Here is a 54,528-nt window from a genome sequence, read left to right as displayed (position 1 = left end):
CGTCGAGAAGGTGCCGCGCGTCGGGGTACGGCTGGCGCGTCGAGAACTCCACCCCCGGCAGCAGGGTCGCGACGGTGTCGGATGCGGCGAGCGCGGTCACGTCCGCATCCGAGACGAAGGTGCAGTGATCGACGGAGGCGGCGTCCAGGGACACGGCGAGTGCCACCCCGTCCCCGGCGCCGAGCTGGTTTCCGTGCACCCGGATGCCGAGCCCCTTCGCCCGGCCCGCCTCGAGCACGCGCCGGCTCTGGGCGGCCGTGAACGCGCCGGTCTCGCAGAAGACGTCGACCCAGCGGACGAGCGGCGACACGGCGTCGAGCATCTCGCCCACCACGAGGTCGATGTACTCGTCCGCGCGCCCGGCGAACTCGGGCGCGACGACGTGGGCGCCGAGGAACGTGACCTCGTCGGTGACCTCCGCGGCGAGTCGCGCGAGCCGCAGCTCGGTCGCGACGTCGAGGCCGTAGCCCGTCTTGATCTCGAGCGTCGTCGTTCCCTGCGCGCGACACTCGGCGACGAGGGAGCGCACGCGCTGGCGGAGTTCGTCGTCGGAGGCGGACCGTGTCTCGGCGACGGTGGTGCGGATCCCTCCCGCCGCGTACCGCTTCCCCTCCATGCGCGCTGCGAACTCCTCGGCCCGATCGCCGCCGAAGACGAGGTGCGTGTGGCTGTCGACGAACCCGGGGATCACGGCGCGACCGCCGGCATCGATCACCTCGATCCTCGCGTCGGCGGTGAGGCCCGCGGCATCCGAAGCTTCGGTCGTCAGCCCCGTCCACTCCACGCGCCCCGCGCGCACGAGGACCGCCGCGTCGCGCAGCGTTCCGCAGGGGTCGCCCGCGACGGGGACGTTGGTGGTGAGCTCGCCGACGTTCGTCAGCAGGAACGCGCGTTCGGCTCCGTCGGCCCCCGCCTCGCCACTGGGCAGCGCGGGAGCGCTCACCACATCGGCACCGGTCAGCGCGGGAGCGCTCACCACATCGGCACCGTCAGGCCGCGCTCGGCCGCGACTTCGCGAGCGCGGTCGTAGCCGGCGTCGACGTGGCGCATGACTCCGGTGCCCGGGTCATTGACGAGCACGCGGGCGAGCTTCTCGGCGGCGAGCTCGGTGCCGTCGGCGACGCACACCTGTCCCGCGTGGATGCTGCGGCCGATCCCCACCCCACCGCCGTGGTGGATCGACACCCACGACGCTCCGCTCGCGGTGTTCAGCAGGGCATTGAGCAGGGGCCAGTCGGCGATGGCGTCCGAGCCGTCGGCCATGGCCTCGGTCTCGCGGTAGGGCGAGGCGACAGACCCCGCGTCGAGGTGGTCGCGGCCGATCACGATGGGTCCCGACAGCTCGCCCGCGGCCACCATCTCGTTGAACTTGAGGCCCGCCAGGTGGCGTTCCTGGTAGCCGAGCCAGCAGATGCGCGCGGGCAGGCCCTCGACCTGCACCTGCTTTCCCGCCTTGTCGAGCCAGCGGTGCAGCGCTGCGTCCTCGGGGAAGAGCTCGGCCACGGCGCGGTCGGTTTTGGCGATGTCTTCGGGGTCACCCGAGAGCGCGACCCAGCGGAACGGCCCCTTGCCCTCGGCGAACAGCGGACGGATGTACGCGGGCACGAAACCGGGGAACGCGAACGCGCGGTCGTAGCCGCCGAGCTCCGCCTCGCGGCGGATCGAGTTGCCGTAGTCGAACACCGCCGCCCCGGCATCCTGGAACCCCACCATCGCCTTCACGTGGGCCGCCATGCTCTCGCGCGCGCGGCGGGTGAAGTCTTCGGGGTCACGGGCGGCTTCGGCCTGCCACTGGTCGACCGAGACGCCGACCGGCAGGTACGACAGCGGGTCGTGCGCGCTGGTCTGGTCGGTGACGATATCGATCCGGATGCCGCGCGCCAGAAGCTCCGGGAACACCTCGGCCGCGTTGCCCTCGACGCCGACCGACAGCGCCTCACCCGCCTCGCGTGCCGCGGTCACCCGTTCGATGGCCGCGTCGAGATCGGAAGCGACCTCGTCGAGGTAGCCGTGGGCGACGCGGCGGTCGAGACGCGTGCGGTCGACGTCGACGATGAGCACCGCTCCCCCGTTCATCGTCACGGCGAGCGGCTGCGCCCCGCCCATGCCGCCGCACCCGGCGGTGAGGGTGAGGGTGCCGGCGAGCGACTCGCGGCCGAGCGAGGTGGCGACGGCCGCGAACGTCTCGTACGTACCCTGCAGAATGCCCTGCGTGCCGATGTAGATCCAGGACCCGGCCGTCATCTGCCCGTACATCGTGAGCCCCAGCTCTTCGAGTCTGCGAAACTCGGGCCACGTCGCCCAGTCGCCCACGAGGTTCGAGTTCGCGATGAGCACGCGCGGCGCCCACTCGTGCGTGCGGAATACGCCCACCGGCTTGCCCGACTGCACGAGCAATGTCTCGTCGGGCTCGAGCTCGTCGAGCGTGCGCACGATCGCGTCGTACGCCTCCCACGATCGCGCGGCCCGGCCCGTGCCGCCGTAGACGACCAGGTCGTCGGGACGCTCGGCGACCTCGGGGTCGAGGTTGTTCATGAGCATGCGCTTGGCGGCCTCGGCGCCCCAGCTCTTCGCGGTGCGCTCGGAGCCGCGCGCCGCGCGGATCGGAGAGCGGGGAGCGGATGCCGGGACCCCGGCGATCGCTGCGGTCGCGGTGTCCGTTCCCGGCTCCACCGCCGATCCGGCGCTCGGTTCTGAGGTGCCGACTTTGGGCGAGATGTCAACCGGCGTCGCGCCGGTCGTTGTCGTGTCGGTCATGGCGGATCTCCTTCGATCGGGCGGATGGTCGGGGCGGACGCGGCCTACGCGGTGACGGCCCCGCCGGGGATGCGAGCGAGCGCGGCGCGGGCCACCGCGCCCGAGGCGACGAGGTCGGTGACCGCCTCGATCTCGGGCGAGACGAAGCGGTCGGGGCCGGGGCCCTCGACCCGCATACGGACGAGGTCGCGGACGGCGCCGGTGGCCGCCGCGGGCTGGAGAGGCGCGCGCAGGTCGAGGGCACGGCATCCGGTCAGCACTTCGATCGCCAACACGCGGGCGAGCCCGTCGATCGCGCGACGGAGCTTGCGGGCACCCGCCCACCCCATCGAGACGTGGTCCTCCTGCATGGCGCTCGAGGGGATCGAGTCGACCGAGGCGGGGGCAGCGAGTCGCTTGAGCTCCGACACGATTCCCGCGGCGGCGTACTGCGCGATCATCAGGCCCGAGTCGACCCCCACCTCGTCGGCGAGGAAAGGCGGCAGCCCGTTGCTCCGCGCGACGTCGAGCGCGCGGTCGGTGCGGCGCTCCGACATCGACGCCACGTCGGCAACCGCGATCGCGAGGAAGTCCAGCACGTACGCGACGGGAGCGCCGTGGAAATTGCCGTTCGACTCGACGCGCCCGTCGACGGTGACGACAGGGTTGTCGACGGCGGAGGCCAGCTCGCGCTCGGCGACCTGCGCCGCGTGGGTCATCGTGTCGCGCGCGGCGCCGTGCACCTGGGGCGCGCAGCGCAGCGAGTAGGCATCCTGCACGCGCGTGCACTCGGGCCCGCGGTGGCTCGCGACGATGGGCGAGCCGGCGAGGAACGCGCGGAGGTTCGCCGCGGATGCCGCCTGGCCGAGCTGCGGGCGGAGCGCCATCAGGTCGGCCGCGAACACGGCATCCGTCCCCAACTGCGACTCGATCGAGATCGCCGCCGAGACGTCGGCTGTGGTGAGCAGCATCTCGAGGTCGTGCAGGGCCAGCAGCAGCATGCCGAGCATGCCGTCGGTGCCGTTGATGAGGGCGAGGCCCTCCTTCTCGCGCAGGGCGACCGGGGCGATCCCCGCGGCGGCGAGCGCGTCGGCGGCGGATCGCAGGTCACCTGTGGCATCGCGCACCTCCCCCTCGCCCATCACCGCGAGGGCCACGTGCGACAGCGGAGCGAGGTCACCCGAGCAGCCGAGCGAGCCGTACTCGCGCACGACGGGGGTGATCCCGGCGTTGAGCACGGCGGCGTAGGTCTCGACGACAATCGGTCGCACGCCGGTTCGGCCGGTCGCGAGGGTCTGCAGGCGCAGCAGCATGAGGGCGCGCGCGACCTCGCGCTCCACCTCGGAGCCGGTGCCAGCGGCGTGCGAGCGGATGAGGCTCGCCTGCAGCTGGGCGCGCCGGTCCTCGGCGATGAAGGTCGTCGCCAGCGCACCGAAGCCGGTCGAGATCCCGTAATGCGGCTGCGGGTCGTCGGCGAGCCCCTCGATGAGGGCGCGGGTGTCGGCCACCCGCTGCAGAGCGTCGTCGTTCACCGTCACCCGCGCGTCGTGGCGCGCGACGGCGACGACGTCCTGGGGGGTGAGGGGCTGGGATCCGACGGTGACGCTCGTGTTCATACGCCGATTCCACCGCGCCGAGCGCCCCGGAACGACGGGGTTCTGGCATCCTGTGTCTGCCATGTCAGACATTCCCCGTCCGCAGGTCCCCGCCGCCGACCAGACGTTGCGGATCCTCTCGCTGCTCGCGCGCCAGCCCGGCCCGATGGCCGCACAGTCGATCTCCACGACCCTCGGCATCCCCCGCTCGAGCGTCTATCACCTGCTCGCGACCCTCGAACAGCACGGCTACGTCGTGCACCTGCCCGGCGATCGACGGTGGGGTCTCGGCACCGCGGCGTTCGAGCTCGGCGGCGGCTACGCCCGGCAGCAACCCCTCGCCCGCCTCGGCCGGCCGCTGCTGGCAGGGCTCTCCGACCGGGTCGGCGAGTCCGCGCACCTCGCCGTGCTGGCCGGCCGCGACGTGCTGTACATCGTCGAAGAGCGCGCCCCGCGTCGCCCCGCGCTCGTGACCGACGTGGGCGTGCGCCTGCCCGCGCACCTCACCGCGACGGGTCGGGCGATGCTCGCGGCGCTTCCTCGCGAGCAGGTGCGGGCGTTGTTCCCGGATGCCACGGCCCTCACCCAACGCCACGGCGCCGGCCCCGCGACCCCGCGCGAACTGCGCGAGGTGCTTCGGCTGGTGCGGGCAGACGGCCACGCGAGCGAGAACGGCGAGGTGACGCCCGGATTCCGCTCCGTCGCCGCCGCGGTGCTGGATCACGCCGGGTGGCCCGCCGCGGCCGTCGCGATCACGTGGCCGGCCGACGGCCCGCCGCGCGAGGCCGCGGCACTGGCGTCAGCGGCATCCGGAACCGCCGCCGAGCTCGCCCGTCGCATCGGCCGGCACGCCTGAGGCGGGTGCCGCCCCGGCGCACCACCGCAGCGCGTCAGCGCACCACCAGCCGCGGCTCCACCAGCACGTGCGCAGCTCCCGCCGTCGGGGCGCGGGGGGCGACGACCGTGCCGTTCTCGCCCATGAGCAGGTCGAGCGCTCCGGATGCCACCTTCTCGGGCAACTGCTCGACGCTCGACAGGCCGAGCGCCTCCACCGCGGGGGTGTTGTCGAAGCCGATGACCGTGATGTCGGGGCGGCCGGCGAGGGTGACGGCGAGGTGTGCGCCGATCGCGAGCGAATCGCTCGCGCACACGATGCCCGTCACTCCCGGGTCCGCGGCGAGCCCTGCGGCGACGACGTCGCGTGCGGCCGAGACGTTCTCTTCGACGACCCACCGCGGTCCCGAAGCCGCGCTCTCGCGCCATCCGCGTTCGCGTTCGTCGCCGGTGCCGGATCCGCCCGGCCAGCCGAGGAAGGCGATCTGCGAAGAACCCTGACCGAGCAGGTGCGCGGTCGCGGCGCCCGTGCCGGCCGCTCCGTCCACATCGACCCAGAGGTGCGCGGGAGCTTCGACGTCATCCTCGCCCCACGGCCGTCCGAACGACACGAACGGCAGGGCGCGCTCGAGCAGCCACCCCGTGCGCGGGTCGCCGTGGAAGGTGCCGGTGATGACGACGGCATCCACCTCTCCCCCCTCCAGCAGGTCGCCGAGGCGCGCGATCTCCTCTTCGGGGGTGCGCGCGGCGTACAGCAGCACGCGCATGTCGCGCTCGCCCGCGCGTTCGGTGAGGGCGTGCACGAAGCGGTCGAGCACGACGCCCGAGATCCCCCCGGCGTACGGATCGAGATGGATGCCGATGGTGGAACTCCGACGCGTGCGCAGGCGACGGGCGGCGGCGTGAGGGCGGTATCCCAGCTCGGCGATCGCGGCTTCGACGCGCAGGCGGGTGGCCTCGCGCACGATGTCGGGGGTGTTCACGACGTTCGACACGGTCTGCCGCGAGACGCCGGCGACGCGTGCGACGTCGTCGACGGTGGGCGCCTTCGCCATGCCTCGTCTCCCCCGTGCCGTGGCCGGTGCCCCGCGGCATCCGGTTCTTCAGATCCTCCGACGCCGGCGCGCTCCGCGCCGACGCGCGTGCAGGCCTGACGGTCAGACCGACAGCCTAAGGGGGCGAGCAACCGCTTGACAGGAAACACCGCCGTTCTTTACCGTAGTCGAACCGTCATTTGAACGATCAAAAGGGACGGCCCTCCGAGCACCCGGAGGGGTCGCATGCCTCATCGAAGGAGAGAGACACATGACACGGCACACCGCCCGGAACTGGCTCGCCGCCGGCGCACTACTCGCCACCGGAGCGCTCACGCTCACCGCGTGCGGCTCGGGCTTCAACGACACCCCCGGCGAGTCCCAGGCCTCGGGCTCGGGCAAGCTGAGCATCCTCATCGGCTCCTCGGGCGACGCCGAGACCAAGGCCGTCACCGACGCCGTCGCCGCCTGGAGCCAGCAGTCGGGCGTGCAGGCCGAGGTCCAGACCGCCAACGACCTCCCCCAGCAGCTCTCGCAGGGCTTCGCCGCAGGATCCCCGCCGGACCTCTTCTACCTCGCCCCCGAGGCCCTCGCCGGCTACGCCGCGAACGGCTCGATCGCCGCCTACGGCGACGACCTGGCGAACAAGGACGACTTCTATCCCTCGCTCGTCGACAATTTCACCGTCGACGGGAAGTTCTTCTGCGCACCCAAGGACTTCTCGACCCTGGCCCTCATCATCAACACCGACCTCTGGTCGGCGGCAGGGCTCACGGATGCCGATGTGCCCACGACCTGGGACCAGTTGGCATCCGTCGCCCAAAAACTCACCACCGACGGCCGCGTCGGTCTCGCGTTCGGTGCCGAGTACCAGCGCGTGGGCGCGTTCATGGCCGAGGCCGGCGGCGGGCTCGTCACCGACGGCAAGGCCACCGCCGACAGCTCCGCCAACGTCGAGGCGCTGAACTACGTCAAGACGCACCTGAACGACGGCACGTTCGCCTTCGCGTCCGATGTGGGGGCGGGCTGGGGCGGCGAGGCGTTCGGCACCCAGAAGGCCGCGATGGTCATCGAGGGCAACTGGATCACCGGCGCGATGTCGGCCGACTACCCCGGCGTGAAGTACAAGGTCGCCGAGCTGCCCGCCGGTCCCGGCGGCAAGGGCACGCTGCAGTTCACCAACTGCTGGGGCATGGCCGCCGACAGCGGCAACCAGGAGCAGGCCCGCTCGCTCGTCGAGTTCCTGACCTCGACCGACCAGCAGCTGGCGTTCTCGAAGGCCTTCGGCCCGATGCCCTCGATCCAGTCGGCCGCCGACGCGTGGAGCACCGCGAACCCCGACCTCACGGCGTTCCTCTCCGGTGCCGAGTACGCGCAGTTCCCGCCGAACATGGCCGGCGCCGCCGACGTCATCACCGACTTCAACGCTCAGCTGGAGTCACTGAAGACCGGTGACCCGCAGGCGCTGCTGAAGACGGCGCAATCCAACCTCGAGGCCATCACCACGCAGCCATGAGTGCTCTCACCTCAGCGCCGCGTCGCGCCGGATCCTCCTCCCCGGGGATCCGGCGCGGCGAGGCCGCCGCCGGCTGGCTGTTCACCGCCCCCGTGCTGATCATCCTGGGCGTGTTCCTGCTCGTCCCCGTGCTCATGGCACTGTGGGTGAGCTTCTCCGACTGGACCGGGCGCGGCAGCCCCTTCTCGTCCAACGTCGGCTTCGTCGGCCTCGACAACTACGCCGCGGTCACCACCGGCGGCGGGCTCGCCGAGCGCGACTTCGGCACGGCGCTGCGCAACAACGCCTGGTACGTGCTGCTGGTCGTGCCGCTGCAGACCGCGCTGTCGCTCTTCCTCGCTGTGCTCGTCAACCGCGCGGTCCTGCGCGGACGGGGCCTCTTCCGCACCGCCTTCTACTTCCCTTCGGTCACGAGCTCGGTGGCCATCACCGTGCTGTGGCTCTTCCTCTTCTCGGCATCCGGTGCCGTCAACGAGGTGCTGTCGTGGCTCGGCATCAACGGACCGAACTGGTTCAGCGATCCTTCGGGCGTCGTCCACAACCTCCTCGGAGCCGTGGGCATCACCAGCGGTCCGGCCTTTCTCACCGGCAACACGATGCTCGGCGTCTCGTGGTGGGACTGGCTCGCCGGACCCTCGGTCGCGATGTCGGCCTTCATCCTCATGGCCGTGTTCACCACCTCAGGAACCTTCATGCTGCTGTTCATCGCGGGCCTGCAGAACATCGGCGCCGACGTGCAGGAGGCCGCGATGATGGACGGCGCGAACGGGTGGCAGCGCTTCTGGCGCGTGACCCTGCCGCAACTCAAGCCCGTGCTGTTCACGGTGCTGACGCTGGGCCTCATCGGCACGTGGCAGGTGTTCGACCAGATCTACACCGGCACCCAGGGCGGCCCCGGAAAGACCACACTGACGCCCGCCTACCTCAGCTACTCCTCGGCCTTCCTGTCGCAGCAGTGGGGGCAGGGCGCGGCGATCGCGTTCGTGCTCTTCGTCATCATCGTCGCCCTCACGATCCTGCAGCGCTTCGTGCTGCGCGACCGCCCGGTCTCGCGCCGACGCCTGCGCCAGTACGAGATGCCCGCGCAGAAGGGGGTGCAGCGATGACCGCCACGGCCTCTCCCCAGACCACCGTCCTCGCCGAGCAGCGCATCGGCGGACCCGTCAAGCCCGCGAAGCACCGCATGTCGGCCACGGCCCTGCGCTGGCAGATCGGTCTCTACGTCCTGCTGATCGTGCTCGCGGTCATCTACATCTATCCGTTCCTCGTGCAGGTGGCGACGTCGTTCAAGACGGATGCCGCGGCGGCGGCCGACCCGATCTCGCTCGCGCCGCAGCCCTTCACGTGGGCGGCCTACGAGCGACTGTTCTTGAACTCCGACTTCCCCGTGTGGTTCGGCAACTCGGTCGTGGTGACCGTGTTCGTCACCGCGGGGCGGGTGTTCTTCAACTCCCTCGCCGGGTACGCGCTCGCCCGCCTGCAGTTCCGCGGGCGCGGGATCGTGTTCGCCGCCCTCATCGCGGTGATGGCGGTGCCGACCGTGGTGCTGCTGATCCCCAAGTTCCTCGTCATCAACCAGCTCGGCATCTACGACTCCTACGCGGGCATGATCCTGCCGCTGCTGGTGGATGCCGCGGGCGTGTTCATCATGAAGAACTTCTTCGAGTCGATCCCGCCCTCGGTCGAGGAGCAGGCGCGCATCGACGGAGCGGGCACGTTCCGCATCTTCTGGTCGGTCGTGCTGCCGATGGCTCGGCCCGCGCTCATCACGATCGTGATCCTGTCGTTCCAGGGATCGTGGAACGAGCTGAGCCACTTCGTCATCTCCACCCAGTCCCCCGAGCTCACCACCCTGACCAAGGGCGTGGCGTCGCTGGCCAGCGGTCAGCTCAGCCAGGGCAGTCAGTTCCCCCTCAAACTCGCGGCCGCGGCCATCATGACGATCCCGGTCGCCGTGGTGTTCTTCATCTTCCAGCGCCGCATCATGAACGCCAGCGAAGGAGCCGTCAAAGAATGACCACCGCCCCCACCACCTCGCCTGCCGGGACGACGGTCGACTCCCCTCCCCTGCAACCGCTGCTCAGCGATGCGCTCATCGTGCTGCGGGCCCCCACCCAGGTGTGGTCCGACGGCACGGGAGACATGGGCGCGGGTGCGGTGCACGGCGTCTACCACGGTGACGTGCGACACGTGCGCGCGCTCACCTCCCGCTGCGACGGCTCGCCGATCGAGTGGATCTCGACCGCCCCCGATGGCGCCTCGCGCGTGGTCTTCGGCGGGCTGCTCCGCGGCCTCGACGACACCACGCCCGACCCGAAGGTGCGCCTGCTGCGCGACCGCCGCGTCGACGACGGCGTGGTGAGCGAGTCCTGGACCCTGCACTCGCGCGTCGACCAGCCGATCCGCACCACGCTGCGCCTGGTGCTCACTCCCGAGTTCGCGCAGCTGCACGAGGTGAAGTCGGGTCACGCCTCCGCTCGCAACGCCGAGACCGTGGTCGAGGGAGAGAAGATCCGGGTGGATGCCGGCGCCCAGGGCCTCGAACTCGTCGCTCCGGGCGCCCGAGTGGCGTCGGCCGATCATGGCCTCGAGGCCGAGTGGGACGTCGAGATCGCGCCCTTCGGCGCCGCCGAGATCGGCTGGACGCTGACGCTCCGCGACGACACGCTCGTCGTGGGCTCGGCGACCGCTCCCGTGCGGTGGCATGCCGCGGCCGTCTCCGCCAGCGCCCCCGACCCGCGCTTGTCGCGATGGCTGCGCACCGCTCTCGACGACCTCGACGCCCTGCGGCTCGTGCTCCCCGATCATCCCGACGACGAGTTCTTCGCCGCGGGAGCGCCGTGGTTCTTCACGCTCTTCGGCCGCGACTCGATCTGGGCCGCGCGGCTCGCGCTCCCGCTCGACCGCGAGATCGCGGCATCCACCCTGCGTGTCCTCGCCCGCCTCCAGGGCGCCGACGACGACGCGCAGACCGCGCAGGAACCGGGCAAGATCCTCCACGAGCTGCGGGCCTCGGCGCTCGAGATCCCCGGCGAGGGCATCGTGCTGCCCCCGAAGTACTACGGCAGCGTCGACTCGACTCCGCTGTGGATCTGCCTGCTCGCCGACGCCTGGCGCGCCGGCATGCCCGAGGCCGAGGTGCGCGAGCTGCTCCCGACGCTCCGCGGCGCCCTCGGCTGGATCCGCGACAGCGGCGACAGCGACGGCGACGGCTTCCTCGACTACATCGACCGCATGGGCACGGGCCTGTCGAACCAGGGGTGGAAGGACTCGGGCGACTCCATCCAGTGGCGCGACGGCAGTCTCGCCGAGGGGCCGATCGCCCTGTGCGAGGTGCAGGCGTACGCGTACGAGGCCGCCCTGGCCGGAGCCGACCTCCTCGAGGAGTTCGGCGAGGGGGCGGATGCCGATGACGCCGCGTTCTGGCGCTCCTGGGCCGCCGACCTCAAGAAGCGCTTCGCCGCCACGTACTGGGTCGAGACGCCCGAGGGCCGCTACCCCGCCGTCGCGCTCGACCGCGACAAGCGTCCGGTCGACACGCTGACGAGCAACATCGGACACCTGCTCGGCACCGGCATCCTGTCGGCCGAAGAAGAGGCGCACGTCGCCCAGCTGTTGCTCGGCGAGAGCATGTCGAGTGGATACGGCATCCGAACCATGTCGACCGGCGCCGCCGGGTACTGGCCGCTGTCGTACCACGGGGGCAGCGTCTGGGTGCACGACACCGCCATCGCCGCGCACGGCATGCTGCGCGCGGGCCTGCACGACGAGGCACGCGCTGTCGTCGACGGACTGCTCGATGCCGCCTCGGGCTTCGCGTACCGCGTGCCCGAGCTGCACGCGGGCGACCCGCGTACCCACTCGTCGGTGCCGACGCCTTACCCCGCCGCCTGCCGTCCGCAGGCGTGGTCAGCCGCCGCCGCGGTGGTCTGCCTCACAGCCCTCACACCCGCCCCCGGGGTGTGAGCCCGCCGGGCGGCGCCGCCCCGAACCGCCGCCGCCCGGCCCTTCCCTCTTCATGGGGCGCTCAACGGGGCCCCGGGGCGCCGAAGATGGCCCCGGGGCCACGGCGAGACGCCGCGCCGGGCCCCCGCTCAGACGACCCGCGTCACCGTCCCGCCGGTCAACCGCACCAGCTCGTCGAACGTCAGCGGGAATACCGTGTGCGGCGTGCCGCCCGCGGCCCAGATCTCGGGGAACGCCGCGAGGTCCTCGTCGACCACCGTCGTCAGGGGCGCGGGGTGGCCGGTCGGCGCCACTCCCCCGATGGGCTGGCCGGTCGCCGCGAGCACCTGTTCGGGGGTCGCCCGGCGGATGCCGCCGCGCCCGAGCCGCTCGGCGAGAGCCGCCGTGTCGACCCGGTGCGCGCCGCTGGTCATGACGAGCAGTGGCTCGTCGTCGCTCCAGAACACGAGGCTGTTGGCGATCGCGCCGACCTCGACACCGAGGGCGGCGGCGGCGAGCGCAGCCGTCGACGCGGCATCCGGCAGCACGACGATGCGCCCGGCGATGCCCGTCTCCTCGAGGGCGGCGGCGACCAGGCGACTACGGGCGGGGAGGGCGTCGGTCATGCCCGACAGCCTAGAGCGAGCCCCGCCACGGGCCGGGCGCGAACGCACGCGATCCGCGTGAGATCACCCGTTCGAGAGCGTCCCGCGCGTGTGCGCTCGCGCGGATCGTGTGGTCTCGGCCGAGGCGCCGCGGGGCCGCTCGCGTGACGCCCGCCGACGGGTCAGAATAGATCCCGGATGCCGCAACGCCGCGGCATCCGCACAGTGCCGCCCACAAGGCGACCGACGACAAGGAACGCGATGAAAACCGCTCTGCCCCTGCCCGATTTCACCCACGAACGCGTGGAGGTGATCACGGGGCGACGCAGCGGTCTGTTCGTCGCCGTGGCCCTGCACTCGTCCGTCCTCGGCCCCGCTCTCGGTGGCGCGCGCCTGTGGACCTATCCGTCGTGGACCGATGCGCTCGGCGACGCGCTCCGCCTCTCGGCCGCGATGACGCTCAAGAATGCCGCCGCCGGCCTCGACGCGGGCGGAGGCAAGTCGGTCATCGGACTGCCCGAGGGCACCGTGCTCGACGCCGACCGGCGCCGCGCCGCGTTCCTCGACCTCGGTGACGCGGTCGAGAGCTTGGGCGGGCTGTACCGCACCGCCGAAGACGTCGGTTCGACCACCGAGGACATGCTCGTCGTCAGCGAGCGCACCGCGCACGTGGTCGGGCTCCCCGACACGGTCGGCGGCTCGGGTGAACCGGCCGGTCCCACGAGCCTCGGCGTGTACGCCTCGCTCGTCGCGACCCTGGAGCGTGCTGTCGGCACCGGCGCCGTGGCCGGGCGCCGCGTCACCATCGCCGGTCTCGGCCAGGTGGGCAGCCGCCTTGCCGAGCGTCTCGCCGGCGAGGGCGCCGTTCTCACCGTCACCGACGTGAATCCCGCCAAGCGCGCTCTCGCGACCGAACTGGACGCGGCGTGGGTCGAGCCGAGCGAGGCGCACCTCATTCCCGCCGACGTCTTCGTTCCCGCGGGCATCGGCGGGGTGCTCACCGACGACGTGATCGACGCCCTCGACGCCCGCTCCGTCTGCGGTCCCGCGAACAATCCTCTGGCCGACCGCTCCGGCGCCGACCGTCTCGCCGCCCGGGGCATCCTCTACGCGCCCGACTTCGTCGTCAACGCGGGCGGGGTCATCTACCTCGACCTGGTGGCGAAGGAGCGCGGCAGCCTCGACGACATCATGGGGCGCGTCGCCGGCATCGGCGACACCGTCCGCCGCGTCTTCGATGAGGCGGCGGACCGGGGCGTGACCCCGCTCGCGGCAGCGGAGGGACTCGCCGCGGAGCGACTCGCCGCGGGCGCAGGACGCACCGCGCTCGTCTGACCGGAAGAAAAGAAGAACCGGATGCCGCCTCGACGGGGCATCCGGTTCTTCGCGTTCGGGGGTTTAATGCGCGACGTCGGATGCCGCGAGGACAGTGGCGGAAATGCGTCCGCGATCAGTGATCGGGAAACCGTTCTTCTGTGTCCGGGAACGCACGTCGATCACATCTCGGGTCGGAATGGCCCGCCCGCGCGGGGTGCGTCGCGGAGGAGACGGAGAAGAACCGACCGGGCGCGCGGCCGTCATGTACGGCCGAAAGGCGTCGCGCAGTTTGTGTGCATTGTCAGACGACTGATCGATTTCATCGGAACGCCCTTCCAGAGAGAAGGTCACACTCATTCCGTCTTCGATGACCGAACCGTCGAGGTCGTCGATCGTCTCCGTGATGTGCTCATTCGCCATGTCGCGACCATAAGCCGCCGACGAGGCGCATTCCGGGCTGCGATTTGGGAATTCACCCGCCGACTCGCCGGCTTTCACCGACCCCCGCCCTGCGCGGCGCGTCCGCGAATCCACGCGGGTGACGCAGCACGCGACAAGCGCGGGGGCGAACAGCGTCATTCTCTCGGCCGTCGCATTCACGCCCGGCCGAGAGGAGAACAAACGAGGTTCAGGAATTCGCCTCGGCGTACGCGTCGAGAATCGTCGCGGGAACGCGACCGCGATCGCTCACGGTGTGTCCGTTCGCGCGCGCCCATTCCCGAACAGCACCAAGATCGACGTCGTTCGAGCGGCGAGCAGCACGGGGGCGTCGCGCGGCCGAATTGCCACGGGACACCGAACGAGCGGCATCCACGAACGGGGCGATCGCCGAATAGAACTTGTCCGCATTGCGGTCGGAGAGGTCGATCTCGTAAGCGCGACCTTCGACGGAGAAGGTGATTTGCTTTCCCTGGCCGTCTTCGAGAACAGAGCCGTCGAGGTCGTCGACGAGGTGCGTGATGTGCTTCATAGCCATAATACGAAAAACCTTACACCCGTATTCAATGAATTTCCCGCGTTAGACATCTCTGATAAAGGCGCGGCTGTCGAGCCCTCCCCGAAGATAGGCACCGTGCCCGTCGGGGGACTATCCTCCCTGGGTGGTGTTCGCTCCCTGGACATCGCTTGAGACAGAGGATGCGTCGCGTGAGTCTTTTCCGAACCAAGTCGGTGGAGCAATCCATCGCCGACACCGATGAGCCGGAGTTCCGACTCAAGAAGTCCCTCAGCGCCGTCGACCTGACCGTCTTCGGAGTCGGCGTCGTGATCGGCGCGGGCATCTTCACCCTGACCGGTCGCGCCGCCAACGAAGTCGCCGGCCCCGCCGTCGTGATCAGCTTCGTCATCGCCGCGATCGCGTGCGGTCTCGCGGCCATGTGCTACGCCGAATTCGCCTCCACCGTCCCCGTTTCGGGATCGGCGTACACCTTCTCGTACGCCTCGCTCGGCGAACTCTTCGCGTGGATCATCGGGTGGGATCTCATCCTCGAGATGTTCCTCGGCGCGAGCGTCGTGGCCCAGGGGTGGAGCGCCTACCTCAGCACCTTCCTTCAGCAACTCGGCATCGTCCTGCCCGAGGCGGTGAGTTCCGGCGGTGTCGTCGATGTGCCCGCGATCCTTCTCGTCCTGGTCCTCGGCGGCCTCATGACGGTCGGCATCAAGGAGTCCCTCCGGGTCAACCTCGTGCTCGTGGCCGTGAAACTCTTCATCGTGCTGTTCGTCATCGTGGCCGGCATCCTCTTCATCAATCCGGCCAACTACACCCCCTTCGTCCCGCCGTCGGTCCCCACCGAGTCGGCCTCCGGTCTCACCCAGCCGCTGTTGCAGTTCCTCTCGGGCCTCGAGCCGGCGACGTTCGGCGTCGGGGGCATCCTCGCCGGTGCAGCCCTGGTGTTCTTCGCCTACATCGGTTTCGATGTCGTGGCGACGACGGCCGAAGAGACCAAGAACCCGCAGCGCGACCTGCCGATCGGCATCATCGCCTCGCTCGTCATCTGCACGATCCTCTACTGCGCCGTCGCCGTGGTCGTGACCGGCATGGTGCCCTTCGACGAGCTGAACCCGAAGGCCGCCCTCGCCGAGGCGTTCGCGTCGCGTGGCCAGACGTGGATGGCGACGGTCATCGCCGCGGGCGCCGTGGCGGGTCTGACCACCGTGGTGCTGACGCTGCTCATCGGCGCGACGCGCATCATCTTCGCGATGTCGCGCGACCGACTGCTCCCCGGCGCTCTCGCCAAGGTGCACCCGCGTTTCCGTACCCCGTGGGTCATCTCGATCGTGGTGACCGTGATCGTCGCCCTCGTCGCGGGTCTGACGCCCGTCGGCATCCTCGAAGAGATGGTCAACATCGGCACCCTGTCGGCGTTCGTGCTCGTCTCTATCGGCGTGATCGTGCTGCGCCGCAAGCGCCCCGACCTCAAGCGCGGATTCCGCGTGCCGTGGAGCCCGGTCCTGCCGATCCTCTCGGCCGCCATCTGCACCTACCTCATGCTCAACCTGTCGGTCGAGACGTGGTTGCGGTTCCTCATCTGGTTGGCCCTGGGCTTCGCGATCTACTTCGCGTACTCGCGCAGCCACGCCCGTGTCGGGACCGGAGCGCCGCTCGACCCGACCAAGCCGAACGTGGTCTCCCCTCCAAAGGAGTGACCCGATAAGACACCGGATGCCACGCCCCCGTCGTTCCGAGAACGCTCGGGGGCGTGGCATCCGTCGTCTCCCCTCCGGCGGATGACGCCGCCATCCTTCTGGATGAATTCGCGTGGCTGAGCCCGGCGTCCCGCCCCTCGTCTGCCGTGCGCGATACGTCGCCGATACACCCCTCCCCCTAGGGTGAGGACGTTCGACGACGATTCTGTTCCGGGGGGTTTCATGGGGATCGCACGCGCGTGGGTCTTTCCGATTCTGCGCATTCTTCTGGTCGCCCTGGTGGCGGCAGCGCTGATCAAGCTGGCATTCTTCCCGGATCGGCTGGCCGACGCGGCGCCCGCGCAACCGACCGGGGCCATCGTGGAGCCGCGCGCCATCGCCGCTCTCGGCACCATCACCAACGACGTGGTGGTCAAGGCGACCGTCACGGCCGACGCGGCGGTGCCGATGAAGTCGACAGCCGCCGGAACCGTGAACAAGATCTTCGTCGCCGAAGGCGCGACGGTCGCCCAGGGCGATGTCGTCTTCACCGTCAAGGTGCCGATCGAGCGCGACCCCGCGGACAGCGTGGATGCCGAGGGCAAGCCCAAGCCCGCGATCTACCGGTACGTCGACGTCACGGCGCCCGCCGCGGGGACGCTGAGCTCTCTCGCCGTCATCGCGGGTCAGGACGTGACGATCGGCGCCGCCGCCGGGACCGTCGCTCCCCCCACTTTCTCGGTCACCGGGAGCCTCGAGCCGGCCCAGCAGTACCGGCTGCTGAATCGGCCCACCGAGGCCTCCGTGACCATCACCGGAGGACCCGCGGCGTTCACCTGCGGCAACCTCCGCATCACGACCCCCTTGGCCGGCAGCACGAGCGGCGACTCCGCCGCGACCGGGGGGAACGCCGCCGGGACGAGCGGCGCGGGCTCCGCGGCATCCGGCACGACCGCCACCTGCACCGTTCCCGGGGACGTCACCGTCTTCTCGGGCCTGGCCGCCGAGATGACCCTCGCGGGAGGACGCGCCGAGGGCGTACTGCTGGTTCCGACCACCGCCGTCCGGGGCGCCGCCCAGAGCGGGACGGTGTGGGTCTCGAGCCCCGACGGCACCACCGCGGAGCGCGCCGTCGCGCTCGGCCTCACCGACGGCACGCAGGTGCAGATCACCGATGGGCTGACCGAGGGAGAAGAGATCCTCGAGTTCGCACCCGGCGCGATGGCACCGGTGGACGACGGGTGCACGGTGTATCCGGACGGCTCGATGTACTGCGATCCGGCCACAGCCTCGTGAGCCTGCTCGCGCTTCGCGAGGTCACCCGGACGGTGATCCCGCAGGATCAGCCCGCCCTGACGATCCTCAACGGTGTCGACCTCGTCATCGAGCCCGGCGATCACGTGTCGATCGTCGGCCGCTCGGGGTCGGGCAAATCGACGCTGCTGAACATGCTCGGGTTGCTCGACAAGCCCACGAGCGGTGAGATCACCTTCGACGACCGCCCGGTGAAGGAGTACTCCGCGGCCCAGCGCGACCGTCTGCGGGGTGCGGCGATCGGCTTCGTCTTCCAGCAGTTCAATCTGCTCCCCGGGCGCACCGCTCTCGAGAACGTGACCATGCCCCTGCTGTACGCGACGGGCCGCACCTTCTGGCGTCGCAAGAAGATCGCCGCCGAGATGCTCGCGCTCGTCGGGCTCGAGCACCGCCTGGGCAGCCTGCCCGACCGCCTGTCGGGCGGAGAGCAGCAGCGCGTGGCCATCGCCCGTTCCCTCGTCCGCGGCCCGCGCCTGATCCTCGCCGACGAACCGACCGGCGCGCTCGACCTCGACACCGGCCAGAGCGTCATGGAGTTGATCGACGACGTCGCCGAACGCACGGGCGCAGCGCAGGTGATCATCACGCACGACCCCACCATCGCCCGCCGCGCCCGTCGGCACTTCCGTCTCGACCGCGGAGTCCTGACGGCCGTGGACGATCCGACGCTCGAACCCCTCACACGCCGAGACCGTCGCGAGGCGAGTCCGACCGAGGAGGAGCCGACCGACGCCCTCGCCGCTCTCGGGCTCGGCGGCGCGGAACGGAGCGACGCCTGATGCGCGCGCTCACCGCCCTCGTCGGCGCCCTCCTCGAAGCGTGGCAAGAGGTGCGGGTGCACCGTACCCGCGTCCTGCTCTCGCTCGTGGGCGTCGCGGTCGCCGTGTGCTCGCTGACCACGGTGGTCGCCCTCGGCGCCATCGTGCAGCAGGCCAACCAGGAGCTGAGCGAGCGCTCGTCGGGTCGCCCCGCGACGCTGCACGTCGCCGCCTTCCGGACCGACGGCGTGGCCCTCGACGCGAAGAAAGTGGATGCCGCCTGGGCCGAGGTCCTCGATCGGTACGGGGTGTCGTACGCCACCCGTGTGCAGAGCGTGTCGCAGCTCGTGCCGTTCCCCGACGGAGCGGTCGAGGTCGTCGCGCAGGCCGTCGATCAGCCCTACGGCGAGATGCACCGCGTGCAGATGGCCGAGGGCGAGTGGTTCACGACCCTCGACGCGCAGCAGCTCGCGCCGCGCCTCATCGTCAACAGCGTGTTCTGGGACCGGATGGGGAATCCTCCCCTCTCGAGTCACCCCGTGGTGGCGCTGGGTGGGCAGGGCGTCCCCCACGCGGCATCCGGGATTCCGGCGGGCGGCACGACCGCCGTCGTCGTCGGGGTGGTGCCCGCGGCGACGTGGGAGACCCAGCCGACGATGTTCATGCTCGCCGATCACCTGTCCGCGATGCAGGATGCCGCCACCGGCGAGCGCGGTGCCGGAGCCGCGGCCACCGATCCCTACGGCCAGGGTGCTCCGCAGACGCAGTATGAGATGTGGGTTCCGCCCGAGATCTCCGATCAGCTGACGACGGTCATCAAGCGCGACCTGGCGGGAGCCCTCGGAGAGAACGTCTCGGTCGACGCCGCGCGCAACGACTGGGCGACGTACGGCGACGATCCGTTCCTGGTGACCAAGCTCGTCGTGATCGGCATCGCCGTGCTCGTGCTGCTGCTCGGCGCTCTGGGGCTGGTGAACATCGCCCTCGTCACCGTGAAGCAGCGCGTGCGCGAGATCGGCATCCGGCGCAGCTTCGGGGCGACCGCGGGCCGGGTGTTCTTCGCGGTGATGATGGAGAGCGTGGTGGCCACCGTGGTGGCCGGCGCGGTCGGGGTGATCGTGTCGATCCTCGTCGTGCAGTCCCCCGCGACGCGCGACCTGATCGGCCAGGGCATGGTGAGCGATTTCCCGCCCTTCCCCGTCGACGCCGCCGTCACCGGGCTGGTCGCCGCCACGGTCGTCGGCGCGATCGCCGGGCTGCTCCCCGCCCTCGTCGCCGTTCGGGTCAAGGTCATCGACGCCATCCGGTACTGAGAACGCAGAGTTGCGCAGCGGGGCTGGGAATGCCCCGCCGCCCGCCGATAGGTTCGAGGAGTGACCGACATCCCTCGTGACGTCCCCCCGCCGTCCGCCCTGCCCGAGGCGGTCGCGCCCCGCGCCTCGACCGACTCCCGTCCGGCGATGCAGGTGACCGGTCTCGCCAAGCGCTTCGGTCAGAAGGTCGCGGTCGAAGGCCTCGACCTCGTCGTCCCGACCGGGTCGTTCTACGGCCTGGTCGGCCCCAACGGAGCGGGCAAGACCACCACGCTGTCGATGGCGACGGGACTTCTGAGGCCGGATGCCGGCACGGTCGGCATCCACGGAGTCGACGTCTGGACCCACCCGGTCGAGGCGAAGAAGCTCATCGGCAACCTCGCCGACGGCGTGCGCCTGTTCGACCGGCTCACCGGCGAGCAGCTCGTCACCTACACCGGCATGATGTTCGGCCTCACGCGCGAGGAGGTCGGCGCCCGCACGGCCGACCTGCTGCAGATCATGGACCTCGCCGAGGCCGCGGGCACGCCCGTCGTCGACTACTCCGCGGGCATGACCAAGAAGGTCGCCCTCGCCTGCGCTCTCGTGCACGCCCCCCGTCTGCTCGTCCTCGACGAGCCTTTCGAATCCGTCGACCCGGTGTCGGCGGCCAACATCGAGGACATCCTGCGCGGCTACACCGCCTCGGGCGGCACGGTCATCGTCTCGAGCCACTCGATGGACCTCGTGCAGCGCATGTGCGACCACGTCGCCATCATCGCGCAGGGCCGATTGCTGGCATCCGGGACCGTCGACGAGGTCCGCGGTGGACAGACCCTGCAGGACCGCTTCGTGGAGCTGGTCGGCGGGCGCCACCACGCGGAGGGGCCGCAGTGGTTGCGACAGTCCTGAAGATCCGGTTCCGCGTGCTGGGCAACACCCTGTCGCGGAGCCCCATGCAGTTGGTCGGCTTCATCTTCGGCGTCATCGGTGCGGTCTGGATGCTGTTCCTCGCGGGCGCCGGCCTCTTCTTCGTCGGAACGCTCGACCTCGACATCGCGCGTGCCGTCATCACCTTGGCGGGCGCGGTGCTGACCCTCGGGTGGGTGGTGGGACCGATCTTCGCCGCGGGGCTCGACACCACCCTCGATCCCGCGAAGCTCGCACCGTTCCCGATGACGACTCGGCAGATGATGGTCGCGATCACCGCGGGTGGGCTCACGGGCGTGCCCGGGATCACCACCGCGATCGGATCCCTCGCCGTGTTCCTCGTCTGGGCCCGCTACCCGGCCGCGGCCGTGGCCGCCGTCGTGTGCGTCCCCCTCGGCGTGGTGATCTGCGTCGTCGCGTCGCGCGCGGTGGCCGCTCTCGCCGCGGGCATCGGCGGGGGCCGCCGCACGCGCGAGGTCGTGGGTCTGGTCGGGTTCGCCCTCGTCATCTTCGCGAGTCCGCTCTTCATCGGGGTCACGAACCTGCTGTTCTCGGCGAGCGAGCAGGGGGCGCAGCTGCAAACCGTCGTTTCGGCGCTGTCGTGGACCCCGGTCGCCGCGGCGTGGGCCGTTCCGGGCGACCTCGCCGCGGGGGCGTGGATCACGGGGCTCCTCAAGCTCGTCATCGCGGTCGCCACCCTCGCGCTGCTGTGGGTGCTCTGGCGGCGGAGCCTGGCGGCATCCCTCGTCGGTCCTCCGGCACGCGTGGCTACGCGTCGCCGGTCCGGATCGCTGGGGTGGTTCGGCGTCATGCCCTCGAGTCCCGTCGGGGCGACCTGGGCGCGCTCACTCACGTCGTGGACGCGCGACTTCCGGTATCTGCGGCAGTTGCTGCTGATACCGTTCGCCCCCGTCCTCGTCCTCGTCTACTCGCGCGGCGATCTCGACGGGCCGTTCTTCGCGGCCTCGGGCCTGCTGGTCGGATTCTTCGCCGGCATCCTGGCGTACACCGACGTGTCGTATGACGGCACCGCCTTCGCCACGGTGCTGCAGACGGGTATCCGCGGGCGCGCCGACCGTCTCGGGCGCATGCTCGGATCGGCGACCGTGAGCATCCCGCTCGTGCTGCTCGCCGATGTCGTGACGCTGGCGATCGTCGGCAGGGGGGAGCTGCTCCCCGCGGTCATCGGCGGCTCGCTGGGCCTCACGCTGGTCGGCCTCGGTGTCAGTGCCGTGAGCTCGGCCCTGCTCGTCGTTCCCACGCCCGCCCCCGGCGACTCGCCCTTCAAGCGCGTGCCCGGGTCGACGTTCACGATGTTCCTGGCGTTCTTCCTGTGCTGGGCTCTGGTCGCCGTGCTGGCGCTGCCCGCCGTGATCCCCGCCGTGATGGCCGTCTTCTTCGGAGTGACGGGCGCCGGATGGGTCTCGCTCGCGATCGGACTGCTCTGGGGAGCGATCGTCTTCGCGGGCGGCGTGTTCATCGGCGGCAAGCGTTTCGATGCGGGAGCCCCGACGCTGCTCGCTCAGCTGCGGGCGTTCCAGGGCGCCTGACGACCGGATGCCACGTGCCGGGCGCGGCGGGCGATCACCGGGCGTAGGGATAGTCGAAAACGAAGCCCGGGACGGCCGCGGGATCGAGCACCAGCACCTGACCGGGCTGAATGGCGGTGCTGCCCGGGATCCCGTTGAGCGTGGTGAGGGACATGCCGTTCCAGATGCAGAACCGGTCGCCGATCGCCGTGGGGACATCGCCCGGGGCGACCGTGTAGGTGGCGATCCGCCCGTCATCGGCGAACGCGGGGGTCCCCGCCGCGAACTCTCTCACGCCCGTGTCGACCAGCTTCCCGAACAGGCTCGCGGTGAAGTCCTGTCCGTCTTGACTGCCCATGTGGATGTAGGCGGATTCCGCGCAGTCGCCGAAGCCGCCACCGGGAATGTACGTACCGTTGCCGACGTGGACGTACCCCTCGGGAGGCCCGTAGGGATCGACGGGCGCCGCGGATGCCGACGGCGTCGACGAAACGCTCGGAGTCGATTTCAGCGACGACGTGAGGCCCGCTGCCACCGAGGCGACCGTCCCCAGCGGCGCGAAGGCCGGCACCGTCAATGCCGCCAGTCCCACGACCACCGCACCGCACACGACACCGGCGATGACTTTGGCGGCGGATGGCTTCATGGTCTCGAGCATGGCAGGCGGCGGCGTCGGGCGCCATCGCCGTCACCACGCACGGGTCTAGGGTGAGGGCCGCCACCCGCCGCCGGAAGGATGCCTCATGGCCACCTCGCTCGTCGTCTACATCTCGTTCGCCGGAGCCGCCCGCGAGGCGATGACCTTCTACGAATCGGTCTTCGGCGGAGAGCTCACGTTCAGCACGTTCGGCGACTTCGGCATGGCCGATGCCCCCGCCGACGGCGTGATGCACTCCGAGCTGCGCGCCGACGGCTTCACCGTGATGGGCGCCGACGCCTTCGGCGAGCCCGAAGGCGGCTGGGGCGCGAACCGCGTGCACGCGGCCTTCATGAGCGACGAGCTCGATCGCGTGCGCGGCTTCTACGACCGCTTCGTCGAGCGCGGCGCCGAGGTCGTGCAGCCGCTCGAGAAGCAGATGTGGGGCGACCTCTACGGCGAGGTGACCGACCCTTGGGGCGTGGCCTGGATGTTCAACATCGCCGCCCCCGGCGGCTGGGCCGAGAGCGGGAGCGTGAGCTCGTGAGCATGCGCCTCGAGCTGGTCCCCCTGCCCGTGTCCGACGTCGACCGGAGCATCTCGTTCTCCCGCGACGTCGTGGGCTTGGTCCTCGACCACGACGTCTCCCCCGGAAACGGCATGCGTGCCGTCCAACTCACCCCGCCCGGCTCCGCCTGTTCGATCGCTTTCGGCGTCGGAATGGGGGCTGGGACGCCGGTGTCGAACATGCACCTGGTGATCGACGACCTGGACGGTTCGCGCGGACCTCGCGGGGAAGGGCCTCGAGGTGACGCCGGTACAGGACATGGGCGGCGGGGTGCGCTACGCGTTCTTCGCAGATCCCGACGGCAACTCCTGGGCCCTGCAGGAGATCCGTGCGGGCGCGCGGCTTCCCGAGCCCGCGTCGTAGGCACCGGCCGCGCCATCAGGCGCGGTTTCGAGGAAGCTTCGGATGCCGCGCCGCCCGCCGTTCACCCGCGCTTCGTCCGCTCATCCTTGGATTCTTGGCGACTCCTTAGAGCGCGTGCGTTAGCGTCGCCCCGGACCCCGGCGCCCGCGAACCCACGCGCGCCGGATCGAATCGGGGAGCGAACCTGCCGTGAACACCCACTCCGTCGCCATGGCGACCGGGATCCTGCCCGACGCGGCGTCGATCCTCCACGCTTTCGGGCCCTGGGTCCTCGGGGGCATCGCGCTGCTCATCTTCATCGAGTCGGGCGTGCTGTTCCCGTTCCTGCCCGGCGACTCCCTGCTGGTCACCGCGGCGGTCCTGGCCGGCCCTCTCGGCATCCAGCCCTGGCAGGTGCTGCTAGTCGGCATCCCCGCCGCGATCCTGGGCGACCAGGTCGGGTACTGGCTGGGTCGCCGGTTCGGACGCCGCCTGTTCCGCGAAGGCGCGCGCGTGCTGCGCCCCCAGCGTCTGCACGATGCCGAGCGTTTCTTCACCCGGTACGGCGGCGGCTCTCTCGTTCTCGGTCGCTTCGTGCCGATCGTGCGGACGTACGTGCCGGTGGCAGCCGGAACCGCGCACATGCGCTACCGCCGGTTCCTCCTGTGGAACACCCTGGGCGCGACGCTCTGGGTCGTGGCGATGACCCTTATCGGTCTGCTCCTCGGCGGCATCCCGTTCATCGTCGACAACATCGACGTGCTGATGATCGTGATCGTGCTGATCTCGGTGCTGCCGGTGATCATCGCGATCGTGCGCAAGACGGTCGCCTCGCGTCGGGCACGTGCCGCGGCGGAGGCCGACTGAGTCGGAGACGTCTTTCGGCCGAGCGGCCGAGGGCACCTGAGTCCTCGCTCCTCACGGCCTGCGGAGGGGGCCCAAGGGCGCCGGCCCGTCGCGCTGAGCTGCGCACGTCCCCGGAGATCCCGTCGACAAACGAAGAAGGCCCCCGCTGAGCGGAGGCCTTCTTGTGGTGTTCTGGTGGACCTGAGGGGATTCGAACCCCTGACCTCCTCGATGCGAACGAGGCGCGCTACCAACTGCGCCACAGGCCCGGAAACCTCGTAAACACTATCACGTCATTCGCGCCCGCCTCGACGCGCACCGACTCCGTCGGGCACGCGACGAGCGGCGTATGCCGCTGACAGCATCGGTCGAGAGCGAGATCGACGGAGCACGCCCGGCACCCGCGAAGGGGCCGACGTCACTCCCCCGACGCGCGACGCGCCAGGAGCCGCTGAACGTGATCCTGGATCTCCGAGTCGTCGACGTACCCCATCGCGGCATACGGCGACGGAGCGGGGGCGACAGCGGCCGGACGAGCCGTCTCGATCGGGGTGGGAGCCTGCTCGGCGGCGAGCTCGCGCGCGGCCTCCTCGCGGGCGGCGGCGCGCAGCGCCTCGCGGGCGATCTGCTCGTCGACCACGGCGGCGGCACGCGACCCGGCCGACGCGACGAGCGGGCGCGGAAGCTCGCGAGGCGTCCACGTGGGGCGCGGCTCGGGCACGAGGGCGACGTCCTGCACTTCGGTCGCGACCGTGCGCGTCGCCACCGATGTCGCAACGGACACAGGCGCCGTGCGGGCGGCCACGACCGAGATGCGGCGGAGGACGACGAGGGATGCCACGACGACGACCGACCCGAGAGAGAGCAGCACCGGCGCTCCCCCGGTGACGACCTGCGCGAGGCCGGCCAGCGCGGCGACAAGGCCTGCAAGGGCCACCGTGGTCACGCTCAGACGGAAGCGGCGGCGAGCACGGACTCGACGAGCCTCGGGGCGCGCAACGGCCGCGGCGCGCTCCGCGTGCGCGCGCTCGACGGCAGCGGCACGCTCGGCGCGGGTCTTCTCGAGGGCGGCAGCGCGTTCGGCGCGAGCGACCTCGACGGCCGCGGCACGCTCGGCACGAGCCAGGTCCACGGCCGCGGCACGCTGCTCCTTGACGACATCGCGATCGCGGGCACTCTCGAGACGAGCCACCTCGAGTCGTGCCTTGGCCGCGGCGAGCTCGGTCTGGGCCTTCTCAGCCTGGATCTGGCGCGCGAGCTTCTGCTGTTGGTGGGCGGTGCGCGCCGTCAGCTCCAGCCGGACCTCTCGGGGCGTCTCGGCTGTCTCGGCGAGCACGCGCAGCGCCTGGTTGAGACGCACGGCATTGCGTTCGGCGGAGGTGAACCGGTGACGGCTCTGCCACGACGGAAGCAGATAGACGAGCCAGAGCGCGACCGCGACGAAGACGATCACGCCGCCGCTGAGAACCTGCCCACCCATGCCATAAAGGTAGGTCACCGAGAGATCACACCTCGGCATCCCCCGGCGTGTCGCGACGAGACTTTCGCCACGTACCGGAGGCGGATCGCAACGGAACCGTTCAGACCCGATCCGAAGGAGGAACGCGAGCGGCATCCGGCGGGACCTGCCCCCGCACGTAGCGATCCAACACCCCGTACGGAACCTCTTCGCGCACGAGGGCGAAGGCGTAGTGGTCGCGCCAATCGCCGTCGATGTGGATGTACTTGCGCCGCAATCCCTCGTAACGGAAGCCGAGCTTCTCGACCACCCGCAGGCTGGCGTGGTTCTCGGGCCGGATGCAGATTTCGACGCGGTGCAGGTTGAGCTCGGTGAAGCACACGTCGGTCGCCATCGCCACGCTGATCGTGGTGATGTTGCGACCCGCGAACTCCTCGGCGACCCAGTAGCCGATCGTCGCCGACGCCAGCGATCCGCGCGACACCCCCCACACGTTGAGCTGCCCGGCGACGTCGTCGTCCCACGCCATCACGAAGGGGACGCCGACGCCGTCACGGTACTGCTGCAGAAGACGACGGATGCCGAGGCGCATGTCGAACGACACGGGACCGTCGGGGCTGGTCGCCTCCCACCGCTTCAACCACGAGCGGTTGTCGATCAGCTGCTGCTGGAGGACGCGCGCATCGCGATTGCGGATGAGACGGATCGACACGTCGCCGTGCCGCCGGGGGACGGACAGATCCATGGCGTCTTGCCCGGGTCAGAGACCCTGCGCGAACTCCTTGAACCAGGGGCGGAGGGCGGGGCCGAGGTCGTCGCGGTCGGCAGCCAGCTGCACGATCGCCTTGATGTAGTCGACACGGTCGCCGGTGTCGTAACGACGTCCGCGGAAGACGACGCCGTACACGCCGCCGCCGTCGCCACCACCGGTCGCGAGCTCTTCGAGGGCATCGGTCAGCTGGATCTCGCCGCCCTTGCCGGGCTCGGTGCGCTCGAGGATGTCGAAGACGTCGGGACCGAGAACGTAGCGACCGATGATCGCCAGGTTCGAGGGCGCGTCTTCGGCCTTGGGCTTCTCGACGAGCTGCGTGACCTTGACGACGTCTTCTTCGTCGGTGGCCTCGACGGCGGCGACACCGTAGAGGTGGATGTGGGCGGGATCGACTTCCATCAGCGCGATGACGGTGGCACCGCCGCGCTTGTCGTACTCGTCCATCATCTTGGTGAGCAGAGGGTCGCGCTCGTCGATGAGGTCGTCGCCCAGCAGGACGGCGAAAGGGTGGTCGCCGACGTGGCTGCGCGCACGCAGCACCGCGTGACCCAGCCCCTTCGGCTCGCCCTGACGCACCATGTGGATGTCGGCGAGCTCGGATGAGTGCTCGACCTTGGCGAGCTTGTCGTCGTCGCCCTTCTCGCGCAGCTTCGCCTCGAGCTCGGGCATGGAGTCGAAGTGGTTGGCGATGTTGTTCTTGTTGCGACCGATGATGATCAGGACGTCTTCGATGCCGGCACCGGTCGCCTCTTCGACGACGTACTGGATGGCCGGCTTGTCGACGACGGGCAGCATCTCTTTGGGCATCGCCTTCGTGGCGGGCAGGAAGCGCGTACCGAGTCCGGCGGCCGGGATGACGGCCTTGAAGGGCTTGTGAGGCATGGGCATACCCTAGCGGGGTCCTGCGCCACCGGCGGCAACGCGCCCGCCCCTAGACTTATCGCATGCCGGATCGTATCGAGCAGGCCAAGCGCGCCCTCCGCGCCGATCTGCGCGAACGCCGCCAGACCATCTCCGCCCATGCGCGCGAGGTGGCCGAGGCCGGCGTCACAGAGCAGCTCGACGCCCTCGTCGCCCGCCTCGGCGCGCGCAGCATCTCGTGTTTCCTGTCGACCCCCACCGAGCCCGGCACGCACGCCTTCGTTCGCGCGGCGGTGGGGCGCGGCATCCGGGTCCTGCTCCCGATCACCCGCGAAGACGGTCTGCTCGACTGGAGCGTGGCCACTCCCGACACCGAGATCACCGAGGGACTGTTCGGGCTTCCCGAACCGATCGGTGACGTTCTGGGGCCGATCGCCGTCAACGACGTCGACCTCCTGATCATCCCGGCGGCCGCCGTCGATCACCAGGGCATGCGCCTCGGCTGGGGTCGCGGCTACTTCGACAAGACCCTCGGCTCGATGGAGAAGTGCCCGCCGGTGTACGCGGTCATCTTCGACTCCGAGCTCATCGACGACGTGCCGCGCGACGTGCACGACCAGCCCGTCACGGGCGTGGTCACCCCCACGCGCACGCTGCCGCTCGCCGCCCACACCTCCTGAACACCCGAAGGACGCTCATGCCCACCTACTCCTACGCCTGCAAGCAGTGCGGTCACCGTTTCGACGCGGTCCAGTCGTTCGCGGACGCTGCCCTCACCGAGTGCCCCGAGTGCGGCGGCGAGGTGCGCAAGCAGTACGGATCGATCGGCGTGACGTTCAACGGCTCGGGGTTCTACCGCACCGACTCCCGCAGCTCCACCTCCGGCGGGTCCGGTAGCGGCTCGACCGGTTCTTCGACATCATCGAAGTCGGAATCGACGTCGTCCGCCCCGTCCTCGGCCTCCTGAGCCCGAGTCGGCGCGGCCTGAGAGGAGCCAGCGCATGATCAAGGGATTCAAGGAGTTCATCCTCCGTGGGAACGTCATCGACCTCGCCGTCGCGGTGGTCATCGGCGCGGCGTTCACGGCGGTCGTCAACGCCATCGTCGCGGCGGTCATCACCCCGCTGATCGAGGTGTTCTACAAGCCCGCCGAGAACGGCGAGGTCGGGCCAACGATCACGGGCATCTACGGGCAGGAAGTGGTCTTCCCCCTCCCCACCCTGCTCTCCGCGATCATCAGCTTCTTCGCCGTGGCGATCGTCGTCTACCTCGTGTTCGTCTACCCGATGAACCGGTGGAAGGCAATCGCGGCCGCGCGCGCCGGGGTGAACGAGCCCGCCTCGGACGAGCCGAAGCTGCCGACGGAGCAGGAGCTGCTCGTGCAGATCCGCGACCTGCTGGAGCGCCAGAACAAACTCTGAACCGATATCGCCCCACCCTGACGGCGTCCGCGCCGGGATCGCATCCCGGTCCGGGCGCCGTTTCGTCTGCGCGGGTCAGTAGTGCGGCGGGACGTCGCGCATCATGCGCTCGTCGTTGGGGCCGGATGCCGCGGGCCGCGCACCCGTCCCGCGCGCGGGATCGTCGGCCGGCGCCGGTTCGGCGGTCGTGCCCGGGGCGGCGAGCAGGCGCGCCCGACGAGCACCGCGGACGCGGACGACCGGCTGACGCTCGGTGCCTCGACCGCTCGTCGCGTCCGCCTCGGGGACGGCATCGTGCGGGGTGTCGCTCATCGCGCGCTCAGTCGGGAAGATCGAGCGACTCGGTGGTCGCGTCGGGGGCGACCGCGTCGTCGGGAGCGATCCCCAGGAGTTCCCCGATACGGGATGCCACTCCGGCGGGGTCGCTGTACAGGTCGAACGCGTGCACGCGCACGTAGTGCCAGCCGAGGCGGCGGAGGATCTGCGGCCGCAGACGGAGGGTCTCGCGGAGGGATTCGCCGATGGTCTCGGGATCGCTCTCGGCCACCACCGCCTTGCCCTGGTAGCGAGCGACGAGCGGAAGCAACCCGCGGTAATCGACGTCGACTTCGATGCCGAGTCTGCGCAGTTCGCGCGCCAGGGCGCGGGTCAGCGGGTCGGCCAGGTCTTCGAGGCGCGTCTCACGGCTGCGCGACGCGACATTGCCCAGAATGCCCATGAGGGTCGCGGCACCGTGCTCGAGGCGGCCGTCGTCGAACGCCGAGGGACGGATCGATGACACGATCACCATCGAGCGGCGGGCGCGCGTCATCCCGACGGTGAGCAGTCGCTCCCCATCGGGCGTCGACAGGTCGCCGAAGTCGCTCAGTACGCGACCGTGGCGCGTGAGACCGAAGCCGAGCGAGAACACCACGCGGTCGCGACTCTCGGCCACGGACTCTTCGAGCGTCAGCACGGCGAAGGGCTCGGCGGCATCCCTCGAGATGAACTCGGCGACGTCGGAGCGTCCGGCCAACGCCGCCACGACCGAGGCACGCACGCGCTCTGCGTGCTTGCGGCTGGCGGTGACGACCATGAGCGATTCGGACGCGCGGTTCACGGCGTGCTCGACGACGAGCGTGACGACGCGGGCGACCTCGGCATCGGGGCTCTCGACCGCGCCGCTGACGGGGTCGGGGGCACCGACACCACCCTCGACGTAATCGACGCTCAGGCTGCCGCGGCCGAGGTACGAACCGGCCCAGGGAAGCGAGACGATCTCTCCGCCGTAGAAGGCGTCGTTCACCAGCTGCGAGAGATCCTCGCCGCCGGCGCGGTAGCTGCGGGTGAGCGTCTCGACGGGCAGCAGCTCGGCGATGCGCTCGAAGACCGAGGTCTCGTCGAAGGGGACCTCGTCGGCCTCGTCGGGGCCGGCGGCGATCGACGCGCTCACGCGGAAGGGGGTGGGCTTTTGCACCACCGGGTCGCCGAACAGCACGACCTGGCGAGCCCGGCGCAGAGCCGGGGCCGCCTCGGCGAGGCACAGGGCCGCGGCATCCGCGATGATGACGACATCGAACGCGAGATCGGTCGGAACGTCGGGAACCTCGTACGGCGACGCGAGCCACACCGGCGCGAGCGTGCGCAGCAGGATGGGCGCGGCATCCGACATCTCCTGCGCCGTGTGCAGGCCGTCCTTGAGGACGCGCTTGAGGGCGGCCGCCTCGTCGGCGTGATCGACGATGCCGATACGCCACTGCGTCGCGAGCTGAGCGGCGAGCAGCGGGCCGGCCGCAGCGGCGTGGGCCTCGTCGACGAGACGGAAATCGCGCTCGAGACGGTCGACGACGCTCGTGTTCGCACCGAGAAGAGCACGGTCGGTGCGCAGCAAATGCTCGAGGGCCGACTGCCACCACGCGAACTCGAGTTCGGCCCCCACGCGCTCTTCGGGAACGTGGCGCACCGAGAGCTCGACGAGGAGCTGCTCGAGACCCAGCCGCGCGAGCTCGGAACGCAGTTGAGCGCGCTCGACGAGGTTGTCGAAGAAGGTCGACTCCGCGGCGAGACCGGCGAGGGTGCGCACGAGACGCTGCACGGGCAGGGTCGCGAGGCGCTCGGAGCCTTGACGGCCGAGGATCTGATCGAGTTCGCCGAGCAGGGCGTCGGTGCGCTGCCACGCGACGTGGACGTCGGCGAGACCCAGCGGCACCTCGGGGGTGACGCCGGCGTCGACGACGCGCTGCCACTCCGTGCGCTGCTGCTGGATGCGCACGAGCGCCTCGTACATGTCGGGCACGTGGACGCCCGGGCGCACGTACTCCTTCGACAGCCGCTTGAGGCGACGACGGTTGGGACCGCTCATCGCGGAGGCGTCGCGGCGCGGCGAGTGCGCGTCGATGAGCTCGCCGAGCGGACGCTCGAAGACACTCGGGCTGAAGCGATCGAGCGACTCGCGGATGCCCTGCAGGAGCTTCAGGTACGACCCGAGCTCGGACACCGTCTGGAACGGGCGCATGCGCGTCTGCGCGATGAGCTCGTACCCGCGCTCGAGCAGACGAGGAACGTCGCTGCTGTGGAGCTTGCCCGCGAGATCGTGCGCCGCACGCGCGTCCTCGGTCCGCGAGAAGCTGACGCCGTACCACGGCGAATCGTCGGGCCCGAAGCGGAACTCGCCGAGGCGCGCGGCCATCGCGAGCGCCCGGGCCGCGGCATCTCGTCGTCCGGCGAGTCTCTCGAGGGTCGCGAGATCGAAGCGGGCCTCGGTCGACGGAGCGGGAGAAGTGGATGCCAACGACGTCAGCGCGCGCAGGATGTCGAGCGCCGAGACGCCCAACGCGAGGTGCGGCTCGGTCACGGCGGAACGGTAGTCGCGCAGGACCGTGCGCAGACGCACGAGGGCGTCGTCGATCTCGGCGACCTTCGGCTGCTCGGCCTTCTCATTGCGACCGATCGCGCGGATGAGGTCGCGACGCACGTGGTTCGGAGAGACGGCGAGACCCGTGAGGCCGACTCCGGCCAGACGGTGACGGATGCCGTCGAGCGTCGAGCGACGGGCACTGACCACGAGCACGCGCTTGTTGTCGTGGACGAGCTGCCCGATCGCGTTGATGACCGTCTGCGTGCCGCCCGTGCCGGGAAGGGTGTGCACGGCGAGCGACTGCCCCGCGGCGATGCGGGCGAGGACACGCTCCTGCTCGGCATCCGCGTCGAGGAGCAGGGTGTCGGCAGCGGGAGTGCGCTCGTCGGGGCTCACGACCTGCGGGTCGTCGCGACGCACCGTGATGCGCGCGCGGTCGTCGGGGTGACCGGCGAGCGCGTTCAAGAGGGTGTGGTCGAGGTCGTGCGTGTCACGAGCCATACCCGATCCGACATCGGCGAACGACGAGATCACCAGGCGCGGGTGCACGACGAAGGTCGGCACGTGCGAGGTGAGGCGGCGGATGTGGTCGATGACCGGCTGCGGCTTGAACACGCCCTGGTCGTAGGCGAGGCCCGCGAGAGCCGCGGGATCGATCTGGATGCCGAGGTGCGTGCGGAACGCGCGAGCGAGCTCGGGGTTCATGACGAACGCGCCGTGCAGCTTCAGCTCGAAGTCGCCGTGGTGGCGGCGGATGGCGAGCGGGCGGAGGAGGACCGGAGCGGACCACTCCACTCCCCCGATCTTCCACGCCGACAGGCCCACCGCGAGGTGCACGGGCTCGAGGCCGCGCGCGGTGCGCAGCTCGACGTTCTTGGCCGTGATGCGCTCGGCGGCCATGCGGGCCGTGCGCAGGGCCACCTCGTCGCGGAAGAGGTTCGACAGCATCGTCGCGCGACCCGTGATGAACTGCGGGAGCGAACCCGGGTGCGCCTTCGTGATGTCGATGCCGGCATCGCGGGCGTCGTCGAAGCGCAGGAGGGTCGATCGTCCGCCGAGAGCCGCAGCCTCGGACCGGATCCGGTCGCGTTCGGGGTCGGCCACGTGGCGAACCACGATGCCGGGTTCCGACAATCGCAGGTCGCCGGGATCGACGGACGACACCGTCTCGTCTCCGTCAGCGCCGATCACGGCACCGTCCTCAGCTCGCCACACACCTGTCAGACTAAGCCGGGCAGTGCGGGATCGTGCGCAGCGGGCCCGAGTTTCGCGGTAATCAGCGACACGCCGCGCCACCGGCTCTTCCTCCCCAGGCGGGGAGTCGGCGAGATCCTCCCCCTTCGCGCGCGATCGCGGCGCACGCCCCGGGCACGGTCATGAGGATGAGCGCATGAACAGAGTCACCAGCACCGAATACGACAGCCCCATCGGGCCGATCCTGCTGACCTTCGTCGACGACGCCCTCGTGCGTCTGCATGTGGCCCTCGACGGTCTCGAGATCGCGCGCGCCGAGATCGCGCACCGTCTCGGGGTCGTCCCCGAGCACCATCGGCCCACGGACCACCCCTTGGTCTCGCAGCTCGAGGAGTACTTCGACGGGACGCGACGGGCCTTCGACGTCGCCCTCGACTGGCGCTTCGCCCGCGGATTCACCCGCGCTGCGCTCGAGGCCACTCTCGAGATCCCCTACGGCGAAGTCGCCTCGTACGGCGAGGTGTCGATGATGGCCGGAGCCCCGCGAGCAGCCCGCGCGGTGGGAACGGCGTGCGCGTCGTCGCCGTTCTCGATCGTCGTCCCGGTGCACCGGGTCGTCCGCGCCGACGGCTCGATCGGCGAATACGGCGGCCACCCCGAGGTGAAGGAATACCTGCTCTCGCTCGAGAGCGACGTGATCCTCGGCGAGACTCTGCGCGCCTCGGCCTGAACGGCCTCGCGCGGCGCGCGCGACGATGCCCGGCCCCGCGATGCGGGACCGGGCATCGATCGGTCAGTGGTTCGAGGCTTTCTCGGCGCCGTAACCGGTGAGGGAGCGGACGTCCATCTCAGCGGCTTTGCGCGGATCCTCCGGCGTCCGCGACGTGACGGACCCGAGCCACCCGAGGAAGAACCCGAGCGGAATCGACACGATGCCGGGGTTGTTCAGCGGCCAGATCGCCACACCCGTGTTGGCGAACACGCTCGTCGCGGTCCCCCAGAACACCGGCGAGAGGAAGATCAGCACCAGGGCCGACCCCAGACCGCCGTACATGCTCCAGACGGCACCGCGAGTGGTGAAGCGGCGCCAGAACAGCGAGAAGAGGATCGTCGGCAGGTTCGCCGACGCCGCGACCGCGAAGGCCAGCGCCACGAGGAACGCGACGTTCTGCCCCTGCACGCCGATGCCGCCGAGGATGGCCAGTACGCCGATCACGATGACCGTGCGCCGCGCGACCTTGACCTCGCCGTCGGGCGGGACGTCGCCCTTCTTCACGACGTTCGCGTAGATGTCGTGCGCGAACGAAGCGGCCGCCGTGATCGTGAGGCCGGCCACCACCGCCAGGATCGTCGCGAACGCCACCGCCGAGATGAACCCGAGCAGGAGCGGCCCGCCGAGAGCCAGGGCGAGCAGCGGCGCCGCCGCGTTCACTCCACCGGGCGCGGCGAGGATCGTCTCGGATCCGACCATCGCACCGGCGCCGTAGCCCAGGACGAGGGTGAGGATGTAGAACAGACCGATCAGCCAGATGGCCCACACCACCGAGCGACGCGCCTCTTTCGCGGTCGGCACGGTGTAGAAACGCATCAGCACGTGCGGCAGACCCGCGGTGCCGAGCACCAGGGCCAGCGCGAGCGAGATGAAGTCCCAGGGGTTCTTGCCGTACTGCAGGCCCGGCGCAAGGACGGCATCGCCCTTGGGAGAGGCCGCCACCGCGCTCTCGAGGAGCGTGTTGAGGTTGAAGCCGTTGATCGCCAGCACCCAGACCGTCATGACGATCGCGCCGCCGATCAGCAGGAACGCCTTGACGATCTGCACCCAGGTGGTGCCCTTCATGCCGCCGATGAGGACGTACACGATCATCAGGATGCCGACCACCGCGACGACGATCGACTGCCCGACGCGCTCGGTGATGCCCAGCAGCAGCGACACCAGGCCACCGGCTCCGGCCATCTGCGCGAGCAGATAGAAGAAGCAGACGGCCAGCGTGGTGATGGCCGCGGCCATGCGCACCGGCCGCTCCTTCAGACGGAACGACAGCACGTCGGCCATCGTGAACTTGCCGGTGTTGCGCATGAGCTCGGCGACGAGGAGCAGCGCGACGAGCCACGCGACGAGGAAGCCGATGGAGTAGAGGAAGCCGTCGTAGCCGTTGATGGCGATGGCGCCGACGATGCCGAGGAAGGAGGCCGCTGACAGATAGTCGCCGGCGATCGCGAACCCGTTCTGCGGTCCGGTGAACGAGCGGCCCGCGGCGTAGTAGTCGGCCGCGGTCTTGCTGTTGCGGCTGGCCCGGATGACGATGAACAGGGTCACGGCGACGAACGCCCCGAAGATCGAGATGTTCAGCACCGGGTTGTTCTCGACCGTCTGCACGGCCGCCTCGATGCTGGCGAAGACGTCGTTCATGCGCGGCCCCCGTCAGCTCGCTCGAGCTCGACCCGCAACGCCTCGGCCCCCGGGTCGAGGCGGCGGTTGGCATACGCGACGTAGCCCATGGTGATGGCGAACGTGGTGACGAACTGGCCGAGCCCCAGCACGAGCCCCACCGTGATGGCTCCCGAAACCGGCTGCGCCATGAACTCCGGCGCGAACGACGACAGCAGAACGTAGACGAAGTACCAGACGAGGAACGCCACCGCGAGGGGGAAGACGAAGCTGCGTTGCCGCTTCTTCAACTCCCGGAACGGGGCGGACTCCTCGACCGCGATGTAGTCGACGCCGCCCTTGTGGGCTTCGTCGATGCGACGGTCCGTCATGTGGCCTCCTTGCCTCATGAGTGCGACGCAACGCTGCGTCGAACGGCGGAAAAGTCCGGGTCGGCCGCTGCTTCCCCGGTGATAGGGTCGACGCTACGAAACGCGGCGACGAAGCCGTCACCCCCGGAAGTAGGTAGTGCGTGAGTGCACCCTCCACACTTCGAGACGATGCGACCCTCGTGTCGCACGCGGTCGCCGAGCTCGCGCGCCGCACGCACTTCCCCGTCGCCTTCGGCGGCTTGGAGCACGACGGCGCCGTCCACGTCACTACGATCGTCGGCGCCCGCACGCGCAGCATCGAGGGCCTCGTCGTCCACGCGTCGCGGGGTCTCGGTGGTCGCGCCCTCGTGGAGCGGCGCCCGCGCATGACGCTGGACTACCGCACGTCTCGCTCGATCACCCACGACTACGATCGCGCCATCCTCGGCGAGGGGATCGCCACGCTGTTCGCCGTCCCCGTCCTCGTCAGCGGAGCGGCTCGCGGAGTCCTGTACTGCGGATCGTGGGCGCAGGCCCCGGTCGGAGACGTCGAGGCGCGCCCCGCCTTCGACGTCGCCGGCGAGCTCGGCACCGAGCTCCGCGTGCGCGCCGAGGTCGAGCGGCGACTGGCCTCGGCCCCCGGCCCCGAGAACGGACTCGGCGCCGGAGCGCGCGAGGAGATCCGAGAGAGCTACGCCCAGCTGCGCAGTATTGCGGCGAGGGTGTCCGACGACGAGGTGCGCCGTCGCCTCGAAGACGTCGAAGCGCGTCTCGCCGCCCTCACCGGAGACGCCGGCGACACGGCATCCGATTCCGAGGTACACCTGTCCCGTCGCGAGATCGACGTGCTCGCGTGCGCCGCGGTGGGGTCGACGAACGGCGAGATCGCGGCATCGCTGCACCTGCGCGAGACCACCGTCAAGTCGTATCTCGCCTCGGCGATGTCGAAGCTCGACGCCTCCACGCGTCACGCGGCGGTGACGCGGGCGCGGCGCGCCGGCCTGCTCCCCTGACACCGGTCGAGAGGCCGGTGGGAAAACCCTGGCAATGACGGCCTGAGCTTGAGCGCGGCTCGGATTCTCGGCATCGTGGCTGACTCCTGTCGTCGATCAGAGAAGGAGAGTCACCATGCTGACGCTCACCGAAGAGGCCACGACCGCCGTGAAGACCATCACCGCCCAGTTCCCGGATGCCGCCCAGGGCGGCGTCCGCATCGAAGGCGCGGGATCCCCCGAGTCGCAGTTCGCGCTCTCGGTCGTGGACGGCCCGCAGCCCGACGACGCCGTCGTGGAGAACGCCGGAGCGCGTGTCTTCCTCGACAGCGACGCCGCCGCCGTCCTCGACGACCGCGTGCTCGATGCGCAGATCGACCCCGAGCAGGGCTCGGTGCAGTTCGCGGTGACCAGCGCCGCGTGACGCGCTGACGCTGTCGAACGATGCCCCGGCCGCGTGCCGGGGCATCGTCATGTCCGCGGGTGTCCCGAGGCTCGCGCGTTGCCCCGCACGACCGTCGATCGGCGGGGCAGGACCCTCGATCAGCCGCGGAAGACGACGATTTCGTCGTGCTCGCGGTCGTAGACGAACTGCAGGGACGTGCCCGACGGCAGGTCGGTCACACGGAGCTCGGCCGAGTCGTCGCTGAGCTGGAGCATGGCGTTGGCGGGGAAGATCCCCGCCCCGCACGAGGTCAGGAAGTACCGGCCGTCGTACGAGAACCCGCCGCCGGAGACGTCGAGCAGATCGGGTTGCCACACCGTCATGCACTTCGCGGCGTCGGCACTCGCGTCGAAAGAAGCATAGGTGGCGACGCGGAAGCCCTCGTACTCCGCGTACCCGGTGGTGCCGCTGGTCACGCCCGGTGTCAGAACGCTCGGCACCTCGAACGAGGGATCCGCAGAGAGCCGCGCGACCTGCGTCGCGCCCGTCTGCAGCGGGTCGGTCTGCACGCGCTGCACCACGACGAGAGCGGTCACGGCGCACAGGGCGACCAGGGCAGCCGCCGAAACCATGACCACCGTGGAATGGCGAGGTCGCGGCAGACGGGGTCTTGCGGGCTCGGCGCCCGCGGCGTCGTCGGGGGCGGGTCGCTCGGGCTCCGCTGCGAGCGCGGAACGCTCCTCACCCGACGCGGAAGTGGCGGAATCCGAGACGTCCTCATGCCCCTCCAGCTCGATGAGGCGCTGCAGGGCGGCGGGGTCGGCGGAGATGTCCGCTCCGGGGGCGTAGGCCCTGCGGCGCAGGGCCGCGAGTTCGCCATCGTCGTCGATGCTCGGCATCCACCGATTCAACCAGGATCCGTCCGCGCTCCGATGATCTCGTGCCCCAGCCACGTGGAAACTCGCCACCCGACGCTGCCGGCGATGCGCTTCGCGGCCAACGCCGTTCGCGCCGGGGCCGCGCGGGAGCGTCGCCCCTACCCTCGGACCATGACCACTCCTGCACCGGTTCCGGTCACGCCGTCCTCGTCGTCGCGCGGGGCCCTCGTGCTGTTCTGGGTGCTCGCCGTCGCGGGCGCCGCAGTTATGTTCGTGGCGTGGGGCTGGATGGCGACCAGCTGGATTGACGAGATCCTCGAGGAGCCGCGAGCGCGGGCCGCCGGGACGACCGTGCAGGGCACCGCGATGGTGGTCGGTGGCGTTCCGCTGGTGATCGCGCACCTCCTGGGGTTCACGGTGCTCGTGCCGGCGGCGCGGAGCGCGGGAGCCTCTCGCGGGCGCGCGTTCGGCTACGCCGGCGCCGCCATCGGTGTGGCGTCGCTCATCGGCGTTCTGACCGCACAGTTCCTGATGGGCAGCCAGCCCTTCGTCGAGCCCGTCTTCATCCCGTGAAGGTGGGCCGGCGCTTGGCCTGGAAGGCGGCGAACCCCTCGCGGTAGTCGTCCGTGGCGGCCAGGGCCGCCTGGGCGCGGTTCTCGAGCGCCATCGCGTCCCACAGGCCCAGACGCTCGTCGCGGATCGCGCTCACGATGCGCTTGCTCGCGCCGAAGGCCTGCGTCGGACCGGTCGCGGCCGAGCGGGCCGCCGAGGACGCGGCATCCTGAAGCTCCTCCGCCGGGAAAGTGCGCGAGAAGAGTCCGGCACGAACGGCCTCGGCACCCGACATCAGCCGCCCCGTGTAGATGAGGTCGAGCGTGGCGTGAGCGCCGAGGCGCTCGACGAACAGCGCGTGACCGCCGGAATCGAGGGTCGCCCCGAGGGCGGCGAAGGGCGAGCCGATCTTCGCGGTGTCGGCGACGTAGACGACGTCGCTGGCGATCAGCAGACCGAGTCCCACGCCGAGGCAGGCGCCGTGCGCGACGCCGAACGTGGGTGCGGGGAACATCGCCATGCGCCGCAGCAGAGGGGTCAGCGTGTCATCGAGGTAGCCGCCGACGTCGTCGGTCGCGGGATCGACGCCCGAGATGTCGCGGCCGGCGCAGAACGAGGGCCCCTCTCCGCGCAGCAGCACGGCGCGGGCGCCGTCGGCCTCGGCGCGGTCGTACGCGGCGGCGAGCTCGTGCAGGTCGTCGAGGCCGAGGGCATTGCGGCGGGAGGGCGCGTTCAGCACGATCTCGGCGACGCCCTCGTCGAAGCGGTAGTCGATCATCGCGCTCACCCGTCGTAGTCGACGCGGACGGCGTCGGTGCTCGGGTGCGACTGGCAGGTGAGGACGTATCCGCGCTCGATCTCGTCGGGCTCGAGGGCGTAGTTCTCGGTCATCGTCACGGCACCCTCGATCACGCGGGCGCGGCAGGTTCCGCAGACGCCTCCCGCGCACGCGAACGGCACATCGGGGCGCACGCGGAGCGCGGCCGCGAGAATCGTCTCGTTCGCCGCGACCGGGCTGTCGACCGATGCCGATTGCCCGTCGAGGGTGAAGTCGATGCGGCGGACGGGTTCGTCCGGGCGCACGCGCACCGGGCGCGCTCCCCCGGCCTGCGCGGGGGCGTCGCCGTCTCCCGCGGTGAACAGCTCGAAGCGCACGCGCTCGCGCGGCACGCCGACCTCGGCAAGCACCTCGCGGCACAGCTCGACGAGGGCGAACGGACCGCACAGGAACCACTCGTCGACGGATGCCGGATCGATGAGCCGCGCGAGGATCAGCCGCAGCCGCTCGTCGTCGATGCGCCCCGAGAACACGGGCGCCGCGCGCTGCTCGCGCGACAGCACGTGATGGAGCGTCAGGCGCGACGGATAGCGGTCCTTCAGGTCGGCGAGCTCGTCGACGAACATCACGTCGGTCGACGACCGGTTGGCGTAGACGATGGTCATGCGGCTGTCGGCGGAGCGCTCGAGCACGTCGGCGGCGAGCGCCATGATCGGGGTGATGCCCGAGCCCGCGGCGATCGCGACGACGTGGCCCGCGGCCGTCGAGGCCTTCGAGACGAAGGTGCCCTGGGGGCTCATCACGTCGACCTCGTCGCCGGGACGCAGGCCCTCGTGCGCCCAGGTCGAGAAGCGCCCGTCGGGGTCGCGCTTGATGCCGACGCTGATCGAGCCGCGCGCCGGCGGACGGCAGATCGAGTACGAGCGGCGCAGCTCCTCGCCGTCGATACGGGCGCGGAGCGCGACGTACTGCCCGGGCGCGTAGTCGAACGCGTCCGCGAGGTCGTCGGGCACCGCGAAGGTCACCTCGATCGCGGTCGGGGTGAGGGGGCGCACGTCGGCGACGCGCAGGGTGTGGAAGCGGGCGCGGGCCCGCGGGGTTCCCGGTGTGGCGGCCGGGTTCACGGCATCCGTCATCGTCATCAGAGGGCCTTGAAGTGGTCGAAGGGTTCGAGGCACGCGCGGCATTCCCAGTGCGACTTGCACGAGGTGGAGCCGAAGCGCGAGACCTCGCGGGTCTCGAGGGATCCGCAGCGGGGGCACGCGACGCTGAGCTTCACGCGGATGGGTCCCGCGGGCGCGCGGCCGGTCGGCGGGGCGATGCCGTACTCGGTGAGCTTGCGCTTGCCGTCATCGCTCATCCAGTCGGTTGTCCACGCGGGGGTCAGCGTCGTCTTCACCACGGCGTGGTCGAAGCCGGCCGAGGTGAGCGCGAGCACGATGTCGTCGCGGATCGCGTCGACCGCGGGGCACCCCGAGTAGGTCGGGGTGATCGTGACACTGACGGTGTCGCCGTCGAGGCGCACGTCGCGGAGCACCCCAAGGTCGTCGATCGTGAGCACGGGCACCTCGGGGTCGACGACGGCCGCGACGACCTCGCGCGCGTGCGCGAGGGTCGCGGTCACCACGTCGCCCCCGGATGCCGGCGGGCCAGCACCTGCATCTCGGCGAGCAACGGCCCGAAAGACGGGTGGTGCGCACCGCGGCGACCCCCCGCGGAGGAACCGGGGATCGAAGGGACGGGAACGTCCTCTTCGGCCAGGACGGCGGTGAGCACGTCGTCGACGCGACCGCGCAGCGTCGAGGGACGCACGGCGATCCCCTCGAGACGCTCGTGCAGCGGCTCGTCGCGGAACAGTTCGTCGAGGTACGGCCACACGTCGTCGAGGGCGACGAGGAAGCGTCGACGCGACTCGTCGGTGCCGCCGGCGAGACGCAGCGTCCACTGCACGGCGTGATCGCGGTGGTAGTCGACCTCTTTCTCGGCCTTCGCCGCGACCGCCGAGATCACCGGATCGGCGGATGCCGTGAGGTCGCGGTACAGCTCGAGCAGATACGCGGATGCCAGGAGCTGACGGGCGATCGTGTGGGCGAAGTCGCCGTTCGGGAGCTCGAACAGCCAGGCGCTACGGAAGTCCGGCTCGTCGCGCCAGTAGGCGAGGTCGTCTTCGCTGCGGCTGTCGTACGACCCCGCGTACCGCAGGAGCGAGCGAGCGTGGCCGAGCAGGTCGAGGGCGATGTTGCCGAGGGCGACGTCTTCTTCGAGCTCGGGCGCACGGGCGATCCAGCCGCAGAGGTTCTGCGACAGGATCAGGGCGTCGTCACCGAGGCGCAGGGCGTACGCGGCGACGTCGGGGTCGGTCGCGCGGTCCTCTCCCCCGGCGAGCTCGGCCGACAGCTCGCGCGCGTCGAGCGAGACGTCGCCGTGCGGGTCGTCAGGGGCTTCGACGGGCTCAGCCGCCGGCGCTGCACCGCGGTCGGTCCAGGTGCTCACAGGTGCGGCACCCCCTCGGAGGCGGTGTAGTACACCGCGTGCCGGTAGTTCTTTCCCGCGGGCGACTCGAAGAACGCGCCCTTGGCTCCCGGGTCGCTCGTGGTCACGGCATCCGAGGGCACGACCCACACCGACACGCCCTCCCCGCGACGGGTGTAGAGGTCGCGGGCGTTGCGCACCGCGAGCTCGGCATCGGGGGCGTGGAGCGAGCCCACGTGCACGTGGCTCAAACCGCGATTCGCGCGCACGAAGACCTCCCACAGCGGCCAGGTCTCGGCGGGGCTGCCGCCGGGGGTGGCCATCAGACAGCCGCCGTCTCGGTACGGGCAGCGCTCTTCTTCGCGGCATAGGCCGCCGCGGCCTCGCGCACCCAGGCGCCCTCTTCGTGCGCGGCGCGACGGTTCTGCAGACGCTGGCGGTTGAGCGGCCCTCGACCGGCGAGCACCTCATGGAACTCGGTCCAATCGATCTCGCCCATGTCGTACTGGCCGGTCTCGTCGTTGAAACGCAGCTCGGGGTCGGGCAGGGTCACGCCCAACACCGCGGCCTGCGGCACGAGCATCGAGACGAACCGCTGGCGCAGATCGTCGTTGCTGAAACGCTTGATGTTCCACGCCATCGACTGCGCCGAGTTGGGCGAGTCGTCGTCAGGGGGCCCGAACATCATGAGGCTCGGCCAGTACCACCGGTCCACGGCATCCTGAGCCATCTGCCGCTGCTCGTCGGTGCCCTTCATGAGCGTCAGCAGGATCTCGAATCCCTGGCGCTGGTGGAACGACTCCTCCTTGCAGACGCGCACCATCGCGCGTCCGTACGGCCCGTACGAGGCGCGGCACAGGGGCACCTGGTTGCAGATCGCGGCGCCGTCGACGAGCCAACCGATCGCCCCCATGTCGGCCCACGTCGGGGTCGGGTAGTTGAAGATCGACGAGTACCGCGCCTTGCCGTCGACCAGCTGCTGCGTCATCTCGTCGCGCGTCATGCCGAGGGTCTGCGCGGCGGAGTACAGGTAGAGCCCGTGACCGGCCTCGTCCTGCACCTTCGCGAGCAGGATCGACTTGCGCTTGAGGCTCGGGGCGCGCGTGATCCATGCCCCCTCGGGCTGCATGCCGATGATCTCGGAGTGCGCGTGCTGCGAGATCTGGCGAATGAGCGTGCGCCGGTAGCCGTCGGGCATCCAGTCGCGCGGCTCGATGCGTCCGTCGGCCTCGATGAGGGCGTCGAACATCGCCTCGCCGTCGAGGGCCTCCGTCGTGGGGGCGGTCATCGTCATCGTCGACTCCTTTTACAGACCGATCGTTCAGTAAAACTCTAGCGGAGGGCGCGAGGGACTGCAACGGGCGTGCACTCGCGCCGCCGGACGTGTGTCGTGGAGGACATGGCAGACACCGCGATCTTCGACGTCGACGGCACCCTCGTCGACACCAACTACCAGCACGCCCTCGCGTGGTACCGCTCATTCCTGCGGCACGACATCGTGCTGCCGATCTGGCGGATCCACCGCGCCATCGGCATGGGCGGGGATCAGCTCGTCGCGTCCCTCACCAGCGACGACGTCGAGCGCGAGCACGGCGAGGCCTTGCGGACGGCGTGGACCGAGGAGTTCGACTCCCTCATCGACGAGGTGAAACCCTTCGAGGGAGCGCACGACCTTCTCGCGGAGGTGAAGAGGCGTGGGTTCCACATCGTTCTCGCCAGCTCCGGCAAGAGCGATCATGTCGAGCACTTCCTCGACCTCGTCGAAGCTCGCGAACTCGCCGACGCCTGGACCACCTCCGACGACGTCGAGGCGAGCAAGCCCGCGCCCGACCTCGTCCAGACGGCACTCGATCGCGTGCCGGGTTCGCGCGGCCTCATGATCGGAGACTCCCCCTGGGACGCGATCGCCGCGTCGAAGGCATCCGTTCCCACGATCGCGGTACGAACCGGCGGCTTCTCGCGGGAAGAGCTGACGGGCGCCGGGGCCGAAAGCGTCTTCGACAGCCTCCGCGACCTGATCGACGGGCTCGACGGCACACCCCTCGCGCGCGCGGAAGGTTGAGTCGGCGCGCAGCTCTCCCCCGTGTCCACGCGCCGGGGAGGGTCACGCCGCGAGATGAGCCACAACGCAGGAGAAGCGGCGGCGCGGCACACCCGATCCCGTCAACCCGGCGGGCGATTCGGGCCCAGCCTCCCGAATGTCCTGCGTTGCGCACGAGAGGCGCAGAGCATCCAGCCCGACCCGCCCGGCCGACGCACCCCCGCTCTCACCGCAGGTCGTACACGCGCTTGTACTTGCCCTCGCTGCGCGGCAGCACGCCGGGCTCCTCGACGCGCACGTCGACGGTCGTGCCGATCAGCACCTTGATGCGCTGCTGCAGCACGACGCCCGCGACCTCGCACACCTCGCGGTCGAGGGCCGGATGCCGCTCGATGCGCACGGTCATGGCATCCATTCGTCCCTCTCGACGCAGCTCGAGCACGAAGTACGGGGTGAGCGTCTCGATGCCCAGCACGATCTCCTCGATCTGCGTGGGGAAGAGGTTCACCCCGCGCAGGATGATCATGTCGTCGTTGCGGCCGGTGATCTTCTCGATGCGCCGCATCGCCGGGAACGCCGAGCCGGGCTGCAGCCGGGTGAGGTCGCGGGTGCGGTAGCGGATGACCGGGAACGCCTCCTTGGTGAGCGAGGTGAACACCAGCTCGCCGAGCTCGCCGTCGCCGACGGGCTCTCCGCTGTCGCCGTCGATCGTCTCGGGGAGGAAGTGGTCTTCCCAGATGTGCGGACCGTCCTTGGTGAGGGCGCTCTCGGATGCCACGCCCGGACCCATCACCTCGCTCAGGCCGTAGATGTCGACCGCGACGAGGTCGAGGCGACGCTCGATCTCGTGGCGCATCTCGTTCGTCCACGGCTCGGCACCGAGAACAGCGACCCTCAGCGAGGTCGACCGCGGGTCGACGCCGGCGGACTCCAGCGCGTCGGCGATCGTCAAGAGGTAGCTGGGCGTGCAGAGGATGGCATCCGGCTCGAAGTCCTGGATGAGCTGCGCCTGCCGCGCGGTCTGCCCGCCCGACACGGGGATGACGGTCGCGCCGAGGCGCTCGATGCCCGCGTGGGCGCCGAGACCGCCGGTGAACAGGCCGTAGCCGTAGGCGTTGTGCACGCGATCCCCGGCGCGGATGCCTGCAGCGCTCAGCGACCGCGCGACGAGATCGGCCCACCGGTCGAGGTCGCCCGCGGTGTAGCCGACGACGGTGGGGCGCCCGGTCGTGCCCGACGACGCGTGGATGCGGCGGACGTCGGCCATCGACACCGCGAACATGCCGAAGGGGTAGGTCTCCCGCAGGTCGGCCTTGGTCGTGAAGGGCAGCAGGCGGATGTCGTCGAGGCTGCGGATGTCGTCGGGGTGGACGCCGGCTTCGTCGAATTTGCGTCGGTAGAGCGCGACGTTCTCGTAGGCGTGGCGGACGGTCCACTGCAGCCGTTCGAGCTGCAGCGCGCGCAGGCTCTCGAGCGGGATCGCGGTCGGATCGACGGATGCCAGGAAGTCGGGGCGCGATGCGGCGGTCAGGGTCATCGGGACACCTCCGTGGTCGTGAGCGCCTCGTCGCGCTCGGGGGCGGGGTTCGGGGTCGAGGCTGCGGGGCTCGTCGAGGGGGCCTCCGCGATCTGCACATCCTCAGCCGCGACCTCGGCGTGTCGGGCTGAGCGTGCGCGAATCGCGGAGGTTGCGTCGGCCGCGAGCGGCCGCCGATCCGTCGTGATGCTGCGGCCGCGCACCTCGGCGACGAGGTCGCCCGTCTCATCCGTCACGCGGATGTCGTACAGGCCCGTCCGCCCGCTCCGCGCGCGACGGGCGGCTGTCGCGGTGAGCGTCTGTCCCGCCGTCGTCGACTTCAGGAACGTGATGTCGGCGCCCCCGGCGACCGTGACCCGCTCGTCTTCGTTGCACGCGATCGCGAAGGCCGTGTCGGCGAGGGTGAACACGAGCCCGCCGTGGGTGATGGCGAAGCCGTTCAGCATGTCGTCGCGCACGGTCATCGACACGCGCGACTCCCCCGGGGCGTCGTGTTCGACCACCATGCCGAGCATCGCCGACGCGCGGTCGTTCTGCATCATCGGCCGCAGGCTCATGCCGGCACCGCCACGGGAGCGGGCGCCCACGTCTTCGCCACGAGCGTGAGCACGTCGTACTGCGCGACGATCTCGTCGTTCTGGTTGCGAATCACGGCGTCCCACCGCACCTCGCCGTACTCGTCGGTCTCGCGCGGGGTGATCTGCTTCGCGGTCAGGGCGACGCGGATGCGGTCGCCGGGCGAGACGGGAGTGACGAAGCGCAGGTTCTCGAGCCCCGAGTTCGCCAGCACCGGACCGGGTGCCGGATCCACGAAAAGCCCCGCCGCCCACGACACGAGGAGGTAGCCGTGCGCGACGCGCCCCGGGAAGAACGGGTTCGCCGCGGCGGACTCCTCGTCCATGTGGGCGTAGAACGTGTCGCCGGTGAATCTCGCGAACACCTCGATGTCGTCGAGGGTGACCTCGCGCTCGGCCGATTCCACGGCGTCCCCGATCCGCAGCTCCGAGAGCGGTTTGCGGAAGGGGTGCGTGCCAGCGGAGTCGGTCTCGGCTCCCGGATGCCACACCCCGGTCAGCGCGGTGAGCATGCGGGGCGAGCCCTGGATCGCGGTGCGCTGCATGTAATGGAGCACCGAGCGGATGCCGCCGAGCTCCTCACCGCCGCCGGCGCGGCCGGGTCCGCCGTGCACGAGGTGCGGCACGGGGGCGCCGTGTCCGGTCGAGGTGCGCGCGTCGTCGCGGTCGAGGAAGAGCACGCGACCGTTCATCGCGCCCATGCGGGTGAGCAGCTCGGTCGCGACGTCGGGGTCGTGGGTCGCGACGCTCGTGACGAGGGAGCCGCCACCCCGGCCCACGATCGCCGCGGCCTCCGCGACGTCGGCGTACTCGACGATGCTGGCAACAGGGCCGAACGCCTCGATGTCGTTGACGGCCGGGGTCGTGGCATCCGCGAACGACAGCAGCATCGGCTGCAGGAACGCGCCCTCCGCGGGCGTGCTCTCGGGCGCCTCGTCCGAACCGACGACGAACCGTCCGCCGGCATCGCGCAGGGCCTGCACCTGGCGCAGCACCTCGTCGCGCTGCGCGATCGAGACGACCGGCCCCATCGTCACGCCCTCGGCGCGTGGGTCGCCGATGACCACGCGCTCGGCGATCTTGTCGCGCAGCGCCTCGGCCACGGCATCCGTCATGCCCGTCGGCACGATCGCGCGGCGGATCGCCGTGCACTTCTGACCCGCCTTCGTCGTGAGCTCGACGAGCAGCTGCGTGACGTAGGCGTCGAACTCGGGGGTGCCGGGGGTGGCGTCGGGGCCGAGGATCGAGGCGTTGATCGAGTCGGTCTCGCTCGTGAATCGCACGCCGAGCTTCGCCTGGGCGCGCAGGAGCTCGGCGGTCGAGGCGCTGCCGGTGAATCCGACCGTGTCGCCGAGGTCGAGCAGGTCGAACAGGCCCGGGACGCTTCCGCTCACCAGCTGCAGCGAACCCTCGGGCAGCAGGCCGGTCTCGACGACCATGCGCACCCACGCCTCGGCGACATAGGCCGTCGGGGTTGCGGGTTTGACGATCGTGGGGAGCCCGGCGAGGAAGGCCGGAGCGAACTTCTCGAGCGCGCCCCACATCGGGAAGTTGAAGGCGTTGATCTGCACCGCAACTCCCGGCAGGCGCGTGTAGACGTGCCGGCCGAGGAAGGAGCCGTCCTTCGACAGGGGCTCGATCGGTCCGTCGAGCACGACTTTTCCGGCGGGCAGCTCGCGCCGCGCCTTCGACGAGAAGGTGAACAGCACGCCGATGCCGCCGTCGACGTCGCTGAGCGAGTCGCGCCGGGTCGAACCGGAGCGCTCCGACAGGGCGTAGAGCTCTTCGCGGCGCTCGTTCAGCGCGATCGCGAGGCTTTTCAGCACCATCGCGCGCTGGTGGAAGGTCAGCGCGCCGAGGCTCTTCTGCCCCGTCTCACGGGCGAAGGAGACGGCTCCCGCGAGATCGAGGCCGCGCGTGCTGACGCGCACGATCTCTTCACCCGTCGAGGCGTCGCGCACGATCGAAGCGTCGGGGTCGCTCTCGGGGGCCCACCAGGCGCCGTTCACGTAGCTGGGGAGGAAGGTCATGAGGCGCTCCATTCGTAGAATCCGCGGCCGGTCTTGCGGCCCAGGTGCCCTTGGGCGACGAGGTCGCGCAGCAAAGCGGGCGGGGTGAAACGCGCGCCGAACGCGCGCTCGAGTTCTTCGGCGATGCCGAGGCGCACGTCGAGTCCGACGATGTCGGTGGTGCGCAGAGGCCCCATCGGATGCCGGTAGCCCAGCTCCATCGCCGTGTCGATGTCGTGCGCGGTGGCGACGCCCTCCTCGAGCATGCGGATCGCCTCGAGCCCGAGCGCGACCCCCAGCCGGCTCGACGCGAAGCCCGGCGCATCGCGCACGACGACCGCGGCCTTGCCGATCGCCTCGACCCACTGCGTCGCCCGCGTGACGACCTCGGCGGCGGTGGCGTCGCCGGTCACCACCTCGACGAGCGCCGACGCCGGCACGGGGTTGAAGAAGTGCAGCCCGAGGAATCTGTCGGGCCGGTCGAGAGATGCGGCGAGCGCGTCGATCGAGATGGAGGAGGTGTTGGATGCCACGACCGCGTCGTCCCGCACAGCCCGCTCGATCCGCGCGAGGGCGTCGAGCTTGAGGTCGCGATCCTCGGGCACGGCCTCGATCACGAGGCCCGCCTCGGCGAATGCGTCCGCGTCGACTCCGGCGGTGAGGGAGTCGGCATCCGGAATCAGCGTTCCGCGCTCGGCCGAGCGGGCCAGGGCGGTCTCGACCCGCTCCCGCGCCTGGGCGGCGGCGGCCTCGTCGCGCTCGACGACGTGCACGCGGGCTCCGGCGAGCAGGAACGCGTGCGCGATCCCCGCACCCATGCGACCTCCGCCGAGCACGCCGACGTTGGCGCGGACGGATGCCGGGGCTCCGGCGGGAGCGGCGGCTGTGTCGGTCGCGTCCGTGGCGGCGGCGCGGGTGCGAGACGTGGCCTCGGGAAGGGTCACTTCTTCTTCCTCTCGAGGAACGCGGTCATGCGGGCGCGCTTGTCGGCGCTGTCGAAGAGCTCGGCCTGCAGCTCGCCGTCGATCGCGGGATGCTCGGCGCGAGGCGCGAGCAGCGCGCGCTTGGTGAGGATCGTCGCGCGCGCCGAGTTCGCGGCGATGCGGTCGGCGATCGCGTGCGCGGCGGCGAGCAGGTCGTCGGGCTCGTGCACGCTCGACAGCAGCCCCCAGGCGAGGGCCTCGTCGGCGTCGATCACGCGCGCGGTGAGCAGCAGTTCGCTCGCGCGGGCGTGGCCGACGATCTCGGGCAGACGCCATGACGCACCGGCGGCGGCGATGATGCCGAGGCCCGGCTCGGGATTGCCGAAGCGCACGCGGGGGGTGCCGAGGCGGATGTCGGCCGCGTACGCGAGTTCGGCTCCCCCGCCGAGGGCGAAGCCGTCGACCGCGGCGATCACGGGCATCGGGAGGTGCCGGATGCGATCGAAGACCGTCGCGTTGATGCCGCGTCGCGCGTCGTCTCCCGTGCGCTCGCGCAGCTGGGCGATGTCGGCTCCCGCGGCGAAGACACCGCCCGCGCCGGTGAGGATCAGGGTGCGCGGGTTCGCCTCGAGCTGGGCGCACAGGGCGTGCAGCTCGTCGACCATGGCCTGGTCGATCGCGTTGCGCACCTCGGGGCGGTCGAGGGTGGCGACGACGCGGTCGGCGGTGGCGTCGATGCGGATGGTTTCAGCCATCGACCCGCTCCACGATCATCGCCGTTCCCTGGCCGACGCCGACGCACATCGTCGCGAGGCCGTACCGCCCGCCCTCGCGCTCGAGCCGGCCGAGCAGCGTCACGATGAGCCGCGAGCCGCTCGAGCCCAGCGGATGCCCCAGCGCGATCGCCCCGCCGTCGGCGTTGACGATCTCGGGGTCGAGCCCGAGGCGCCGCACGCACGCGAGCGACTGCGAGGCGAACGCCTCGTTGAGTTCGACGGCGCCGAGGTCGGATGCCGAGAGCCCGGCCTTCGCGAGGGCGTTCTCGGTTGCGGGCACGGGGCCGAGGCCCATGATCTCGGGGGCGAGAGCCGCGGAGGCGTGCGCGACGATCCGAGCCCGGGGCCGGAGTCCGTAGCGCTCGACGGCCTCGGCGCTCGCGACGACGAGGGCCGAGGCCCCGTCGTTGAGCGAGCTGGAGTTGCCCGCGGTGACGACCTCGCCGTCCTTCACGACCGGCTTGAGCCGCGCGAGCGCGTCCAGAGAGGTGTCGCGGCGCGGTCCCTCGTCGGTGTCGACGACGCCCCGGCCGGTGTCGACCGCGACGATCTCGCTCGCGAAGCGACCAGCATCCTGGGCCGCGATCGCGCGCTCGTGGCTGCGCAGGGCAAAAGCATCGGCATCCGCCCGCGAGATCCCGTCGAGGCGCGCGACCTCTTCGGCCGTCTCGGGCATCGAGAACGTGGCCTTCTCGCGCGCGGCGAGACGAGGGTTGGTGAAGCGCCAGCCGATCGAGGTGTCGAATACCGCCCCGGGCTTCGCCCAGGCCTTCTCGGGCTTCGCCTGCACCCAGGGCGCGCGGGTCATCGACTCGACACCGCCGGCCACGACGAGGTCGGCGTCCCCCGCGCGCACGGCCTGCGCGGCGAGCGCGATCGCGCTCATTCCCGAGGCGCAGAGGCGGTTGACGGTCAGACCGGGGATGCTGTCGGGCAGCCCCGCGAGCAGCACGGCCATGCGGGCGATGTTGCGGTTGTCCTCCCCCGCCTGGTTCGCAGCACCGAGGATCACGTCGTCGATCGCCTCGCCGGGGACGCCCGCGCGGTCCACCGCCTCGGCCACGACGAGGGCCGCGAGATCGTCGGGACGAACGGATGCCAGCGCCCCGCCGTACCGCCCGACCGGGGTGCGCGCACCGCCGATGAGAAACGCGTCCGTCATCGTCTTCCTCTCCCCCGCCGACTCTGGCGGGGCCCGTCCACCTCGCCTGCGAGGTTTTCCGACCGATCGTTCAGTAATCATGCCACGGCGGTACGCGGGGAGGCAACGCCGAGACGGACGTCGTCGGAATCACGGCACGTCGGACGCTGCCGAAGCGACGTCGCGCGCGGGGTGCGTCGCGCCGAGCGCAGAAGAAGATGCGACGGCGACGTCGCGATGGAGTGCCCCCGACAGGATTCGAACCTGCGACGCCCGCGTTAGGAGTGCGGCGCTCTATCCCCTGAGCTACGGAGGCGGGATCGTCCCAGCCTACTGCGGCGCTTCGACCCGGGCGGTTCGGTCGGCGCTCGTCAGCGGCGTGCGCTCCCGCAGCGCCGCGACCAGACCGTCGTCCCATCGCCCCGGCTCGGCGAGGGTCGCTTCGCGCACGTCCACGCCGTCGGGCCGGATGCTCACCGCACAGACCAGGAGCGATTCGAGGACGAGCCCGTCGTGGGCATCCCGCCGCAGGATCGACGACTCGGGCTCGTGCGTCGCCTTCTCGATCACGCCGAGCCACGGCATCCACCAGTCCGAGCCGGCCGCCGGGCCGGCCGCGCGGAACGCCTCGAGCCACCGCGCGATGCGCGGGGTTCCCGGGTCGTCGACCGCGTGGTGGGCGACCATGTGCGTGCCCGGGGCGAGTGCGGTGCGACGCGAGACCACGCCGTCCCACTCCACGAGGTGCGCTCCCGCGGCATTTACCTCGACGAGGTTGAACCCCCGCGTGGCGGGATGATCCGGGATGCCGGCCCCCACCGCATCGAGGGGAACACCGCCCCGACTCACGAGGCCGTCGTCGGGACGGTCGGACAGGTCTTCGCGATTGAGCAGAACCGCGAGCCGGCGAGCGGCCGGGTCGAGGGCCAGCCACGCTCCTCCGGCGCGGTCATCGCGCACGCCCAGGACACCGTCGCGCTCGGGCCACCAGGCACCGATGCCCCGCCAGGGGCGGTCGCGGTCCTCATCGCGGACGGCGAGCACCCGTACGGGCTCACCGGGACTCGCGGGAACGTCAATCACGACCGTGCACATTCCGACAACGCTACCCGCGCGAGGCCCGGACGGGGCGGGCCGCGGAAGCCCCGTGCGGCGGCCCGTGTTCGTCACGGGAACAGGCCGCGCGACGGGAACAGGCCGTTCGGCGTCGGAACCGCCTGTTCCCGTCGCTCCCCCTGTTCTCATCGCACCACCCCCGTCGCGGACGCCGACCTGGAAGACTGGGACGATGTTCGTCGTCGTGGGAGTGACCGGGGGCATCGCCGCCTACAAGACCGTGAGTCTCGTGCGCTTGCTCGTGAAGGCGGGGCACGACGTGCACGTGATCCCGACCGCGGACGCCCTGCGTTTCGTCGGCCTGCCCACGTGGGAGGCCCTCAGCCGCAACCCTGTGACGACCTCGGTGCACGATGACGTCGCGCGTGTCCGGCACGTCGCGCTGGGCCAGTCCGCCGACCTGGTGATCGTCGCCCCCGCCACCGCGAACACGCTCGCGGCGATGACGGCGGGGCTGGCGTCCGACCTGCTCGGCACGACCCTCCTCGCGACGACCGCTCCGGTCGTCGTCGCCCCGGCCATGCACACCGAGATGTGGCGGCACCCGGCCACCGCGCACAACATGGACGTCCTGCGCTCTCGCGGCGTGCACGTGGTCGGACCGGCCGACGGCGTGCTCACGGGCGGCGACTCGGGCCCCGGTCGCATGTCGGAGCCCGAAGAGATCGTGGCCGCGGCCCTGGCGCTCGTCGGGCGTCCGCGCGACCTCGAGGGGCTCTCGATCGTCGTGAGCGCCGGGGGAACGCGCGAGCCCATCGACCCCGTGCGGTTCCTCGGGAACCGCTCGAGCGGTCGGCAGGGCGTGGCGATCGCACGGGCCGCCGCTGACCGGGGCGCCCGCGTGACGCTCGTCGCCGCGCACCTCGACGCGGACGTGCGCCCCGACCCTCGCGTCGAAGTGATCGCCGCCGGGACCGCTGACGAGTTGGGACGGGCGATGGATGCCGTGGCCCCCGACGCCGACGTGATCGTCATGGCGGCGGCTGTCGCCGATTACTCCGTCGCCGCGGTGTCGGAACACAAGCTCCGGAAGCAGGACTCCCCCGGCGGCCTCACGCTCGAGTTGCGCGAGAACCGCGACATCCTCGCGGGACTCGCCACCGCCCGCCGCCCCGGGCAGACGATCGTCGGGTTCGCGGCCGAGACCGTGGCCGACGACGACGAGCTCCTCGAGCGCGCTCGCATGAAGGCCGCACGCAAGGGCGTCGACCTTCTGGCCGCGAACGCGGTCGGTTGGACGCGCGGATTCGAAGCGGCGGACAACAAGCTGATGATCGTGGACGCTGCCGGCGAGGTCCTGGGGACGGCGTCCGGCTCGAAGGACGACACAGCTCACGCGGTGATCGACGCTGTTCTGACGGTGCGCGGACGCTGAACCGCTCGCGCCCCGCGTCGGCCGCCCCGGCGCAAGGCCCCGGCGGTCGACGCGGATCAGTTGTCGTCGAGGCTGTCGACGGCACTGACGATGTCCGTGACCTCGGTGCGGGAGGTGTAGTCGACATGGATGTCGGCGAAGCGGATGCGCCCCGCTCCGTCGATGACGTACACGGAGGGGAAGGGCACGCGCGCCGTCGCGTCGGCGTTGCTGTCCGAGACGGCGAAACCGAGCTCGGTGTGCGCCTGCTGCGCGTGCCCGCTCGGCTCGGTGACGATTCCGAACCGGTTAGCCAGAATATTGCCGGGGTCGGAGAGGACCGTGAACCCGAGGGCACCGTTGGTCTGGCTCTGCGCGGTGCCGTCGGCAGTCTGGGGCGAGACGGCCACGAGCTGTGCTCCGCGCTCCTCGAGCGCCGGGAGGAGATCCCGTTGGTAGGTGCGGAGCGTGATGTTGCAGTACGGGCACCACGCTCCGCGGTAGAAGACGACGACGGTCACGGCGTCGTCGCGGACGGAGGAGAACGAAACGGTCTCGCCCTCAACGGTGAGCAGGTCGGCGTCGGGAGCGGTGTCGTTTGCGCCGAGCGCGCTGATCGGCACGCCGGCCGCACGGAGTTCACTTTGCTCATCCGAGAAGACAGCGGCGAGACGATCGCCGATCTGCGCCTCGAAACCGGCGTTGAAGTCGTCGATCTGCTGGGCGATGGATGGTGCGGACATGTGTGGCCTCCCCGGCGGAACCGACATCGGGCGTCGGTTCGAGGAGCGTATGTCCGCCACGGCGGGCCCGGGGCGACGCCGTCGCGGAACGGAACACAGCGTCATACAGCGTCATCGACGAGGGCGAAGGGGGCGCCGCCGACGAGATCGGCCGCACCCCCTTCGCGTCAGTACCCGTAGCTGCTGGAGAACTCGCTGATGAGAGTTGTCAGCTGCGACACCAGCACGACGATCCAGACGATGAACCCGACCACCACGGCGAGGTTGACCGCAACCGACGCCCAGATCGGAGCGAGGCCCGAGCCGGTGCGGCGACGCAGGATCACGCCGCGACCGATGATGTAGACCAGGCCCGAGCCGACGACCAGCACGAAGAAGCTGAAGGCCCAGTGGAACGGGCGATCGACACCGCGCGCGCGCAGCTGACGCCAGTCGAGGAAGGCGAACAGAACGGTGAGCGCCGAGACGACGATGCTGACGACCGATGTCACCACGGTGATCAGTGCGGTCGCGGCGTTGGTACCGGCCATCGACGCCGAGCCGGAGTCGTA

The 54,528-nt window shown here is 70.7% G+C and carries 55 protein-coding genes and 2 tRNA genes (2 of these 57 cut by a window edge); 24 read left to right on the top strand and 33 right to left on the bottom strand.

What is annotated here, in order from left to right:
- The 3 genes from hutI to hutH form a co-directional block, all read right to left on the bottom strand.
- On the bottom strand, positions 1-883 hold the 5' portion of the coding sequence (gene hutI / locus QBE02_RS15740; RefSeq protein ID WP_279367909.1) for an imidazolonepropionase. It extends 293 nt beyond the left edge of the window; 883 of the gene's 1,176 nt are visible here — the first part of the coding sequence; its start codon is at positions 881-883; its stop codon lies off the left edge, out of view.
- Positions 884-972: 89 nt separating this feature from the next.
- Entirely contained in the window at positions 973-2,757 is a 1,785-nt protein-coding gene (locus QBE02_RS15735) for a urocanate hydratase (protein ID WP_279366545.1), read from the bottom strand.
- 44 nt (positions 2,758-2,801) lie between these two features.
- Positions 2,802-4,352 carry a histidine ammonia-lyase gene (hutH, locus tag QBE02_RS15730; protein WP_279366544.1) on the bottom strand — a complete coding sequence of 517 codons (1,551 nt, stop codon included), beginning with the start codon at positions 4,350-4,352 and terminating at the stop codon, positions 2,802-2,804.
- A 61-nt stretch (positions 4,353-4,413) separates the two neighbouring features.
- Between hutH and QBE02_RS15725 the strand changes: the two genes are divergently transcribed.
- Positions 4,414-5,187: an IclR family transcriptional regulator gene (locus QBE02_RS15725; protein ID WP_279366543.1), complete on the top strand. Its 774-nt coding sequence runs from the start codon at positions 4,414-4,416 to the stop codon at positions 5,185-5,187.
- Positions 5,188-5,221: 34 nt separating this feature from the next.
- Here QBE02_RS15725 and QBE02_RS15720 read toward each other — a convergent pair whose 3' ends face one another.
- A complete protein-coding gene (locus tag QBE02_RS15720) occupies positions 5,222-6,220 on the bottom strand; it encodes a LacI family DNA-binding transcriptional regulator (RefSeq protein ID WP_279366542.1) in 999 nt (332 codons plus the stop codon).
- A 250-nt stretch (positions 6,221-6,470) separates the two neighbouring features.
- On the opposite strand from QBE02_RS15720, the gene QBE02_RS15715 reads away from it, so the two are divergent.
- The 4 genes from QBE02_RS15715 (at position 6,471) to QBE02_RS15700 (ending at position 11,681) form a co-directional block, all read left to right on the top strand.
- Positions 6,471-7,715, top strand: a complete 1,245-nt coding sequence (locus tag QBE02_RS15715) for a sugar ABC transporter substrate-binding protein (protein ID WP_279366541.1) — start codon at positions 6,471-6,473, stop codon at positions 7,713-7,715.
- Positions 7,712-8,821, top strand: coding sequence for a carbohydrate ABC transporter permease (locus QBE02_RS15710; RefSeq protein WP_279366540.1), 1,110 nt, complete (start codon positions 7,712-7,714; stop codon positions 8,819-8,821). Before QBE02_RS15715 ends, QBE02_RS15710 begins: the two co-directional genes overlap by 4 nt.
- Before the next feature lie 77 nt (positions 8,822-8,898).
- Positions 8,899-9,732 carry a carbohydrate ABC transporter permease gene (locus QBE02_RS15705; protein ID WP_279367908.1) on the top strand — a complete coding sequence of 278 codons (834 nt, stop codon included), beginning with the start codon at positions 8,899-8,901 and terminating at the stop codon, positions 9,730-9,732.
- Positions 9,729-11,681, top strand: a complete 1,953-nt coding sequence (locus QBE02_RS15700; protein ID WP_279366539.1) for a glycogen debranching N-terminal domain-containing protein — start codon at positions 9,729-9,731, stop codon at positions 11,679-11,681. Before QBE02_RS15705 ends, QBE02_RS15700 begins: the two co-directional genes overlap by 4 nt.
- Positions 11,682-11,809: 128 nt before the next feature.
- Here the strand turns inward: QBE02_RS15700 and QBE02_RS15695 are convergent, their stop codons facing one another.
- Positions 11,810-12,286 (bottom strand): YbaK/EbsC family protein, encoded by a 477-nt coding sequence (locus QBE02_RS15695; protein ID WP_279366538.1) that lies wholly within the window; start codon positions 12,284-12,286, stop codon positions 11,810-11,812.
- A 240-nt stretch (positions 12,287-12,526) separates the two neighbouring features.
- Here QBE02_RS15695 and QBE02_RS15690 point away from each other — a divergent pair, with 240 nt between their 5' ends.
- Positions 12,527-13,600: a Glu/Leu/Phe/Val dehydrogenase family protein gene (locus QBE02_RS15690; protein ID WP_279366537.1), complete on the top strand. Its 1,074-nt coding sequence runs from the start codon at positions 12,527-12,529 to the stop codon at positions 13,598-13,600.
- 63 nt (positions 13,601-13,663) lie between these two features.
- On the opposite strand, the gene QBE02_RS15685 is transcribed toward QBE02_RS15690, so the two are convergent.
- Both QBE02_RS15685 and QBE02_RS15680 read right to left on the bottom strand, forming a co-directional pair.
- Positions 13,664-14,161, bottom strand: coding sequence for a histone-like nucleoid-structuring protein Lsr2 (locus tag QBE02_RS15685; RefSeq protein WP_279366536.1), 498 nt, complete (start codon positions 14,159-14,161; stop codon positions 13,664-13,666).
- 49 nt (positions 14,162-14,210) lie between these two features.
- Positions 14,211-14,558 carry a histone-like nucleoid-structuring protein Lsr2 gene (locus QBE02_RS15680; protein WP_144785634.1) on the bottom strand — a complete coding sequence of 116 codons (348 nt, stop codon included), beginning with the start codon at positions 14,556-14,558 and terminating at the stop codon, positions 14,211-14,213.
- Between the two features lie 170 nt (positions 14,559-14,728).
- Between QBE02_RS15680 and QBE02_RS15675 the strand changes: the two genes are divergently transcribed.
- The 6 genes from QBE02_RS15675 (at position 14,729) to QBE02_RS15650 (ending at position 22,051) form a co-directional block, all read left to right on the top strand.
- Positions 14,729-16,228 (top strand): amino acid permease, encoded by a 1,500-nt coding sequence (locus QBE02_RS15675; protein WP_279366535.1) that lies wholly within the window; start codon positions 14,729-14,731, stop codon positions 16,226-16,228.
- A gap of 222 nt (positions 16,229-16,450) precedes the next feature.
- Entirely contained in the window at positions 16,451-17,503 is a 1,053-nt protein-coding gene (locus QBE02_RS15670; protein ID WP_279366534.1) for an efflux RND transporter periplasmic adaptor subunit, read from the top strand.
- On the top strand, positions 17,500-18,300 hold the full coding sequence (locus QBE02_RS15665; RefSeq protein ID WP_279366533.1) for an ABC transporter ATP-binding protein: 801 nt from the start codon (positions 17,500-17,502) through the stop codon (positions 18,298-18,300). Before QBE02_RS15670 ends, QBE02_RS15665 begins: the two co-directional genes overlap by 4 nt.
- The gene (locus QBE02_RS15660; RefSeq protein WP_279366532.1) at positions 18,300-19,592 is read left to right on the top strand and encodes an ABC transporter permease; all 1,293 of its coding nucleotides are present in this window, start codon (positions 18,300-18,302) and stop codon (positions 19,590-19,592) included. Before QBE02_RS15665 ends, QBE02_RS15660 begins: the two co-directional genes overlap by 1 nt.
- Before the next feature lie 147 nt (positions 19,593-19,739).
- Positions 19,740-20,483 carry an ABC transporter ATP-binding protein gene (locus QBE02_RS15655; RefSeq protein ID WP_279367907.1) on the top strand — a complete coding sequence of 248 codons (744 nt, stop codon included), beginning with the start codon at positions 19,740-19,742 and terminating at the stop codon, positions 20,481-20,483.
- Entirely contained in the window at positions 20,465-22,051 is a 1,587-nt protein-coding gene (locus QBE02_RS15650; RefSeq protein WP_279366531.1) for a hypothetical protein, read from the top strand. The genes QBE02_RS15655 and QBE02_RS15650 overlap by 19 nt, the downstream gene beginning before the upstream one ends.
- Before the next feature lie 34 nt (positions 22,052-22,085).
- Here the strand turns inward: QBE02_RS15650 and QBE02_RS15645 are convergent, their stop codons facing one another.
- Positions 22,086-22,676: a LysM peptidoglycan-binding domain-containing protein gene (locus QBE02_RS15645; protein WP_279366530.1), complete on the bottom strand. Its 591-nt coding sequence runs from the start codon at positions 22,674-22,676 to the stop codon at positions 22,086-22,088.
- A 97-nt stretch (positions 22,677-22,773) separates the two neighbouring features.
- On the opposite strand from QBE02_RS15645, the gene QBE02_RS15640 reads away from it, so the two are divergent.
- The 3 genes from QBE02_RS15640 (at position 22,774) to QBE02_RS15630 (ending at position 24,444) form a co-directional block, all read left to right on the top strand.
- Positions 22,774-23,214 (top strand): VOC family protein, encoded by a 441-nt coding sequence (locus tag QBE02_RS15640; protein WP_279366529.1) that lies wholly within the window; start codon positions 22,774-22,776, stop codon positions 23,212-23,214.
- A 261-nt stretch (positions 23,215-23,475) separates the two neighbouring features.
- On the top strand, positions 23,476-23,598 hold the full coding sequence (locus tag QBE02_RS16205; RefSeq protein WP_347710267.1) for a VOC family protein: 123 nt from the start codon (positions 23,476-23,478) through the stop codon (positions 23,596-23,598).
- 210 nt (positions 23,599-23,808) lie between these two features.
- Complete coding sequence (locus QBE02_RS15630; RefSeq protein WP_279367906.1) at positions 23,809-24,444, top strand: DedA family protein; 636 nt, start codon at positions 23,809-23,811, stop codon at positions 24,442-24,444.
- Positions 24,445-24,616: 172 nt separating this feature from the next.
- On the opposite strand, the gene QBE02_RS15625 is transcribed toward QBE02_RS15630, so the two are convergent.
- From QBE02_RS15625 to galU, 4 genes are all read right to left on the bottom strand, one after another.
- Positions 24,617-24,692 (bottom strand) — tRNA-Ala (locus QBE02_RS15625).
- 149 nt (positions 24,693-24,841) lie between these two features.
- Positions 24,842-25,903, bottom strand: coding sequence for a large exoprotein (locus QBE02_RS15620; RefSeq protein ID WP_279366528.1), 1,062 nt, complete (start codon positions 25,901-25,903; stop codon positions 24,842-24,844).
- A 100-nt stretch (positions 25,904-26,003) separates the two neighbouring features.
- Positions 26,004-26,627 (bottom strand): GNAT family N-acetyltransferase, encoded by a 624-nt coding sequence (locus QBE02_RS15615; RefSeq protein ID WP_056229062.1) that lies wholly within the window; start codon positions 26,625-26,627, stop codon positions 26,004-26,006.
- Between the two features lie 15 nt (positions 26,628-26,642).
- Entirely contained in the window at positions 26,643-27,536 is an 894-nt protein-coding gene (galU, locus tag QBE02_RS15610; protein ID WP_056229819.1) for a UTP--glucose-1-phosphate uridylyltransferase GalU, read from the bottom strand.
- Positions 27,537-27,598: 62 nt separating this feature from the next.
- On the opposite strand from galU, the gene QBE02_RS15605 reads away from it, so the two are divergent.
- Genes QBE02_RS15605 through mscL form a run of 3 tightly spaced genes read left to right on the top strand, consistent with a single transcriptional unit; the run spans position 27,599 to position 28,936 of the window.
- Positions 27,599-28,195: a 5-formyltetrahydrofolate cyclo-ligase gene (locus QBE02_RS15605; protein ID WP_268104364.1), complete on the top strand. Its 597-nt coding sequence runs from the start codon at positions 27,599-27,601 to the stop codon at positions 28,193-28,195.
- Between the two features lie 17 nt (positions 28,196-28,212).
- The gene (locus QBE02_RS15600; protein WP_279366527.1) at positions 28,213-28,482 is read left to right on the top strand and encodes an FmdB family zinc ribbon protein; all 270 of its coding nucleotides are present in this window, start codon (positions 28,213-28,215) and stop codon (positions 28,480-28,482) included.
- A gap of 34 nt (positions 28,483-28,516) precedes the next feature.
- Positions 28,517-28,936 (top strand): large conductance mechanosensitive channel protein MscL, encoded by a 420-nt coding sequence (mscL, locus tag QBE02_RS15595; RefSeq protein ID WP_056229073.1) that lies wholly within the window; start codon positions 28,517-28,519, stop codon positions 28,934-28,936.
- Between the two features lie 75 nt (positions 28,937-29,011).
- On the opposite strand, the gene QBE02_RS15590 is transcribed toward mscL, so the two are convergent.
- Positions 29,012-29,248, bottom strand: a complete 237-nt coding sequence (locus QBE02_RS15590; RefSeq protein WP_279366526.1) for a hypothetical protein — start codon at positions 29,246-29,248, stop codon at positions 29,012-29,014.
- A gap of 7 nt (positions 29,249-29,255) precedes the next feature.
- A complete protein-coding gene (locus QBE02_RS15585) occupies positions 29,256-32,963 on the bottom strand; it encodes an AAA family ATPase (RefSeq protein ID WP_279366525.1) in 3,708 nt (1,235 codons plus the stop codon).
- Positions 32,964-33,162: 199 nt separating this feature from the next.
- Here QBE02_RS15585 and QBE02_RS15580 point away from each other — a divergent pair, with 199 nt between their 5' ends.
- Positions 33,163-33,696 carry a methylated-DNA--[protein]-cysteine S-methyltransferase gene (locus QBE02_RS15580; RefSeq protein WP_279366524.1) on the top strand — a complete coding sequence of 178 codons (534 nt, stop codon included), beginning with the start codon at positions 33,163-33,165 and terminating at the stop codon, positions 33,694-33,696.
- A 63-nt stretch (positions 33,697-33,759) separates the two neighbouring features.
- Here the strand turns inward: QBE02_RS15580 and QBE02_RS15575 are convergent, their stop codons facing one another.
- Positions 33,760-35,376 carry a solute symporter family protein gene (locus tag QBE02_RS15575; protein WP_056229084.1) on the bottom strand — a complete coding sequence of 539 codons (1,617 nt, stop codon included), beginning with the start codon at positions 35,374-35,376 and terminating at the stop codon, positions 33,760-33,762.
- Positions 35,373-35,726, bottom strand: coding sequence for a DUF485 domain-containing protein (locus tag QBE02_RS15570; protein WP_056229087.1), 354 nt, complete (start codon positions 35,724-35,726; stop codon positions 35,373-35,375). Before QBE02_RS15570 ends, QBE02_RS15575 begins: the two co-directional genes overlap by 4 nt.
- A gap of 140 nt (positions 35,727-35,866) precedes the next feature.
- Between QBE02_RS15570 and QBE02_RS15565 the strand changes: the two genes are divergently transcribed.
- Both QBE02_RS15565 and QBE02_RS15560 read left to right on the top strand, forming a co-directional pair.
- Positions 35,867-36,718 (top strand): helix-turn-helix transcriptional regulator, encoded by an 852-nt coding sequence (locus tag QBE02_RS15565; protein ID WP_279366523.1) that lies wholly within the window; start codon positions 35,867-35,869, stop codon positions 36,716-36,718.
- 115 nt (positions 36,719-36,833) lie between these two features.
- Positions 36,834-37,121: a Fe-S cluster assembly protein HesB gene (locus QBE02_RS15560; protein ID WP_056229095.1), complete on the top strand. Its 288-nt coding sequence runs from the start codon at positions 36,834-36,836 to the stop codon at positions 37,119-37,121.
- Positions 37,122-37,240: 119 nt separating this feature from the next.
- Here the strand turns inward: QBE02_RS15560 and QBE02_RS15555 are convergent, their stop codons facing one another.
- A complete protein-coding gene (locus QBE02_RS15555) occupies positions 37,241-37,981 on the bottom strand; it encodes a hypothetical protein (protein WP_279366522.1) in 741 nt (246 codons plus the stop codon).
- 150 nt (positions 37,982-38,131) lie between these two features.
- On the opposite strand from QBE02_RS15555, the gene QBE02_RS15550 reads away from it, so the two are divergent.
- A complete protein-coding gene (locus QBE02_RS15550) occupies positions 38,132-38,533 on the top strand; it encodes a hypothetical protein (RefSeq protein WP_279366521.1) in 402 nt (133 codons plus the stop codon).
- Here the strand turns inward: QBE02_RS15550 and QBE02_RS15545 are convergent.
- The 6 genes from QBE02_RS15545 to paaA are packed head-to-tail and all read right to left on the bottom strand — an operon-like array spanning position 38,523 to position 43,056.
- On the bottom strand, positions 38,523-39,290 hold the full coding sequence (locus tag QBE02_RS15545; protein ID WP_279367905.1) for an enoyl-CoA hydratase/isomerase family protein: 768 nt from the start codon (positions 39,288-39,290) through the stop codon (positions 38,523-38,525). The two genes, QBE02_RS15550 and QBE02_RS15545, sit on opposite strands and share 11 nt — an antisense overlap.
- Before the next feature lie 5 nt (positions 39,291-39,295).
- The gene (gene paaE, locus QBE02_RS15540; RefSeq protein WP_279366520.1) at positions 39,296-40,432 is read right to left on the bottom strand and encodes a 1,2-phenylacetyl-CoA epoxidase subunit PaaE; all 1,137 of its coding nucleotides are present in this window, start codon (positions 40,430-40,432) and stop codon (positions 39,296-39,298) included.
- Complete coding sequence (paaD, locus tag QBE02_RS15535) at positions 40,432-40,917, bottom strand: 1,2-phenylacetyl-CoA epoxidase subunit PaaD (RefSeq protein ID WP_431844573.1); 486 nt, start codon at positions 40,915-40,917, stop codon at positions 40,432-40,434. Before paaD ends, paaE begins: the two co-directional genes overlap by 1 nt.
- Positions 40,911-41,783: a 1,2-phenylacetyl-CoA epoxidase subunit PaaC gene (gene paaC / locus QBE02_RS15530; RefSeq protein WP_279366518.1), complete on the bottom strand. Its 873-nt coding sequence runs from the start codon at positions 41,781-41,783 to the stop codon at positions 40,911-40,913. The genes paaD and paaC overlap by 7 nt, the downstream gene beginning before the upstream one ends.
- Positions 41,780-42,085: a 1,2-phenylacetyl-CoA epoxidase subunit PaaB gene (gene paaB / locus QBE02_RS15525; protein WP_055838158.1), complete on the bottom strand. Its 306-nt coding sequence runs from the start codon at positions 42,083-42,085 to the stop codon at positions 41,780-41,782. Before paaB ends, paaC begins: the two co-directional genes overlap by 4 nt.
- Positions 42,085-43,056, bottom strand: a complete 972-nt coding sequence (gene paaA, locus QBE02_RS15520) for a 1,2-phenylacetyl-CoA epoxidase subunit PaaA (RefSeq protein WP_279366517.1) — start codon at positions 43,054-43,056, stop codon at positions 42,085-42,087. Before paaA ends, paaB begins: the two co-directional genes overlap by 1 nt.
- A 105-nt stretch (positions 43,057-43,161) precedes the next feature.
- Here paaA and QBE02_RS15515 point away from each other — a divergent pair, with 105 nt between their 5' ends.
- Positions 43,162-43,824 (top strand): HAD family hydrolase, encoded by a 663-nt coding sequence (locus tag QBE02_RS15515; protein WP_279366516.1) that lies wholly within the window; start codon positions 43,162-43,164, stop codon positions 43,822-43,824.
- Positions 43,825-44,029: 205 nt separating this feature from the next.
- Here the strand turns inward: QBE02_RS15515 and QBE02_RS15510 are convergent, their stop codons facing one another.
- From QBE02_RS15510 to QBE02_RS15475, 8 genes are all read right to left on the bottom strand, one after another.
- Positions 44,030-45,340, bottom strand: a complete 1,311-nt coding sequence (locus QBE02_RS15510; RefSeq protein WP_279366515.1) for an AMP-binding protein — start codon at positions 45,338-45,340, stop codon at positions 44,030-44,032.
- Positions 45,337-45,882 carry a hydroxyphenylacetyl-CoA thioesterase PaaI gene (paaI, locus tag QBE02_RS15505; RefSeq protein WP_347710266.1) on the bottom strand — a complete coding sequence of 182 codons (546 nt, stop codon included), beginning with the start codon at positions 45,880-45,882 and terminating at the stop codon, positions 45,337-45,339. The genes QBE02_RS15510 and paaI overlap by 4 nt, the downstream gene beginning before the upstream one ends.
- Before the next feature lie 11 nt (positions 45,883-45,893).
- Positions 45,894-47,945 carry a phenylacetic acid degradation bifunctional protein PaaZ gene (paaZ, locus tag QBE02_RS15500; RefSeq protein WP_279366514.1) on the bottom strand — a complete coding sequence of 684 codons (2,052 nt, stop codon included), beginning with the start codon at positions 47,943-47,945 and terminating at the stop codon, positions 45,894-45,896.
- The gene (locus QBE02_RS15495) at positions 47,942-48,760 is read right to left on the bottom strand and encodes a 3-hydroxyacyl-CoA dehydrogenase family protein (protein WP_279367904.1); all 819 of its coding nucleotides are present in this window, start codon (positions 48,758-48,760) and stop codon (positions 47,942-47,944) included. The genes paaZ and QBE02_RS15495 overlap by 4 nt, the downstream gene beginning before the upstream one ends.
- A 104-nt stretch (positions 48,761-48,864) precedes the next feature.
- Positions 48,865-49,602, bottom strand: a complete 738-nt coding sequence (locus tag QBE02_RS15490) for an enoyl-CoA hydratase/isomerase family protein (RefSeq protein WP_279366513.1) — start codon at positions 49,600-49,602, stop codon at positions 48,865-48,867.
- Positions 49,595-50,785 (bottom strand): thiolase family protein, encoded by a 1,191-nt coding sequence (locus QBE02_RS15485; protein ID WP_279366512.1) that lies wholly within the window; start codon positions 50,783-50,785, stop codon positions 49,595-49,597. Before QBE02_RS15485 ends, QBE02_RS15490 begins: the two co-directional genes overlap by 8 nt.
- A 222-nt stretch (positions 50,786-51,007) precedes the next feature.
- Positions 51,008-51,080, bottom strand: a tRNA-Arg gene (locus tag QBE02_RS15480).
- A gap of 14 nt (positions 51,081-51,094) precedes the next feature.
- Entirely contained in the window at positions 51,095-51,859 is a 765-nt protein-coding gene (locus QBE02_RS15475; RefSeq protein ID WP_279366511.1) for an NRDE family protein, read from the bottom strand.
- A 193-nt stretch (positions 51,860-52,052) separates the two neighbouring features.
- Between QBE02_RS15475 and coaBC the strand changes: the two genes are divergently transcribed.
- Positions 52,053-53,255 carry a bifunctional phosphopantothenoylcysteine decarboxylase/phosphopantothenate--cysteine ligase CoaBC gene (gene coaBC / locus QBE02_RS15470; protein ID WP_279366510.1) on the top strand — a complete coding sequence of 401 codons (1,203 nt, stop codon included), beginning with the start codon at positions 52,053-52,055 and terminating at the stop codon, positions 53,253-53,255.
- A 56-nt stretch (positions 53,256-53,311) separates the two neighbouring features.
- Here coaBC and QBE02_RS15465 read toward each other — a convergent pair whose 3' ends face one another.
- Both QBE02_RS15465 and QBE02_RS15460 read right to left on the bottom strand, forming a co-directional pair.
- The gene (locus QBE02_RS15465; protein ID WP_279366509.1) at positions 53,312-53,977 is read right to left on the bottom strand and encodes a peroxiredoxin-like family protein; all 666 of its coding nucleotides are present in this window, start codon (positions 53,975-53,977) and stop codon (positions 53,312-53,314) included.
- Positions 53,978-54,144: 167 nt separating this feature from the next.
- Positions 54,145-54,528: the final stretch of a DUF2510 domain-containing protein gene (locus QBE02_RS15460; protein ID WP_279366508.1), read on the bottom strand. 981 nt of this gene lie beyond the right edge of the window; only the last 384 of its 1,365 coding nucleotides appear in the window; the start codon falls outside the window, past its right edge; the stop codon is at positions 54,145-54,147.

It is taken from the genome of Microbacterium testaceum (assembly GCF_029761935.1).
Classification (GTDB): domain Bacteria; phylum Actinomycetota; class Actinomycetes; order Actinomycetales; family Microbacteriaceae; genus Microbacterium; species Microbacterium testaceum_A.
The sequence above is the reverse complement of the archived record's forward strand: the minus strand, read 5'-3'. Positions and strand labels throughout refer to the sequence as shown.

Excerpts from the sequence above, each read along its gene's own strand:
- QBE02_RS15550 (WP_279366521.1), top strand. The coding sequence starts at position 38,132 with ATGACCACTCCTGCACCGGTTCCGGTCACGCCGTCCTCGTCGTCGCGC.
- QBE02_RS15630 (WP_279367906.1), top strand. The coding sequence starts at position 23,809 with ATGGCGACCGGGATCCTGCCCGACGCGGCGTCGATCCTCCACGCTTTC.
- QBE02_RS15690 (WP_279366537.1), top strand. The coding sequence starts at position 12,527 with ATGAAAACCGCTCTGCCCCTGCCCGATTTCACCCACGAACGCGTGGAG.
- QBE02_RS15685 (WP_279366536.1), bottom strand. The coding sequence starts at position 14,161 with ATGACGCTGTTCGCCCCCGCGCTTGTCGCGTGCTGCGTCACCCGCGTG.
- QBE02_RS15560 (WP_056229095.1), top strand. The coding sequence starts at position 36,834 with ATGCTGACGCTCACCGAAGAGGCCACGACCGCCGTGAAGACCATCACC.
- QBE02_RS15555 (WP_279366522.1), bottom strand. The coding sequence starts at position 37,981 with ATGCCGAGCATCGACGACGATGGCGAACTCGCGGCCCTGCGCCGCAGG.
- paaA (WP_279366517.1), bottom strand. The coding sequence starts at position 43,056 with ATGACGATGACCGCCCCCACGACGGAGGCCCTCGACGGCGAGGCGATG.
- QBE02_RS15620 (WP_279366528.1), bottom strand. The coding sequence starts at position 25,903 with ATGGGTGGGCAGGTTCTCAGCGGCGGCGTGATCGTCTTCGTCGCGGTC.
- QBE02_RS15695 (WP_279366538.1), bottom strand. The coding sequence starts at position 12,286 with ATGACCGACGCCCTCCCCGCCCGTAGTCGCCTGGTCGCCGCCGCCCTC.
- hutH (WP_279366544.1), bottom strand. The coding sequence starts at position 4,352 with ATGAACACGAGCGTCACCGTCGGATCCCAGCCCCTCACCCCCCAGGAC.
- mscL (WP_056229073.1), top strand. The coding sequence starts at position 28,517 with ATGATCAAGGGATTCAAGGAGTTCATCCTCCGTGGGAACGTCATCGAC.
- QBE02_RS15605 (WP_268104364.1), top strand. The coding sequence starts at position 27,599 with ATGCCGGATCGTATCGAGCAGGCCAAGCGCGCCCTCCGCGCCGATCTG.
- QBE02_RS15735 (WP_279366545.1), bottom strand. The coding sequence starts at position 2,757 with ATGACCGACACGACAACGACCGGCGCGACGCCGGTTGACATCTCGCCC.
- QBE02_RS15680 (WP_144785634.1), bottom strand. The coding sequence starts at position 14,558 with ATGGCTATGAAGCACATCACGCACCTCGTCGACGACCTCGACGGCTCT.
- QBE02_RS15725 (WP_279366543.1), top strand. The coding sequence starts at position 4,414 with ATGTCAGACATTCCCCGTCCGCAGGTCCCCGCCGCCGACCAGACGTTG.
- QBE02_RS15600 (WP_279366527.1), top strand. The coding sequence starts at position 28,213 with ATGCCCACCTACTCCTACGCCTGCAAGCAGTGCGGTCACCGTTTCGAC.
- QBE02_RS15700 (WP_279366539.1), top strand. The coding sequence starts at position 9,729 with ATGACCACCGCCCCCACCACCTCGCCTGCCGGGACGACGGTCGACTCC.
- QBE02_RS15570 (WP_056229087.1), bottom strand. The coding sequence starts at position 35,726 with ATGACGGACCGTCGCATCGACGAAGCCCACAAGGGCGGCGTCGACTAC.
- QBE02_RS15660 (WP_279366532.1), top strand. The coding sequence starts at position 18,300 with ATGCGCGCGCTCACCGCCCTCGTCGGCGCCCTCCTCGAAGCGTGGCAA.
- paaB (WP_055838158.1), bottom strand. The coding sequence starts at position 42,085 with ATGGCCACCCCCGGCGGCAGCCCCGCCGAGACCTGGCCGCTGTGGGAG.
- QBE02_RS15670 (WP_279366534.1), top strand. The coding sequence starts at position 16,451 with ATGGGGATCGCACGCGCGTGGGTCTTTCCGATTCTGCGCATTCTTCTG.
- galU (WP_056229819.1), bottom strand. The coding sequence starts at position 27,536 with ATGCCTCACAAGCCCTTCAAGGCCGTCATCCCGGCCGCCGGACTCGGT.
- QBE02_RS15580 (WP_279366524.1), top strand. The coding sequence starts at position 33,163 with ATGAACAGAGTCACCAGCACCGAATACGACAGCCCCATCGGGCCGATC.
- QBE02_RS15485 (WP_279366512.1), bottom strand. The coding sequence starts at position 50,785 with ATGACGGACGCGTTTCTCATCGGCGGTGCGCGCACCCCGGTCGGGCGG.
- QBE02_RS15720 (WP_279366542.1), bottom strand. The coding sequence starts at position 6,220 with ATGGCGAAGGCGCCCACCGTCGACGACGTCGCACGCGTCGCCGGCGTC.
- coaBC (WP_279366510.1), top strand. The coding sequence starts at position 52,053 with ATGTTCGTCGTCGTGGGAGTGACCGGGGGCATCGCCGCCTACAAGACC.
- QBE02_RS15655 (WP_279367907.1), top strand. The coding sequence starts at position 19,740 with ATGCAGGTGACCGGTCTCGCCAAGCGCTTCGGTCAGAAGGTCGCGGTC.
- QBE02_RS15590 (WP_279366526.1), bottom strand. The coding sequence starts at position 29,248 with ATGAGCGACACCCCGCACGATGCCGTCCCCGAGGCGGACGCGACGAGC.
- QBE02_RS15490 (WP_279366513.1), bottom strand. The coding sequence starts at position 49,602 with ATGGCTGAAACCATCCGCATCGACGCCACCGCCGACCGCGTCGTCGCC.
- paaZ (WP_279366514.1), bottom strand. The coding sequence starts at position 47,945 with ATGACCTTCCTCCCCAGCTACGTGAACGGCGCCTGGTGGGCCCCCGAG.
- QBE02_RS15575 (WP_056229084.1), bottom strand. The coding sequence starts at position 35,376 with ATGAACGACGTCTTCGCCAGCATCGAGGCGGCCGTGCAGACGGTCGAG.
- QBE02_RS15710 (WP_279366540.1), top strand. The coding sequence starts at position 7,712 with ATGAGTGCTCTCACCTCAGCGCCGCGTCGCGCCGGATCCTCCTCCCCG.
- QBE02_RS15465 (WP_279366509.1), bottom strand. The coding sequence starts at position 53,977 with ATGTCCGCACCATCCATCGCCCAGCAGATCGACGACTTCAACGCCGGT.
- QBE02_RS15615 (WP_056229062.1), bottom strand. The coding sequence starts at position 26,627 with ATGGATCTGTCCGTCCCCCGGCGGCACGGCGACGTGTCGATCCGTCTC.
- paaI (WP_347710266.1), bottom strand. The coding sequence starts at position 45,882 with ATGATGCAGAACGACCGCGCGTCGGCGATGCTCGGCATGGTGGTCGAA.
- QBE02_RS15510 (WP_279366515.1), bottom strand. The coding sequence starts at position 45,340 with ATGACCCTGACCGCCGCATCGCGCCCCGACTTCCTGGCATCCGTCGAT.
- QBE02_RS15515 (WP_279366516.1), top strand. The coding sequence starts at position 43,162 with ATGGCAGACACCGCGATCTTCGACGTCGACGGCACCCTCGTCGACACC.
- QBE02_RS15640 (WP_279366529.1), top strand. The coding sequence starts at position 22,774 with ATGGCCACCTCGCTCGTCGTCTACATCTCGTTCGCCGGAGCCGCCCGC.
- QBE02_RS15645 (WP_279366530.1), bottom strand. The coding sequence starts at position 22,676 with ATGAAGCCATCCGCCGCCAAAGTCATCGCCGGTGTCGTGTGCGGTGCG.
- QBE02_RS15715 (WP_279366541.1), top strand. The coding sequence starts at position 6,471 with ATGACACGGCACACCGCCCGGAACTGGCTCGCCGCCGGCGCACTACTC.
- QBE02_RS15475 (WP_279366511.1), bottom strand. The coding sequence starts at position 51,859 with ATGTGCACGGTCGTGATTGACGTTCCCGCGAGTCCCGGTGAGCCCGTA.
- paaE (WP_279366520.1), bottom strand. The coding sequence starts at position 40,432 with ATGACGATGACGGATGCCGTGAACCCGGCCGCCACACCGGGAACCCCG.
- QBE02_RS15705 (WP_279367908.1), top strand. The coding sequence starts at position 8,899 with ATGTCGGCCACGGCCCTGCGCTGGCAGATCGGTCTCTACGTCCTGCTG.
- QBE02_RS15545 (WP_279367905.1), bottom strand. The coding sequence starts at position 39,290 with ATGATCGACTACCGCTTCGACGAGGGCGTCGCCGAGATCGTGCTGAAC.